The following is a 57432-nucleotide window of genomic DNA, read 5'->3' on the forward strand; positions in this document are numbered from 1 at the left end:
ATATAAAGTACCGCCGTTAACAACCGGTAACATTGCTCTAACAAAATGCAAAGGGCTAATCGAAATGCCGTAGCCGTACGACATAGTAACACTCGTTAACTCATTCCATCTTTTCTCGGAAGGAAATAACGGAGTACCTCGTTCAGGTAATTCTATTTGTAACTGATCTAATAGACCTAATTTCTTTAGGTATTTTTTAAAATTGCTTTTACCGATTTCAAGCATAATTTGACTTGTGCCAATATTTGAAGAATATAGAAAAATCTCAGGTACACTATGCCATCCTTGCCTTGGCGTATAATCCTTAAGCTGGAATCCTCCTACTTTCATATAGCTTATATCATAAGCATCATTCATATTTATTGCACCGGTATCAAAGCCGACTGCCATAGTTAATGCCTTAAACACCGAACCCATTTCGTAAATGCCGAGACTTGCTATATTAAACAGCTCTTCCGGTTTGGCTAAACTCGGATAATGCGGATCGAAATCAGGCTTATTTACTAATGCTAAAATCTCGCCATTATTTGGATCAGCAATAATGCCTACTGCTCCTATGGCCTTAAATTGCTTTAAAGTTTTATCAATCTCCTCACTTAAAATACTTTGTAATCTGATATCAATAGATAATTGAAGCGGTTCTTTCCGATTCTTTGGTTCGTTTAATTCATAATCAGAATTAGTTAAATACTTATCATACGCGAGCTCTAAGCCACTAAGCCCTACCGAGTCTCTACCTACATAACCGACAACATGCGACAATAAATTAGAAAAGGTATAAATTCGTTTCTGCTCTTCTTCAAATTCAAAACCAAGTAACCCAAGACTAGTTATCTTTTCTTGCTGACTAGGTAGTAAATCCCTTTTTACCCATATAAAGCTTTTATTTGACTTAAGTTCTGCAAGTAATTTAGCTTTATTAATATCAGGTAGAATTTCTGCTAGCTTTTTTACGGAAGTGTCAGGATCAAGTACTATTTGTGGATTAGCAAATAATGAGGCAGAAGGTAGATTCACTGCTAATAAATTACCGTTTCGATCAACTATTTCTTTTCTAAATTGATGATTTTTTTTAAAGGAATTAATATTTTTATCGTAAACATTCGTAGCAACGATTATCAATCTGTAAGACAAAGTACAAAAAAGAAAAGAAAAGCCACAAATAACCATTAATAATCGGATTTTTGTATTTTTACTACAAACATTCCAAATTATTAAACTTTTAATTGCAGGTTTCCATTTTTCCAAAATTTGTTTCATATGTTATTTATGGTGTTTCAAACACTAATATTTCCGCAATCCTTATGTCATTCCCGCGAAAGCGGGAATCCAGTACTTTAAAACCTTTTCAAAACTTGATTTGAAAAGTAAAAAATCTTTACAATCAAGATTTTTTGAAAAGCTCGATTTATCTCGCTTTACCCTAGATTCCCGCCTACGCGGGCATGACATCGAACGCTTTTTCCAAGCCATGCAACAATCCTACCAAGATACGAATATCAACTTCAAAAAGAGCAAGGAATCCACAAGACGAGGAACGGAGCGTATACTTAATACGTGAGTACCGCAGTACTTTGTAGGATGACGTAGCCAATTTTTGAAGTTCATCGAGTATCCTTCACTCTACTCGAAACAGTCTGTATATACTTATTATTTGTAATTCTTTTGTAACGCCATTTACTACTCTTGGAAATACTAATATTATGATTAAATTTAATATTTTGATCGATATTTGGCCCTAACGGATCTTTTATCATTTGATAAGATTTAACTGTTTCTAATTTTAAATAAGCCGCCGCAAGTTTTTCCAATCTAGCTGGCAAAAGTAGATAAGCTTGCTCTGCTTTTAAAATATGAATATTATTATTCTCACTATTTATCTGTTTTACAACGCTACTTAATTGATAATCAAGAATTGAGACTCGCTCCTTTATGCTAAACAAACTACATATTGCTATAATTGTTATCAATAATGTTAAATAGTGAAGCTTTCTTATACTCATAATTAATTACTCATATATCGCTTTTGCTGCTCGAAGTTTTGCCGATCTCGCTCTAATATTTAGCCCTACTTCTTTATCTGACGGTGCTAGAGCTTTGTTAGTAATAATCTTAAGCCATTTATTTGGATCAATCGTCATGTCGTCTTTAGCATATTTTGATCTTACTACCGGCTTTTCCGAATTTTCTTTAAAGAAATTCTTAACTATCCTATCTTCTAAAGAGTGAAAAGACACCACAACTAAACGTCCGTCTTTCTTTAATATATTTTTTACATTCACTAAAAACTGCTCTAACTCCCCAAGCTCATCGTTTACATAAATCCTAATGGCTTGAAAGGTTTTAGTTGCAGGATCAATTTTGCCTTTTCTAAATCCTATACTACTTCTAACAATCTCGGCTAACTTGCCTGTACTATCAATTCTCGCCGTTTTTCTATATTCTACAATTCTCTTAGCAATTCTTCGTGAAAAGCCCTCATCTCCGTATTTGTAAATTACGTCAGCTAGCTCTTTTTCCTCTGTCGTATTTACAAACTCCTCAGCACTAAGCCCTTGCCTGCTCATACGCATGTCGAGTGGTCCGTCATGCAAAAACGAAAATCCTCTATCTGCTATATCTAACTGCATTGATGAAACGCCTAAATCCAGCACTATCCCATCAAATTTTTTTTCCTTAAGCTTTGCAAAACTATCCGCAAAATTCGTTTCTACAAAATCAAATCTCTCACCGTAATTTTGCTGAATTTCTTCGGCTCTTTTAATCACGTTTGGATCACGATCCAAGGCTGTGACATAACAGTTACAGCTTGCTAATATTGCTTTGCTATATCCTCCTGCTCCAAACGTACAATCTAAATAAAACTCACCGTCTTTTGGGCTTAGGGCTTTTAACATTTCATTTAGCATTACAGGCACGTGAGATTGTATCATTAATGAGCATTCCTTAGAGTTAACCGCTTTTCATGAGCAATTTTTTGAGCGGCATTTAAATATTTCTCAAAATTCTGCGGCTGCCAAATCTCAAAAATCACCCCTTTACCTACAAAACATGCTTGCTCTTCGATTCCTGCATGCTTCATTAAAGATTGCGGCAATATAACTCTTCCCTCCCCATCAAAGGAAAGTTGTACAGCTTCCCCGAATATAATAGTCTCAAACGCATCACGCTCCTCGGAATAAGGATCAAGCGTCTCTATCATCTGCCTTAATTTCTCGATATGCGAAATACCGCACACCTCTATACAATTATTCCTAATCGACGGATAAGCAATTACACCGTTAAATAATTCTTTCCCTAGTACCGCACGGTAATTCGCCGGCACCGACACCCTACTCTTTTTATCAACACCATTTACATACTTAGATAAAAATACATTCATTGGTATAATTTGGGTTAGTTTGGGATTTAATGGAAAATTATAGGATATTATAGGCATATCAAGGAGTCAAGGGTTTTTAACAAGGATGAGTTAAATTATTAAGATGTCATACCGTGGCTTGACCACGGTATCCAAAAAAAACAATTTAAAATACTAATAATATTAGTATTTTATAATGGATTCTGCGATCAAGTCGCGGGATGACAGAGGGGGAATTGATCCACACAACAAAGCTTAATCCAATGATTTTATGGATTTTTTTTCAGTGATTTTCACCTTAACAATTCATATTATTTAATATATTAATTTAAGGTAAATAATTATAGTAATTTTATGGCTAAAGTTAGAGAAATAGAAACGAACATGGCTACTCTAATAACAGAACAAACATCTTCTTATGATACAGGTATGGTGTCTGGATGTTACCTTACTAGAGCAAGACAACACCCTAACTCCTATTTCTTCTTCCAATTTTATCCCTAGCATTAGTTTATCGGCCATTCAAGATTCGTTTAATTATACAGTTCTACATAAGGCTATTTACCGCAAACTTTATGATATAGCTGAATTTTTACTAGAAAAAGGAGCTTCAACAGAGTTAAAAGATTTAGATAGGTATACACCTTTTCAATTAGTTATTCATGAAGGCTACACAGAAATGGTTAAATTACTAATAATATATGGAGCAGATCATTGAGATAAAAAACTAATAGAATTAGTACCCGATGATAAACCTGAATTAAAAGCTTTTTTAAGCCTTGCAATAGCGTCTCAAAATAATAATTCTAGCACAATAGATAATTCTCTTGTGACCACCTAAAGGTATAGAAAAATTAAATGATACTACAAATTTCTATACCGGTTCAAGAATATCTAAAATTGTTGTGGTTGCTGATGAAAATCCTGAAGAGTTGGGACCTGAATTAGCTGGTGAAGTACATGAATAGGTTTCTTAAACATACTCAATAATGACCTATAGAACTATTTTAATATAGGTTAATTTAAAAAATATTGACTTATTAATTTTTATTATGTTTTATTTGAAATAATTATTGATTAATGTTAATAATGATTTTATTTTTTCATAAATAAAGGTTAATTATGCCGCAACTTAAAATAGGTATTTTTAAAATACATAAATATTGTAAAAATATAAAAACTACAACTCAATCAAACTCTAACTATCCCCTAAAGAAAAAAACTACTGAAAAAAAATTAAATCCCAAGGTAAAGTATATAAATATGATCCCAACCAAGATATTTGGACACCGGATACTGAACTTCTTGGAACAGATTATGACACATAATTATAAATCTAGCATTCTTGACTAAATATATATTGTGAACAAATGCTAAGTTTGAGCTTTAAAATCTAATTTATGTTTAATTTACCTATTGATAATATTATCGTATTCATATACCTAATATCTATTCTACTTATTGGTATATATTACCGAGCTAAACATAGTAGTTTTAAGAACTATGCAAATGTTGAAAGTACAGCGCAAAATAGTAAGCTGTTATTAATAGCTACGATATTTGTAAGTTCTGTCGGAGGAGCCACCACTTGCGGCATTATGGAAAAGGCTTTTTTGGGGCATGAATATTATGCTTACGCTCTTATACTTACAATACCTATAGATATATTAATTGCAATCTATATAGTGCCTTTAATTGCCAAACATTACGGAGCTGAAAGCATCGGCGATATCCTGAGTACATATTACGGTAATATAGGTCGTTTTATCGGAGGGGTTAGTTCGGTTATCGTTTCAGTAGGGTTTTTGGCTGCTCAAATAAGCGTAAGCGGCTATATTTTTCAATATATCTTAGAAATAAATGATGTAAATGGGGTAATTTTAAGTTATAGTATAGTACTTATATATACTACAATAGGCGGTTTACAATCTATTGTTTTTACTAATTTACTACAATTTTTGGCGATGATAATCGCTATACCAACCATAACTTTTATCAGTTTAAATAAAATCGGTTTTGTAGATTTTATTAATAACCTACCTACGGAAAATGCAAATTTTGATCAGAGCAACCTACTTTCTTATACAATTGCAGCAGCTTTAAGCTTTAGCGTCATGAATCTATATCCTACATTTATTCAAAGAGCTTTAATTAATAAAAATCCTACGCAAACAACTAAAGCAATATATGCAAAATCCGCTATATATTTTTTCTTCTTGATTTGCATTACTTTAAATGGTTTAATTGCTTATAAGCTTTATCCAAATCAACCGTCAAATTTAGTATTACCTTATTTAATCAACCAAATCATCCCAACTTTAATTCAAGGGGTAGTAATGAGCGGACTCTTAGCTGCCGTTATGTCTACTGCTGATTCTGATTTAAACGTTACTTCTATAGCTATTGTTAAAGATATAATCAATCCTATTTTTAAGGTTAAAAATCAGCAAAAATTATTATTAATTGCTCGAATGATTAACGTTATAACAGGAAGTTTTGCAATAATTGTAGCTTTAAAATTTAGTAATGTAATTGACTTAGTAGTATTCTTCACTGGTTTCTGGGGACCGGTAATATTAGTACCGTTAATAACAACGCTTTTTGGTATCAGAACATCTAAAACTATAATGGTCTTATCATCACTTGGCGGAGCAGCTACCTTCTTAACATGGGAATATTATTCTTTATCGTTGCAATATTTCAACCTTAGAGGAGTGTTTATAGGGACGATGGTGAGTCTTGTGATATTTATTCTAGGATGGTGGTATTCTAATGTCATTATGAGGAAAGTCATATAAAATATATTATCTATTTACTTGAAGTTTTAAATAATTTAATATATTAACTCAAGGTTAATAATTGAATTATGAGGATTTTATGTCTAAGCAAAATAGTATTGAAGGAACATATAGCATAATAATTCCTATTGAAGACGAGAATGGGAGAATAAAATTTAAGTTTAATTCACGTGATAACGTTAATGGCAGCACTTTAGCTGATATAGCTACGTATTCAGAAAATATGCGCAATATGTATTACTCTACATAAGCAAAAAAAATGATGCGGTTAACTCTTTAATGACAGGAGCTTTAAATTATTCTATTCATGGTACAATGACTCCATATTATCCTGACTTAACTAAATTTAATATTAATGATTTATCTCAGAATGATGAACCTACATTAATAGGCGAAGCATGCCAAGAACTTAAAGATCCTATTGAGGATATAAAAAGCTAGCCTTATTGCATGAATCCAGAAACCCGCTCGATGTCATTCCTGCGGAAGCGGGAATTCAGTGACAAGTAGGATAAATCGAGCTTTTAATTTTTAAAATTTAGTATGTCTAGATTTTTTAGTGACTGAATTCCTGCCTCCGCGGGAATGACATCGCGACTTATACAACTAGGTTTTTCATGAGTTATAATATTAGTTTTTTCTGTGCAAAACATTAAAAATCATCTCAGCAAGTGACTTGTTAATACCATTTACTTTAGCAAGCTCATCTATGGTTGCGTCGCATACTGCTTTATACGAACCAAAATAATGCAGTAATGCTTTTTTACGAGTTTCACCTACGCCCTCTATATCGTCAAGACTTGATATTTTTATAGCACGTGATCTACCTAGTCTATGATTCTTTATGGCAAAATTATGTGCCTCATCTCGCAAGATTTGTAAATATTTCATAACCGGCAAATTCTTATCTAGAGTAAATACTTCCTTACCTATCACATGGAACTGTTCAAAACCGGCATTTCTATCTACTCCTTTTGACATACAAACAAAAGGAATATTCATTTCAAATTTATCCATCACCTCTTTAACGACGCTTAAATGCCCTTTGCCGCCATCTATAATCATTAAGCTTGGCAATTTATGTGGCTCTTGCCTTAACCTTGTAAGCCGCCTTGTTAGGACTTGCCGGAGCATCTCATAATCGTCACCTTTTATGTCACCCCCACAGTTCTTTATGCCATTCCCGCGAAAGCGGGAATCCATTAACCTTTTTGGATCCCCGCTTTCGCGGGGATGACATACGAGAGAGGGAGCATTGACATTAAAAACCCGATATTCTTTTTTATCAAAACCAACTTTACCAGCAACTACCATCACTCCAACCGCAAACTTACCTTGAATATGGCTATTATCATAAATCTCAATTCTTTCAGGAATTTCAGAAAGACCAAATAGCTCTTTAATTTCAAACATAATCTCTTGATTTTTTGCAAATTTCTTCAAATACTGCTCTAGAGAAAATAAAGCATTTGTCTCAGCATTTTGAACTAATTTAGCCTTACCGCCTTTATTAGGTACTGTAATATTAAGCTGAAGTATATTGTTGATTTTCTTAATCGCCTCTATCACATTCTCTTTATCATTAATTTCATGATTACTTATAATTGCCGCAGGCACGTGTTGTTTTTGGTAAAATTGTAATAAAAAATATTCTAATACTTCTTCTTTGGTACTATTTTTGGTAGAAGTAGGAAAATAAGGAATATTACCGCATGCTTGCCCTGCCCTATATAAAAACACTTCCACGCAATAATGCCCGTTCTTTTCCACAATAGCGATTATATCTGCGTCTTTAACGACATCTGAAACCCCTGCCTTAAGCTGCACATAACTAAGTGCTTTAATGCGATCTCTAATTTCTGCCGCCTCTTCAAAACGCATCTGACTACTTAGCTCTTCCATCTTTCTAGATAGGTTCTCTTGGAGTGCTTTAGTGCGACCTTGTAAGAAATCTTTAACCTGAGTTACTAAGTCTCTATAGACTTCCTTGTTTATTTTACCGACGCAAGGAGCATAACAACGTTTTATTTCATATTGTAAGCAAGGGCGAGTACGTGAATTAAAGTAATTATCCGTGCAGGAACGTAATTTAAAAATTTTTTGTAGTTCGGTCAAAGTAGTGTTAACTTCTGCACTCGAGGCAAAAGGACCAAAAAACTCCCCGTCACTTAGAGTTTTACCTCGATATTTTAGTAATTGTGGGAAATCATGATCTAAACGTAACTTAATGAAAGGAAAAGACTTGCAGTCCTTAAGAAGAATATTAAATTTCGGCTGAAATTTCTTGATTAGCTGTGCTTCTAAAAGTAGTGCTTCAACTTCGGAATTAGTGATGCTATACTCTAAAAAACAAGTATTTGCAATCATCCGAAGCGTCTTATTATCTAAATCGCTTTTAATATAATTAGTAAGGCGTTTCTTTAAATTTTTAGCTTTACCGACATAGATAACTTGTTTGTTAACGTCAAACATTCGATAAACCCCTGAACGCTCAGGAGCATCTACAAGTTTAGATTTAATTAACTCACTTCCGGTAATTTCTAGGGTCATGTGTATAGTTTCCTATGTCATTCTTAGCTAAAAGCCGGAATCCAGAAAAAATAACCTTAATATTGATATAAAAATTACACATTAAACCTAAAAAAACAAGTTTTTTATAGGTTTTACTGGATTCCCACCTTTGCAGGCATGACATAGAAGGGTGAACCATGCAACAATAACCTTCAATTCCCCGTTTTATTATACGGATTGTCATTTGCAACTTTAACATTCACTATTTTTCGTGTATTGTCATCAAAGAAAAAGGTTATTTTAAACTCATCTCCTACATTTAAATCTACTTTTGGGTCATAAAGCATAATATGCATGCCACCGGGCTTAAAATCAACATTAATATTACCGGCAATTGAAAATGGATAATCCACTTTTACCATTTTACTAACCCCTTGATCATTAATTGTTTGATGAATTTCTATTCCACTTATCTTATCTGAAGATATATTCACTAAATTATAACTCTTACTTCTACTATTTATTAATGTAAAATACATAGCAGAATTGCTAACTTTACCTTGCACATTTGTTGTAGGTCTTGCCCAAGGCTGTGCAAAGTGAACGGCTACCTCTGCAGGTAAATCATCGGGCTGATCAGAAGAAGAATTTGTAGAATTAGGATTTTGAGCTGTTTGGTTATCAGCATAGCTTACTGCACAAATTAAAGTTATAAAACTAATTAGTAATGTTTTTAGCATAATAATACCCTTAATAAATTAAAATGAAATATTAGCATAGATTAAATATAAATCTAGTTTTTTAAAAGATATTTTTTGTACAATTCTTGTGGTAATCTCTCTATAGCATAACGAACTGCGGTTCTTGGCATTTGTAAAGTATAGCGATCCAAAAAATCTATTAATTGTTTTTCATCTTTTTTTCCTGCTTCACGTAACATCCAACCTACTGCTTTATGCATTAAATCATGTTTATCGTTTAAGAGTAATTTTGCTATTTCAAAAGTCGTATCTAATGTATTATTTTTGATCAAATACCAAGTAGCAACTATAGCTATTCGTCTTCCCCACAGAATTTTCGATTTTGTTAGTGTAAAGAGATAATCCTTTTCTTTATCCCATAAATAAGCTCCGATTATATCATGAGCTGATGCATCCACTCAATTCCAATTATTTACGTGTTTTATATTGTTTAAATAAAAATTATACAAAAACTCTTTATCTTGTGCTGTCTGATATTGCATAATCAAAATAGCTAACGCTAAAAATCTCTCTTCATTAAATTCTTAAGTAATAAGTCGGCTTAAATCCTCCATATCCAAATTATAATAACTTTATTGTACGTAAAGTCGGCACGGTAACACCAATAAATCGGTCATGCTCTCCATACTCTCCTTCTCTAGTTTTCAAGAATAGCGTTCTACGTTCTACAGGAATAGTAGCATTCTCAAGTAAAATATTTCTAATTTGTTGTAAATTTTCTCTCATGTTCAATAAGCCATTTTTTACGATGTAATCCCCCGCCATAGCCTCCAAGTTCGCCATTGCTATTAATAATACGATGACAAGGAACAATGATTGCTAACTGATTCATACCATTAGCATTTGCAACAGCTCTATAAGAATTAGGTTTGCCCAAAGCTTTAGCCTGATTTAAATAGCTTCGTGTTTCAACGTAAGGTATATTAATTAATTCTTGCCAAACCATTTTTTGAAATGGGATTCCTAAAAGCTATATAGGCGTATTAAATTTTTGTAAAGTACAATTGAAGATCCTCTTCAATCATTAAAATCGGTTCAGTGCTTCCAGGAATAATAGCAGATTCTGTCTTAATCCTTAGCCTCTCAATTTCACACTCCAAACCTCTTCTATCAACAAACTCTAGCAAATAAAGCAATTTTCCATCACTAATTGCCAGCATAGAACCAAGAGGCGTATCTAGCCAAGCGGATTTTAAACTCATTATTTTACCCTAAATATGATTTCTTAATATTATAATATTGATTTTTTATTTAACAATTTTATATTTTTAAAACTAACAATTTATAGGAATTACTATGATAAAAGCTCATGTTTTTAAATATTCTCAGGTAATTTTAACCAAGAGGGAGCTCGCTATAATAAAATTTAGCGAATACAGTGGACTAAGTATACCGGATATTGCTACTATGGCAAAAGAAGAAGACAAACCTACCATTTCTTATACACTTTCATACAAACTTGGTAACTCAGGTGAGAGAGAATTAAAACATTATACAAAACATTTTTTAGCAGCTCGCGATTATGATACCGGTATGGCATATGGAAGCTCAAAATGACTATGACTAAAACGCTTTAGACATATTAGGAAAATATTACGATAATACGACTACAGATATTATATAAATATTGATAGCTTAAAAATTCTACAATAGCGCATTATGCAATAATTCGCTATTTGCGTTATTTAAGCCAAATCATTTAGCTTCATGATCTTTAGCAAAATCAATTAGGCTTTCCACAACATCAAGAAAATAATCATCAAGTGAATTTCTCATTTCATTTAAAATGAAAGTGTTTTTTGTCCAATGAACAATTATTTTCTGCTTAATGAATAGGTATCAAGAGCAATTTGAATGGCATTTTCACGCTGATTTTGATCTTTTCGATTCTGTAAGAAGCTAAGTGATTTTCTATAAAAAGCTATTATTGTTTTGTCAGTGCCGAGTTCACTTAGCACATCATTTTTAAATTCAGCTCTTATTTTTTTAACTCTATTTAAAAGATCACTATCCGATAAACGTTTATTATGATGCTGTATTATTGTGTTATTTATAAGGGTAGAAAATTTTTGATAAAAGGCAGGATCGATATTGATATAATCCTTAATAGTATCTTGTATTTGATTAGCCATATCCATGACCGTGATATCTGTCCTTTTGATAAGTTGTTCAAACATTTCATCGTTAAAAATGTTAACCGTTTCAGTTTTAGTAATATGACCGGCAATAACATGCTCATCAAGCAACTTCATGATTTGAGCGGTATATATTTTTTTTATCCGGTTTTTCTTTATAATGCTTTTCCACTATCTCTTTGAGCTTATTAAATTTTATTCATATTGTAAATTAACTCGTTCTTTTTCTTCATAAAATTCATAAGAATTAGAAGCTATAGACATCAGATTTTTAAATTTATTCAACAAGGAATAAAACTTATTGCGTATAGCTTCATCGGCTAAATGCTGTTTGAGCTGTTCAGAACCCAAATCGTTAGGCACATTTATAAAAATATTTTTAATTTCTTGTAGTAACGGAAAAAGTGCTTTCAATTTATCATCTACAAAAAATATAGCATCTTCTAAATCTTCTCTATCAAAATTGTTTAAACCATAATTTTCATAAAATTGATGTGCTTGTTTTAATTGATTCGACAACCCTACATAGTCAATTATGTAACCGTATTCTTTAGTGTTCCCTTTTTCTTCAAATAGACGATTCGCACGAGCAATTGCTTGTAAAAGATTATGCTCTTTTAATTCTTTGCATATGTAAATAACTACATTACGCGGTGCATCAAAACCGGTTAGTAATTTTGAAACTACAATTAAAATTTCAGGATCATCGGAACTTTTAAATTTTTTAATAATTCTATTATTGAATTTTGCTCCATATTGTTCCCCCATGTTTTTTATAAATTTATCTACTTCATTTTCGCTTTCAATATCTTTATAACCGTCCCGGTCATCAGTAGAAGATATAACAACTTCAGAACTTACTTGTCCTATATCATCTAAAATTTTTTTAAAACGAACGGCAATTAATCTAGAAGGAACTATTAACATACCTTTTAAACCCGTGCCTTTAAACGTTTTTAAATAGTGCGTTGAAATATCAAATGCTTTGGCATAAATAGCTTCCTTTGTTTGAACAAGCATCTTTGAGCGACTGAATCTTGTTTTCAAAGCTGCTTTTTCTTCTTTATTTAATCCATTAGTAATCATATCAAAATATTTATCAAGCAATGATTCATCTTCAAGATATTGCCGAATAATACGCCCTTCATAAAATAACGGTATAACCATGTTATCTTTTAACGCATCTTTTATAGTATATTTATGAATTAGCCCACCAAACTTTCTCATAGTGTTTTTTTTGTTCTTTTAAAAGCGGTGTACCGGTAAATGCTATATAACAAGCGTTAGGCAAAATAGTTCGCATGTTATCTGCTAAATCACCGTATTGAGTACGATGACCTGCGTCAATAAGAGCCAAGATCTTGTCGTGAGAATCTTTACAATAATCTTCAAGAACTATTTTAAATTTATTAATTACCGTAGTTATAATAGATACATCGCTTCTAATTAATTTAATTAGCTCTGCCGATGTAGTTGCAAGTTTAGGTTCAAGTCCACAAGCTTTAAAAGTACTTTCGATTTGTCCGTCAAATTCAATTCTATCGGTTATAATTATGATACGTGGACTCGCAAGATTAGCGGATTTTATTAGACATTTGGCAATCATTACCATTGTTAAAGATTTGCCCGTACCTTGCGTGTGCCATATTACCCCACCTTTTCTAATGTTATACTTTTCACGTTCTCCTACCCTTTTTATATTTGCATGCGTACCGAAAAATTGATGATGACGAGCTATTTTTCTTACATCATTATCAAAAACACAAAAATTTTTAACTAAACCAAGTCATCTTTCAGGACGACATAGAGCATAAAGTACTTTATCTTACTCGGTAGGTTCTACGCTACCTGCTAATTGTTGTTTATCAAAATAATTTCTACAAGCAGCAAAATCACTGGCCTAAAAAAGATTTTTGACCTCTTCAGTTAACGGCTTGTTAATTAAATTACGTATAATATTGATATTTTGTTTTTTTCTCCCTCTTCTCACCAAATACTCCAATATTTGTCCGAGCTGCCTACAGTAGCATATTTCACTTCATTTTTATTTATAGCAATTAATAATTGAGCATAATGAAAAAGATGCGGTATTTCATCTGATTTTTGATTACGTATATGCTGAGATATAGCTTGATCTAATGACTCGATAGGCAATTTACATATCAATTACTACAAAAGGTATGCCATTAACGAATAATACAATATCACATATACGTATACTACCTTTACGTATGATTCTACCGGCATTTCAAAAACAGCATGATAAACATTATTTTTAGGCGTTATACCTACAATACTATCGGGAAAGACTGAATCAAAATCAAGTATTGCAGTAATTCCTATGTTAGCTGCAATTGCTAATACAATAGTTCCTTTAGGAAATAATCTACTTACTTTTAAGCCTTTTTCGTTTAAAGTCTGTTTATAATATCTAACGTAACTACTTGACTTAGGTATATCACCAGTTTGGATAAAAGGAATTTCACCACCGTAATATCTAGGTCATTTCTTGGACGAATAGAAAACTTACCACGTTGAATATAAGCTATCTCTCCAAGGGTACTCTTGAATCATCCTTTAACAACCCCAAGCTCTTTTAGATGAATATCCAGCTGTGAACGTATATTTACTAAATCTTTTTCGAATTATTGGATTTCTTTTTGCAGTTCTGCTATGTTAACTTCTTCCTCATTCTCATATGTATCAATATAACGGGGAATATTTAAATTATATTTATTTTCACGAATTTCTTCGATATTTGCTTGATGAGAATATTTTTCAATGATTTTTCTATTTTTATAAGTATCAACAATTTTATTAATATGCTCGTCTTCTAAAAAATTCTGCCCTTTACCTGCGTTAAAAAATCCACTAGCATCGATAAATAATATATCTTTTCGCTGTTCGTTTTCTCCTTTCTCTTCTCTTGAGCGATCAAATACTAAAATAGCAACAGGAATACTAGTTGAAGTAAAAAGATTAGCAGGTAGACCAATTACTGCATCTAATAGATTATCTTCGATTAAACTCTGACGAATTAAACCTTCACTTTCCCCACGAAATAATACGCCGTGCGGTACTACTTATAGCAGCACGTCCACTCCGCGGCTTAGTGGTTTTAATCATATGCAAAATAAAGACATAATCTCCATTACTTTTAGGAGAGATACCACGCTCAAAACGATTATACTCATCATTAGCTGCGTTTTCATGCCCCCATTTTTCTAAACTAAAGGCGGGTTAGCAACAACTATATCAAACTCCATAAGCTTATCGTTTTCAAGTAACGCCGGATGATTTAGTATATCACCCCAATAAATATGTGCTCCGCCTTCCGCATGTAAAAACATATTCATCTGTGCTAATGCCCATGTTGTATTAGTCATTTCTTGACCGTAAAGTGCATAATTATCATTCTCTACTTCTTTAGCCGCTCTAATTAATAGTGAACCGGAGCCACAAGCCGGATCACAAATTGTATTGCTGGACTCCGGAGCAGCAAGCTTGGCAAGTAAAGTTGATACGGCAGCAGGAATATAAAATTCTCCGGCTTTTGTGCCTGCATCTGAAGCAAAGCGTGATATTAGATAAATATAACATTCGCCTATAATATCTGCACTTGACTCTATCGGGACTTAAATCTAATTCCGGTTTGTTAAAATCTTCTAACAGCATTTTTAAACGACGATTTCGTTCTTTAATCTTACCTAAATTATATTCTGAGTTAAAATCGACACGAAATACTTCACCTAATTTAGCAGAGTTCTCCTTTTCTATTTTGTTCTAAAGCTTCATTTATAAGTTCACCGATATTAGATGCTTCTCGTTGTCCGAAAACATCATAAAAATTTGCACCTTGCGGTATTACAAATTGTTCTCGTTTTAATTGTTGTTCGGCTCTTAAAGGTTCGTCTTTATATTTTTCTTCATATTTTTTTGCATGCACTTTCCAAACATCTGAAATATATTTAAAGAATAGCATTACTAATATGTAATCTTTATAATTTGCTGTATCCATCACACCGCGAAAAGTATCACAAGCAGCCCAAGCAGCACTATTTATTTGATTTTGTTTTACTTGATCAAGCATATCTTTATTTGATTTATTTTATCTAGTGATAGATTATATAGGTTAAAAATTGCAAAACAACCAATCTAGTTTTCATAAAAATAGATGGTAACAATTATTTTTCAACTATATGTTTGTTTATAGCTCAAAATTAATAATAAAATATTTAGTTATAAATAAAAACTTACTTAATTTAAAAAATTAGTTTATTTGCAGCATATGGAATTTTTAGAAAATTTAGAAAGGTTGGAAAGCCTGAAGATATTTGGTGGAGACAAAGGGGTTCAAACCTACGACCTTCTGTGTGACAAGCAGAGGGTCTATTTTTATATAATTCGAGAACTATCATAATTTTTTCTTATTTACCCCCTGAAATCTTAATAGTTATAACGTTTTAATCAATTTTATTCAAATAATCCTTGAATACTATTTTAGATTGCCTTATCTAGCAATTATTATTAAATTCCAAGTCAAATTTTGATTAATATGAATTTTTTTGCAATGATGTTAATTTATTAACTAATCTGTTTTTAGTTAGCAATGCCATAATATTTTTTAAAATTAGGACTTGCATATCCTTTTTAATCGAGTTATATCAGTCAGCTTATGGTTAAATATAAAATTTAAATTAAAGAATAATTATGACTAATGACTCATTTAATTTTACACATAGCGAGCTTATTAAAATTACAATGCCCAAAGAAAGTCAAGTAAAATATAAAGACGATAAATTACAAGGCTTAGTATCATAGCATCTTATGGCGGTAGTAAAACTTTTTATTATGGTAAAAAAATAAACGCTAGGTACAAATTAAAGTGGATAGGACGCTTTCCAAAATTATCAATTGCGACAGCACGAAAGAAAGCTACTGAATTTAAAGAGGAAATTGCTAGCGATGACAACACAAGTAATTTATCGAAAGAAGAAGTAAAAGCTATGTTAAACTTTAAAACACTATTCGACAAATATATAAGTGATTATGCACAATATAAAATAAAAAGATGGAAAGATATTATTGCCGATATGAATAGACAAGCAAGTCATTTGTACGAAAAACCAATAACAGATATTACAAGGGAAGATATACAGAAAATTTTTAATGACTTAACTAAGGCTAAAAAACTTAGAACTGCAAACGTAGCAGTAGAAAGGTTTACAAGAATATTTAATAAACTTATTACATGGGGTTTTCTTGAAAAGAACCCTATATATGATGATAATATAACACTTAATGATGAAGAAGAACGAGTTAGATACTTATTAGAAAAAGAAATACAAGCTTTTTTTTAAGCATTAAAAAATGCTATACCGTTAATGAGAGATTATGTTTGTATTTCTCTTTATACTGCCGCTAGGAAAGGAAATGTATTGGCAATGGCGTGGAAAGATATTAATTGGGAAAAAAAGACTTGGGAAATTCCAAATACTAAAAATGGGAAACCGCATGTAATACCACTATTGCCACCAGCTATAGATATATTAGAAAGAAGAAAAAAAGAAGCCGACACAAAAGAAATAATTATCGAGTGGGTATTGCCAAGTCCTAGAAAAAGTAAAACAGGTCATTTACAAGAACCTAAAAAAGCTTGGAACAAAATTATTAATAAAGCAAAAATAGAAAACTTGAGAATACACGATCTCGTAGAACCTTAGCCAGCTGGATGGCAAGTGAAAATATTGATACAAATATAATAGGTAAAACTCTTGGTCATAAAAGTATTAAGCCTACTCTAATTTATGCAAGGCTTAATGTTAAGGCAGTAAGAACCCACATGGAACAAGCACTAGAGAGAAAAATACCAATTATTCAATAATGAATATTGTGGCACTTATAACGATTTTTAATAACTTTTAGTTTATTTATATTAATTATCGCTATTTTGTTCTATAGACCAAATATATTTAATATAATTTTCAATTTAAAGCAAAAATAATACTGGATTTATTAAATTACCTGAACTAAATATAGGTCCGGTGATATTGCATAAGGTAATATAAAACATAGAAATTAGCTAAAGTCGACAAACCAATCTAATTCCTACGCACCATTTGAACAATCAAAACAGTGAAGACATATCATGACAAAAAATAATACCCCACAATCAAAACACAAAAAAGCTAACCCTAATAATTCAAGAAATACTTCTAAAGTGACCCAAAAATCATATAATAGCTGGGAACACCAAACAAAGCTTTTACCGGTAGTCGCTAGCTTAAAATCCTTAATGGAAGGTGGTAGCGGCAGAAACCATATACAAGAAGATAATTCAGAAAGTGATTGTGATATTCATAAATGTATGATTTTACAAAATGAACTAAGAACCACACAACATGAAGTCATGACTTTAAAAACCGCACAACATGAATTTACTTCACGTTACGTAGGGGAACTGCTTTGTTTTTATGAAATGCTACACAGTGATATTACTGAATTCTTAAAATTAGAACGTAATCAAGAAAAAAGCCTTAATTTAACAAACATTAAAAATACTATAGAAGCACTAATAAAACATAGTAACAAATTAATTACTTTCACTAATACTTCGTCAAATACTAATCCTTTATTACATAAAAAGATTACTTCTAAAGAACTCTTCTATAATAGATTTAATGAAACAGGAAGCAAAGGAAAAGAATTTAAGACTCAGCTATATACCTAAGGATATACCTTATACTATAGTTGGGGATTATTATAAGATTAGCAATATATTAAAATATTTAATCACTAATGCAATCGAATATAATGCTAAGGGTGCTATTACAGTAACTGTGAATCCATTTGATAAAGCGCACCAAGAAGTAAAATACGATAAGCCCAAAGAAGTTGTTTTAGAATTCATAATAAAGTCGACCACACCGATTCTATCTAAAGAGGAAGAGCAACTTATATATTGCTATAACAAAAATTCCGTTTCAATTTAAACATAGCTATAGTAAAACAGTTAGTAAACGAAATGGGCGGTGAGCTTGATGTTATAAGTACCGAAAAAGAAAGCACCGTTTTTGTTTGTTTTTTACCTATAACTTTACCGTTTATTGATAATATAATTAACGAAATAGAATAAATTAAAATTCTTAGCAGAGGATAGAAACTGATTATTTAGTTTCTAATCCTCTGTTTATGTGAAATTTGTCTGAAGAATTAATATAAGCTAATAATTTTTATATTTTTCTTTAACCAATAGCAAAGTAAAAGTACTATTTAGATTACCTTTAATTTAGGGTGTATTTAAGCTTCTTTATCCAAATAAATCCTTTGAATAATCAATTTTTTCATCACTTAATATAAAGCTTTTTTCTGTTATAGACTTTGAAGGAGCAGGATATTCTTGATAACTAACTTCTTTATTCTCTAATTTTTGTAATCTAGTAGTAATTAATGCATTTATTTTATTATTCACTGGTAAAGATAAATTCCTAGTTATTGAGGTGATGTCTTTAAGATTCATTTTTTCAAGAAGTAATTCTGTTATGTCAGTATCACCATTGCTAACAGCCCAATGTAATACAGTTTGACAATGCTTATCAACTGCATTTAAAAGTTGTGATAATTTATTTAAATCAGTGCTAAGAACGCTTAATAGTTTTGTAACTATATTTTTATTACCACTATGCACTTCTAAATGTAAAACGACATAGCTGTTGCTATCTTCAGTTGATTTGATAATATTTTCGAAATCCATTGCTTCAAGAAGTAATTTTGTTATATTTGTATTACCTTTGCTAATCGCTAAACGTAATGCAGTTTGACACTTTCATCAACAGAGTTTACAAGTTGCAACAATTTTTCTGTGTCACTTAAAAAGCTAAACAATTTTTGAACTATTATTAAATTACTATTTTGTACTGCCAAATGCAAGACAGTATATTTATTACTATCTTTAGTTGGTTAATAATAGCGTCATTATTCATATTCTCAAGAAGTAACCCAACTATTTCAATGTTTCCTATATCAATAGCCATATGTAAAGGAGTCTTGCCCATCTTCATCACATATATCGGTAAATTCTGAAGCAGTCCTCAGCACTGGCTTAACTTTTTCTATACTATTATCTTGTACGGCTAGGTGTAATAGATTTTTCTTAATTTCTCTTTTTAAAATATACTACCTTATTTATCTTTTTGTTACAACTACTTAAAGTTTATTTAGATCTTGTAACAGTGATTGAATTGCCGGTTGATTACAAAATGTTTCTACTTCAGTTAGCAATCTATCAAACTTCTGTAATTTTGCTAAAGTCGTAACACCTCTCTTTTGTGCAAGATTAGTATTACCTTTATATTTTGTTAATAAATTAATTGTTTCCTCTCTACGAGCAGCAAATGAATCTTGCAATTCACGCATGTTTATCTCATCATATGGTATTAAAATATTAACTGCTTTTTGATTTGATAAAGATTTTATACGATCCAATAGGGTTGCTATATTATTAATACCTTTTTGTTGTTCTTCGTTTAATTTAAATGCAATTTAAACTGTAACATCTGTGCAATCTCTTGAATTATTTGTTCCTCTTCCAACAGGTATTGTTGGATCAGATTTATAAAATTTTTGCTTATTACCGTGAATATTTTGTTCTATTTCTATGGTGAAAGGTGGGATTAGGTTAGGAAATAGAGATGGCCCAAGAAATTTATAACAAAGTTTTCTAATGGATTACTAAAAATGAAATTATTTGGATCAATTAAAGTGACTATATTATTTTCTTTTTTCAATAAACATACAGTATGAATGCTAGCAGGAAAACCAGTAATATTATCTATTTGTATTTGCTGAGTACCTAGGTCTCTTTTAAAAAAATCTACTAATACTACGTTATTTGGAAAATTACCTGGTCCAATCCCAATAATAGAACTTGCAGGACCTGTAAGCATTAATTCATGCAAGGCATAAATATATCTTGTTCAATTTGGGTTAATCCTGAGATTGAGTTAGGTAATATATGACTGTTCAAACTTACAGGATCTGAAGGATCAAATTTTATTGCAAAACGTATAACATATAGATTTGAATATCCATTCTGCAGAATATGTTCTTGATATTCTTTAATAATAATAGGCTCTGTTCCTCCTACGGTTGCTGTTATCGGAGTATTAATTACTGCATTCATTGTTCTAGGAGTAATAGATGCAGATTCATATTGTGGCACTGGAGTAGCCACTGTTCCATTAGTACCAGTAGAACCTGTAGAATGAGTTGGAAGCACTCCTACTAAGCCTTGGTGATCTACGTAAAGTTTATACTCTCCATCACTTAATACAGCTACTTTTGCATAAATATTGCTACAAAACGCTTCAAATACTTTTGAATCATTTAAACCTATCAAATTCTTTGGAGTCTTTTCATTCTTTATTTCAATAATTTTATTATCTTCACTAATATACGCTAAAACTTTTTTAATTATCGGAGAATAAATAAGGTGGATTTTTTGTCCATTAATGGCGGTTAACTCCTAATTAATGGATTTTCTTCAGAAGATGATATATTATTAAGTGACGTATGTGGAATCGAATTTATCTTATTTAAAGTATCCAATATATTAAAAGAATTGTTTTCTATATATAATTCTAATGTGGCGTCTTTTTGTTCAATTTGAGATTCAAAATCTAATATATTTTGTTACTCTTTTAGGTACATAATTTATTTATCATATATTTATCGTACCACTAATAGAGTAAAGTAAATTTTTTTGATAATTCTGTTGTCCGCACTACATCTCGGCTAGCTACTTCAGCTTTACCTCCTGGCTCCTTATATGTCCCGGCATTATTAAAGCCAACGCTCATCTGCATACCGAACATCCGTGCTTGTATTACGTCCTGCAAACTCTCAACTACTAAATTATTTGTAGTACTTACTCCCCTTGATACCTACATACCAAATCTTACAGAGTCAAGATTTTGTAAATTTTTCTTTAAGTCTACCAGCGATGTGCTTGCTACTAGCTTTCTTATATCGCCTGCTATCTGCATAGTCTGAGTGCCTAGCTGGTATAAATTTAACGCCTGATCTAGAACATCAAGCCATTGCGTACCATTTTTATGTATTAAGTGATTGGCAAGTTTTGCCGTATAGCTTAAATCTTCTTGCATGCCAATATGTATGCCAGCTTGCATTGTAGTAGATAGAGGATAATTATATATAGGATTTAGCTGTCATTGCCTATTATATCGACTTCGTCCTCTAAATAAGAAGCTATATGATATTTTAGGTCAACAGGCAGTAGATTAAGGATTGGACTTTCTTCTAAAGATTTGTCTACTAATTTAAAAATGAAGTATGATCTTTAAAAGGATTTTCAGTTTGATCAGAGCTATAAAAAAGCTTATAATTTTGTCCTATAAATAAATTTAATGCCTCTTTATCTATTGCTTTATATTTATCTGCAATCTCCTTTATTTCTTCTAGCGTATAATTATTAGATAAAATTTTAACAAATTCTTTATGAGGTAGATTAGCCATTTTTGCTAACGTATTTATATCTTGGAAACTCATTTTATCTTGATAATGATTTGTAAAAGTATATTGCTCATTTTCATAGATAAAATTCACTTTAGCATTTTGCCCCAAAGTTATAGGCATAGAAGGATATTCTTCGTCTAGTATTCTAAGAGCAATGCCTTGATATATCTCTATTACAAGAGAATCATAAGTGTTCAACTCTACAATTTTTATAGAAGAATCCTCGTCTACAATCAATTTAAAAGGTCTGTTATTAGCATTTATTTCTAAAGCTCTATTAGTTATATTAAAATTAACACGTGCATTATTTATGTCTATACTACCTAAGCCATTATAGTAATTCATAGTATCGGTGATACCTAAAAAATATTACTATTAGTATCTAAACTAAAAGAGTGAGTAATATTATCACCTATAGTAACGCCAAGCCAACTATCAAGACCCATGCTTGCTGCTCCCTTTGCATTTATATTTTTTGTTGTACTACTCATATTATGTCCTTATTTTTTTGTTAATTTATAAGAAAATAATATTAATAAGTCAATAAGTTGTATTTAATAATTTATTATTCTCTTCACTGCTATAATTACTGAGTTCTAGCAAAACTTCGTGTATTTCTTTCTCAAGTAAATAGTAACCTAAGCTTTTGAGTATGTAGATTATTGTTTTTGCCTAGATTCTGCTGTTGTAAATACTTCCCATAACCAATAGTAGGTACAGAATATTTTTTTAGCAAGACATGGAGCGAAAATTAAAACAAAAGGAACATTCAAAGTTTTTACTAAATTTCAAAAAGCCTTGAAATCCTTATTGGAAGTGGTGGAGGCAAAGGGAATCGAACCCTTGACCCTCTGCGTGCAAAGCAGATGCTCTACCCCTGAGCTATGCCCCCGATTATTTATTGGCGAGGTTTTTGGAAGTGAAAATATTAAGATAAGCTTTTAACTAATCCCCAAGGTAATGGCTGACCATTGCTCCCTACGACTAAATCTCCGGAAGATTCATATTCGGCAGCTAGAAAAGACTTTTGAGCAGCAATAAGCTTGACCGGTTTGATTTTCTGACCGTTATGAAAATATTCTTTAGCCTGTTCCCTAGAAGTCGGGTTATTTTTGGAGGCTGTTTTTGCTTTAGACATATACTATTAACTTTTTCTTAAACTTGTGAAAAATATAAAACTTTTTCCTAAACTTGTCAATAACTACCGTGTCGATAAATAGACATTGCCTAGAAAAAGTTGATAATTTGAAAAGTTTACGTCATTGCGAGGAAAATTACAAAGTAATTGACGAAGCAATCTAGTAAAATGCCTAGCATTTTTATTATTTTTCTGGATTGCCACGCTCCTTACAGTCGCTCGCAATGACAATTTGGTATCCATGCAACAGGAGCCTACAGCCGCTTACAATGACGGTATCAACGATTTCTAGGCAATGTCTATAAATATGTTAAGATATCTCAAAACATCATTATTCTTCCGTTATTACTTCACTTTCACCGACAAATACTATTTTAAATTCTACTTTTGCGTTGATATCAGCACCATATGATACTAACAGCTTATATATTTAATCATCCTTAATATCTTTAGAAGTACATCGAACGTTTTTAGCAACCGCATGCAAAGGTATTCCTCCGGATTTTCTTTGATCCACCTCAGCTCCGTTCTTAAGTAATAGTTTTGCTACATTAAAGTGCTTACCGCTTCATATAAAGGTGATCCTAGCCAAGCTCCATCGTTCCCGTTTACTGCAGCGCCTTTTGATATTAGAGATTCTGCTACTTTATAATTTCCGTGACGTGCGGCTGAATTTCAAGGCGTATCCTTCAAAATATCACTACACATATTAACATTTGCTTTTTTTTCTTCAACTAACCATTTAGCAACTTTTAGTGCATTATTTGTAGATGCCGAAAATAGTTCAGTAGTAGATACTGCACGTAATTCATTTAAACTCCTTACTACGCCCACTTTATCAAGAAAAATAGACTCTTTTAAAACATTTTCAAAGCTACATTGTTTTTCATAATGTTCTATATCTTGCACTACTCTATTTGACTTTAGCAACAGAGTTAAATTACTATTTAATAATTCTTTTATCATATTTTACTTATTTATACTTTGTATTTCTTAAAGGTGATAAAGATTTCATTGTCATTCCTGCAAAAGGCTTGCTTGGATACCCAAATCGTCATTGCGAGCAGCCGTAGGCTGCGTGGCAATTTTATGAAATAATAACAAACTCCTGAGATTGCTTCGTCAATTGCTATGCAATTTCCTCGCAATGACGATTAGGAAGTCACGCAAACAATACTGAGAACTCCCACTGATTAATCTTTGCTGTGCAGATCTTTCGGTGATTTCTTTCAACTCTTCTACTCTATCGATTAAATAAAGCAGCTGTTCTTTTGTAATTTTATAGTTTTTATCATATCTTGCATCAACATAAGCCTTTTGAAGTAACTCAAAACATTCTTTTTGCTCAGGGGTTGTTATAGGAAATACTTGCAATAGCTCACTATTATAATTTTCTGCCATACTCCCTAATTCTTCTATATCATGCAATTTAGGTTTGTAATTGGAAAAAACTAACAAGATGCTACTGTAAAAACTCTCCGTAGCTTGATGAAGATAAAAAGCACTTTTGTTTAATTCGCCTCTTTCAAATGGATATTTGCAATCAATCAAAAACCCGTATCCACTTCTAAACCATTCTTCATAGTAATCTTTAGCAATTTCTTTCATCTCGCTCCAAGGGAAATCTTTAGCTTCGCTAAGTGTAAATTTCTTGCTATCATATAAAAGAATGCCTTCTTTTTTTATATCCGTATAAAAATAACGTCCTTTTTCTAACTGCCTGTTTACTTCATCTATTGATTCAAGAATTATTGATATTCGTGAGTCATATGGGATAATTTAAGACTTTATTACTCCTGTCTTTTTTAATTTGGTATATATTGTATCTTTTAATTTTAAAGCAGTATATCCTTTATATTTACCTTTCTTCAGAATTATCAAAATATCGGTATCGCTATGGCAACCGTTAGGTAGATCACGCACCCAATCACCTCGTACAAAAGCGCCATACAAGATAATCATAGCGATTTTATCTTGTACAATACCTAGAATTTGCTGCATTATAAAATTAAGCCTAGCTTGGCTTTTTAGAGAACGCTGAGGTAAAGTGTTTTTCATTATAATACCCTACAATTTTTCAAAAGGTTGTATTGTCTTAAGAATTAATGGCTCGTTTTATGTCATTCCCGCGAAGGTGGGAATCCAGAAAATATAAAAATCTCGAAGAATTTTTACTTTTTCTAAAAATGTAAAGAAATTTTAAGAAATAGCTATAACCTTTTGATTTTTTCGAGTTTTGCTGGATTCCCGCCTTCGCAGGAATGACATAGAGTAAAAATCGTAGGGTATTATAGGTTTTCATCTATTCATTTGCACCATGACAATATTTATATTTCTTGCCTGAACCGCACGGGCATAGCTCATTACGAGATACCCTACCCCAACTAGTAGGATCGTCAGGGTTTCTATCTTTTGGGTCAATGCGTGATACGATTGGTTTAAGGTCAGTCTCAAGGCTACTTCCTGCGTTATATTTACTAAATGCTGGATCTTCCCGACTCTCACGCATATTTTTCTGAAGTTTTTTATACTCAAGCGAAACATCTTCTTTTTGAACATGTTTTAAGTCAATATGGAAATGGTATACGGTTTGAATAAATAATTCTTTTAAATTATTAAGCATCTGCTCGAATAAGTTAAATGCTTCTCTTTTATACTCACTAAGAGGGTCTTTTTGGGCATAAGCTCGAAGAGATATGCCTTGTCTTAAATGATCTAAGCTATATAAATGATCTTTCCAAACTTGATCAAGGGTAGTTAATAAAATATATTTCACAGCATTATGCATTAACTCGCTACTATAGGCTTCTTCTTTTGACTTATATATATCATGAGCCATTTGTATAACGGCCTTCGTGATTTCTTCTTCCGTTACATCATTTTTACTTACTACATTATGATCAAATTTTATAGAAAAAACACGATGTAATTCTACGCTTAAATTCTCTATATCCCAATCTTCTCTATAAGAGCCTACCGGCATGAAAGTTAATACTATCTTTTTGGCGAGTTCCTCAGTAGTACTATTTAAGAAACCATGACTATCTTTAGATTTAATAATTTCAGTACGTTGCTCGTATATTATCTTACGTTGGTCATTCATTACATCATCAAAACGTAATAAATTTTTACGCATTTCGTAGTTATGTCCTTCCACTTTTTGCTGCGCTTTCTCAAGTGAACGACTAATCATCGGATGGTGGATAGCCTCTCCGTCTTTTAATCCAAGTGTTCTAAGGACTCCTGATATACGATCTGATGCAAAAATACGCATTAAATCATCATCAAGCGATAGGAAAAACTTAGTTTTACCAGGATCACCTTGTCTACCTGATCTTCCTCTTAGCTGATTATCTATCCTACGGCTTTCATGCCTTTCCGTACCTATCACAAATAAGCCACCTGCTTCAATAACCTGCTTCTTTTCTTCGGCAATTTGAGCTTTTATTTCAGCTATTTTAGCTTCATAATTATGTTCTTTATCCAGCTGTTCTATTAACATTTCAGGATTACCACCAAGCATAATATCAGTACCGCGCCCTGCCATATTAGTTGCAATCGTTACTGCCTTAAACCTACCTGCTTGAGCAATAATAAAAGCTTCCTGCTCATGAAATTTGGCGTTTAATACTTTATGAGGGATTTTTTCTTTATTTAAAACGCTTGAAAGTTCTTCTGACTTTTCTATGCTTATCGTACCGACAAGTATAGGCTGTCCACGATCGTAACAATCCTTAATTAGCTTTAAGATAGCATCATATTTTTCTTTTTTACTGCCGTAAATTTCGTCATCAAGGTCAAGCCTTGTAACTTTATTATGGGTTGGGACTGCAACCACATCGAGATTATATATATCTTTTAGTTCCGGTGCTTCGGTCATAGCCGTACCAGTCATACCCGATAATTTAGGATAATTACGAAAATAATTTTGGAAAGTAATAGATGCTAAAGTTTGGTTCTCATTTTGAATTTTCACATTTTCTTTTGCTTCTAATGCTTGATGTAACCCTTCCGAATATCTACGCCCTTCCATTATACGACCGGTAAACTCATCAATAATCATTACTTTACCTTCACGCACCAAATAATCTACATTAACAGTAAACATATTATGAGCTCTTAAGGCTTGGTTAACATAATGTACTAAAGTTAAATTCTCAAAATCATATAAACCGGTATCCGGTTTTATAATATTTTCTTTACTTAAAAGCGATTCTATATGTGTAATGCCGGTTTCCGTTAAATTGATAGTTTTTAATTTTTCGTCTTTTTCAAAATCACTTGCATTAAGCAGACGTACTATTTTATCAATTTTACCGTATAATTCTGCATTATCATTAACCGGACCCGAGATAACGAGCGGAGTTCTTGCTTCATCTATCAAAATCGAATCAACCTCATCGATGATAGCAAAATTAAAAGGACGAAGTACCAGCTCCTGCAAACTATACTTCATATTATCCCTTAAATAATCGAAACCGAGTTCATTATTTGTTGCATGAGTAATATCGGCGTTATAGGCGGCTCGTTTTACCTCATCAGGCATACCGCCAACAATACATCCAACCGATAAACCTAAAAAATTGTAAATTTTACCCATGGAAGCAGAATCACGGCGTGCTAGATAATCATTTACGGTTACAACATGCACACCTTTTCCAGTTAAAGCATTTAAGTAAGCAGGAAGCGTTGCAACTAAGGTCTTACCCTCACCGGTACGCATTTCGGTAATCATGCCTCGATGTAATATCAGGCCACCTATAAGCTGAACGTCAAAATGACGCATACCGCAAACTCTTCTAGCTGCTTCCCTAACTACCGCAAACGCCTCATATACTATATCGTCTAAAGTAGCTCCGTTTTTAAGCTTTTCTTTAAACTCCACAGTTTTATTCTTCAACTCCTCATCTGATAATTTTTGTATAGCAGGTTCAAGCGAGTTAATTTTTGTAATTTCGGAAAATAGTTTTTTTACAGTACGATCATTTGCAGTACCGAAAAGTTTTTTTAAAATAGAAAACATTAAAGTCCTTATGATATTTTTAGTATTTTAGTACTTAAATATAGGTATATTTTATAAAATTATCAAATGTTATAATTTTATTTAAATGAATAATTTTTTATTGAAAGGCATTTTTTTACTACAAATATTTGTAAATTATTATTAATAAATAAAATATTCTCAAATAGCTGTTGACGGTTATATATTATTTTTATAAAATTTAAGCTTATTATTTAACACAATTATGAGTCATAAATGAAAAAATTATCTGTTATATTTTTATCAGTTAGCATGCTTTCCGGTATTGCTTTTGCTGATAAAGACAAGGTAGTTGCTACCTATAAAGGCGGTGAAGTAAAAGAATCGCAAATTATGAAAGAATTTAAGCCTCAGCTTAATCTTCAATCAGGTGAAACAATCAAAAATTTTGATGATTTTCCACCACAAGATCAGGAAAAATTAATAAAAATTTATGTTAATAATCTTTTGTTAAAAGAAGAAGTTGCTAAGTCAAATATTACTTCTTCTAAAGAATTCCAAGAAAAACTTGAAAATGCAAAAAATCAATTAGCTCAACAAGAATTACTAGCAAACTACATAAAATCTAACATTACAGATAAGATGTTTGATGACGAATATAATAAATATGTCGGTAACCTTAAAGGTAAAGAACAAATAAAAGTTGCTCATATTTTAGTTAAATCTCAAAAAGAAGCTAATGATATAAAAACCAAATTAAGCAAAGGCGGAAACTTTACTAAGCTTGCAGAAGAGTTATCTCTTGATAAAGCTTCAGCTTCAAACGGCGGCGTTATCGGTTACATTCTACTAAATCAACCTGGGCAGTTAGTACCGGAATTTGAAAAGAAAGCTTTTGCTTTAAAAGTAAATGAAGTTTCAACTCCTGTAAAAACCGATTTCGGTTGGCATATTATCAAAGTGCTTGAGAAAAAACCTGTGCCTATTCCAACAAAAGAAGAAGCAAAAGTAACTATTGATAATATATTAGCTGCAGAAGTACTAAAGAAATATATTGCTGATTTAGAAGCTAAAGCTGATTTAAAAATCATGTTACCTAAAGCAGACAACAAAGCCGGATCGTAATTTACATTTTGTCATTGCGAGGAAAAACTGTAAGTTTTGACGAAGCAATCTCAGGAGTTTGTTATTACTGCATGAGATTGCCACGTCCTTCGCTCCTCGCAATGACGGTTTGGGTATCCACGCAACAATACCTCCGCGGGAATGACATAGAGTTCACACAGTAACGCCTCTACCCAAGAATAACATTATAACTACTCTCAATCACAGCAAATGCTACGCATACAGGATAATCATCAGCAAGAGAAAGGTGAATATTAAAAGGAAAGAATTTGTTTGTATAGTTTGAGCTAACTTCTACTATAGGCTTACCTAAATCATTATTTAGTATAGTAATATCTTTAAAATTTATACCTTGACCTATACCGACTCCAAAGGCTTTACTAACAGCCTCTTTAGCAGCAAAACGCTTGGCTAAAAAAGCAGCTTGGTTTATTTTCCCCAACAAAGCAAACTGTTTTAATTCCTTTGAAGTTAGAATTTTTTTAGCAAAAAGTTCCGGATATAAATGTAATATTTTTTCGATTCTAGGAATTTGTACTATATCAGTACCAACACCGATAAGCATTTACTTATCGGTTTCATAATCTTCACCATTCTCATCAATAAAGATTTGATCATCTAAATCAGAATAATCTTCTCCGATATAAACTTCAGGTAAATACTCAAATTTTTCTTCTACAGCTTCTGATTCACCTTGATTAACAAGCGGTTCTATCATAGTTCTTGTACGCAGACTATTTATTAAATCTTGTTCTAACTGAGCTACCGATACTTTTTCGGCAGCAATTCTACGTAATGCGATAACAGGAGGCTTATCACGCTTTTCTTTTTTGATTTGATTAGTTTCTACTTTATAATTTAATAATTTAGCATATCTTGTTGCTAGGACAACAAGCCGAAACCTATCCGGTATAATTTTATTACAATCTTCTGCTGTAATTCTTGCCATAATTTTTCTCCGTTAAAAATAGTATACTATAAATAAATAGGAAACGAGTATATGCAGATCAACTTCAAAAAGAGCAAGGAGTTCACAAGGCAAGGAATGCAGCGTATACTTAATACGTAAGTACCGCAGCTCTTGTAGAACGACGTAGCCAATTTTTGAAGTTGATCGAGTATATTATACCCTTTTTATATCTGCACCGCAATTACTTAATTTTTTTTCTAAATCTTGGAAACCACGATTTAAATGATATATTCGGTGTAATACGGTTTTGCTATTAGTACTAAGACCGGCGAGTATTAGCGATACCGAAGCTCTAAGATCACTTGCCATAACTTCTGCGCCTTTTAACATTTCTACACCTCGAACAACCGCCTTATTACCTCGTACTACTATATCTGCTCCCATTCTACATAATTCAGGGACATGCATGAAACGATTTTCAAAAATATTCTCGGTGATCATTGAAACACCGCTACTAAGCGTCATAAGGCTCATAAATTGTGCTTGCAAATCAGTAGCAAAGCCAGGATAGGGATTAGTTTCTAAATCAACTGAATTTAACTTCCCTTCATAAGTTACTTGAACTCCGTTATTGATCGGCACGACTTTTATACCCGTTTCGATAAGTTTTAAAGCTATATTTTCTACAATATGGTAATCAATCCCACAAATTTTTATATCACCTTTAGTAATAGCTGCTGCAAACATATAAGTACCGGCTTCAATACGATCAGAAAGTACTTTATAGCTCGCTTTATTTAAAGAATCTTTGCCTTTAATTGTTATTTCGCTAGTGCCGATACCTGCAATATCGGCTCCCATTGTGATAAGACAATTACATAAATCAACTATTTCCGGCTCTCGACCGCAATTAAAAAGCACAGTTTCCCCCTTTGCTAAAACAGCTGCAAGTATTGCATTAATCGTAGCACCTACGGAAACTTTATCAAAAACAAAATGAGTACCTTTTAAGCGTCCTTTACTTGAAGCGTTAATATAACCATCTTCTATTTCAATCGTAGCTCCCATAGCTTTTAATACAGCAATATGCAAATCTACTTGCCTTGCTCCAATAGCACAACCACCCGGAAGCGATACTTTTGCTTTACCGTATTTGGTAAGCAAAGGACCAAGCACCCAAATCGATGCCCTCATTTTACGGACTATTTCATAATCTGCAGTAAAGTTATTTATATTTTCGGTATTAATTATAAGCTCAAATTCATCTTGATGTTCTATTATTTCAATATCTGCCCCGTGACTTCGGAGCAAATCTTTCATAGTACTAACATCCGTTAACTTTGGAACATTAGTAATATGCAGTTTATCGGTAAGAATAGACGCTGCCATAATAGGTAGCACAGCATTTTTAGCACCGCTAATATTAATACTACCTTTAAGAGGTGTACCACCGTGAATAATTAATTTGTGCATAAATTATTTTGATAAAATTGTAACGTCATTGCGAAGAGAAACTGATTAAATTGTCATCCCACGACTTGATCGCGGGATCCAGTTAAAAATACTAATATTATTAATGTTTTTAGTTGTTTTCTGGATACCGTGGTCAAGCCACGGTATGACACCGATTATACTACACATCCAAATTCACGACATTCAACGCATTTGCTTGGATAAATAACCTGCGAGGTTCAACAACGTCACCCATTAAAGTAGAAAAAATGCCTTCTGCTTCATCAATTTCTGCAACTCTTACCTGAAGCAAAGTTCTTTTTGTAGGGTCAAGAGTAGTTTCCCATAGCTGGTCGGAATTCATCTCACCAAGACCCTTAAAACGCTGAATATTTATACCTCTTTTTCCGCATTCTATAATGGTATTTAACAACTGACTCGGTGTTAAAATATCGAATTCCTGACTTTTTACTATAAGCTTTAATTGCTTACTAAATATATCAAAAATCGTTAAAGCAAGCTTTGATATTTGTACAAACTCAAATGATTCTAACTGCTCTTTCAATAATATTTTACTTTCTTTTAAACCCCTACTAAAGCGGAAGAACTCTATTTTATTTTCATGTTTTAAAACCTCCCAAGTCTTATCAGGCGAACCTTCTAAGCTATTTAAAACATCTAAAGCTTTTTTAAGTCTTAAATCACTTTCAGGCTCAAATATTTTGTTATTAAGTAAGTCATTAATCGCAAGAATTTCGGTAATTGAGCGATTAAATTTTTTGCTAGCATGGTCAAGCAAGCCGTTAAACTTAACTACTTTATTAATTAGCTCTTCTAAACTATCACCCATTAACTGCTCTTTAACGTCTAGAATTAAGGTTGCATCATTAATAGTTGATTTGATCAAATAATCTTGCAACGCTTGCTCATTCTTTAAATAAAGCTCGGCTGCTCCTTTCTTTACTTTATAAAGCGGTGGCTGAGCTATATATAGATAACCTTTATTTATTAGCTCAGGCATATGACGATAGAAAAACGTGAGTAATAAAGTTCTAATGTGCGAACCGTCAACATCAGCATCGGTCATAACAATAACTTTATGGTATCTAAGCTTTTCTAAGGAAAATTCTCGTTCAACACTAATTCCAAGAGCTGTAATTAACGTACCGATTTGGTCCGAACCGAGCATTTTATCAAATCTTGCACGTTCAACGTTCAAAATTTTACCACGCAAAGGCAATATAGCCTGAATTTTGCTATCCCTACCCTGCTTTGCAGTACCGCCCGCAGAGTCCCCCTCAACAATAAACAATTCTGAAATAGCAGGATCTTTTGCATGGCAATCTGCAAGTTTACCCGGTAAATTCGAAACTTCTAAAGCTGATTTTCTTCGAGTGAGTTCCCTTGCTTTTCTAGCAGCTTCACGAGCATTCGCAGCTTCCATAATCTTAGCTATAATTGCCTTAGCTTCTGCTGGATGCTCTTCAAACCACTCAAGAACCTTTGTATAAACGGCATTCTCAACAACCGGTCGTACTTCGGAGCTTACTAGCTTATCTTTTGTTTGAGAAGAAAATTTAGGATCAGGCACTTTAACGGAAAGCACACAACATAGCCCTTCCCTAGTATCTTCACCGCTAAAGTCATTTTTAGCTTTTTTATTAAGACCCGTAGTATCAAGATACGAGGTAATAACACGTGTTATCGCTGATTTGAAAGCACTAAGATGAGTTCCACCATCACGCTGCCTAATATTATTAGTAAAGCATAAAATATTTTCATGATAAGAATCGTTCCAATGCATCGCAAGCTCAAGGCTCATACCGGACTCAGCATTCTCCGTATTAACTACTATACATGGATGGATAGCGTGCTTCGCTCTGTCTATATATTTTACATAAGCTTCTATACCGCCCGTATAATAAAACTCTACTTCTTTAACTTCTTCAAAGCGATTATCGACGAGTAAAATCTTTACGCCTGAATTTAAAAAAGCAAGCTCACGAAGACGATGCTCTATAGTGCCGAAATCAAATTCTATATTAGTAAACGTTTCTACAGACGGAAAAAAAGTAACTTCCGTACCTTTTTTATCAATATTTTCTTTGACAACCGCAAGCGGAGCTTCCGTTATACCGTTATTAAATCTAATCAAATATTCCTTATTATTACGCCAAATACGCAGCTCAAGCCATTCAGAAAGAGCATTTACAACCGATACACCGACACCGTGTAGACCGCCTGCAACCTTATAAGCGTTCTGGTCAAACTTACCGCCAGCGTGAAGTTGCGTCATAATAACTTCAGCTGCCGATATTCCTTCTGCTTCATGAATTTCAACGGGTATACCTCGCCCGTTATCGGATACGGTTACTGAACCGTTTTTATTTAACGTTACTCGTACTAGATCGCAATAACCGGCAAGCGACTCGTCGATAGCGTTGTCGACTACTTCATAAATCATATGATGTAGACCCGACCCGTCTCCAACATCCCCGATATACATTCCCGGTCTTTTTCTTACGGCTTCAAGACCTTTTAAAACCTTTATGGAATCAGCACCGTATGATGATTCGTTAAATTTTTCTTCAATTTCCGACATATTATATATTTGGCTCTATTATTTGTTGCTAGAAACAATAAAAATTACTATAACGTAACTTATTAAAATAGTAAAGTTTCTTGATTTAAAATTAGCGAGATAACAATGAATATATTAAAGTTAAAAAATATTTTCGACGTAATTAATGATTATGATGTGTTTTTATTCGATCTTTGGGGGGTAATAATTGAAGGGGGGCGTACCTATCCGGGCGTCGTACAAAATATTAATAAGATTATTGAACGAAAAAAAGTATATTTTGTCACTAATGCTCCACGAAATATTTTTTCACTGCATCAAACAATTAAATCGTGGGGATTAAATGCAGAACCGGAAATGATTATTAGCTCAGGCGAAATAGCAGTAGAAATGATACTAGAAAGTAAAGAGCGGTTCGGTATAGAAAAACCAGTAATATATCATTTAGGACATTTAGAAAATGATATCATAAACAGAATTCAATGTCCTATCACTGATGATATTAACAAAGCTAATATTTTCTTAATGACTATTTACAGAGACGAAAACGAAAATTTAGATTTAAACGAATTCGATGAATTATTTAAAATTGTTGTACAACGTAAAATGGTCAATATTTGTGCTAATCCTGACCTTGGAATAAATCAGCACGGTGTTTATAGATATTGTAGCGGCTATTATGCCGAAAAAATAAAGCAGCTTGGCGGAAAAGTAATTTATAGCGGTAAGCCATATGAAGAAATATATAGCAAAATTTTAAAAGAATGTCATAATACCCCTAAGAATCGCATGTTAATGATTGGGGACACTGTTTACACCGATATACTTGCAGCAAATCGCCTTGGTATAGACTCTGCCCTAGTGTTAACCGGAAATTCTAGAGAATATCATATCGATTTTGATAATATTGATGAAAAACTAGATAGTTTAATGAAAGCTGCTGTTAAGCAATCGATTACACCTAGTTTTGTTGTCGATTTATCTTGAATAGCTTTGCCGTCATTGCAAACGACTAAAGGTGTTGTCGCATGGCTAGTTTATGCCATTCCCGCGGAAGCGGAAATGACATCAAAAGAACTCTATTGATATTTTACTCATAATCCGCTATAGAGTAAAGCTTAAGCGGTCGTGGCGAAATTGGTAGACGCGCAGCATTGAGGGTGCTGTTCTGTAAAAAGATTGGAAGTTCAAGTCTTCTCGACCGCACCATTCGCCGGTTTTTCACAAAGTCAAATTTTTGTCTGTTTCGACACTTCAGATTTTATATTTACTCCTAAGTTCTTCTTGTTAGTAAATGTTTGTGCTAATTGTATACTCCTGATAAATGAAAAGGAGTTGAAATAAAAACTATTGCTTATTTGTACTCTGTGATTTATATTGATTAGCAAATTGTACACAATTCTGTGCCAAGCCTAGCTAACCAGCTTTAAATAATTATAATAAGTCTATAATAAACTATTAGGTCAATAGGCTATGCCTAATTTCAATATATTTAAAAGCATCTTACCAGATCATCACGATCAATTTGCTGAAATTTTTGATCAAATTAACGATCTGATCGAAGATCACAATTATGATGCTGCTGCAAGCAGGCTGGCCAAGCTGCATTATGCCGATTTAGCAGATTTCTTAGATAATCTTAACAATAAAACATATAAAATAATTATTCCTTTATTACAAGATGAAATTAAGCCTGAAACGTTAGTATCATTAAATGCTTATAGTAAACCTTTAATAATAGAAACTTTAGGCATAAAAAAATCTGCAGAATTAATCAATAAGCTAGTTATAGAAGATGCTATTGAAGTAGTAATCGATCTAGACGATGATATAAAAGACCTTATCCTAAGTAATCTCACTAAAGAAAAAAAACACCAAATCACCATAGGTTGTACATATCCCGAAAATACGGTAGGTAGGGTAATTGAGCGAGATTTTATTAATCTTCAAGAAGGATGGACGGTCGAGGAATCATTAAATTTTATTAAGAACATAAAGAATGACTTTTATGCGGCAATCGTTACGGATAATAAATTACGCCCTATCGGTATTATTTCTCTTAGCACGCTAATTAAAGGCAAAAAAAATGAATTGATAAAAGATTTGATGAGCAAAGATTTTAAGCTTGCAGATGCTTTTACCGATTTAAACGAACTAAGCTTCATTTTTAGACAATATGCTTTAACTATTGTACCGGTAGTAAATAAAAGCGGTAAGTTAGTAGGTAGCGTATCAATCGATAATATAATTTATATTATCGAAGAACAAGCCGGAAAAGATATATTATCATTAAGCGGGGTACACACTCAAGATACTTTCTTCAATGTATTTTATACCGTTAAACATCGTTTTCCTTGGCTCTTTGTTAATCTAATCACTGCCTGCATGACCTCACTTATCATTAACCATTTTAACGATACTATTGCAAAACTTGTAACGCTTGCAGCCACTATGCCTATTGTAGCTTCAATGGGCGGAAATGCCGGAACACAAGCCATGACCGTTACGGTTAGAGCCCTTGCTAATAAAGATATTCATTATAATAATGTCAATAAAGTTATATTAAAAGAAATAGCCGTATCGGCTTTTAACGGTTTTGTACTTGCAATTATCGGAGCAGGACTTAGCTTTGTGATGTTGCTTGACTTAAATCTTAGCGTTATTTTTGCTATTGCAGTTATTTTAAATTTTTTAGTAGCCGGATTATTCGGCTCTGCTATTCCTATAATACTGCATTATTTTGATATAGACCCCGCTACAGGCTCCGGTGTATTTCTAACAACCATAACCGATGCTCTAGGTTTCCTAACTTTCTTAAGCCTTGCTCATATTTTTTTAGTGTAAAATTTGGTGTTTATTCAAATAAACATACATACACATTGCAGCAAACAGTAGCTATAGCTCCAAGACATTTACATATACCACAACTTGTATCCTGATTTTCAAAGTCGGTAATATTATTCTCATAAGATATATTATTATCTCTTTGTATATTCTGATTATTATTAATATTTGACTCTTTGAACAATAAATTTGCAACAGTTAGTATTAACTCACCCTGTGATGCAGTTAGATTAGTATTATTTAAGGAGCTAGCTTGTGCGTACTCTTGTACTTTATTACGGTTTGACATAGTTATATTTTGACTTTAGGATTAATATTTAAAATAATATAACAATAATCTTTAGTTCTGTGAAGGAAAATTAAATTATTTATATTTTCCTTCACAGAACCTAATCTGCAGCTATTTATTACTGCAATTTTTGGCATTTCCTCGAAATGGTTGATATCGTCATAAGATAAGCGACTGCAAAGAGCGTGGCAATGACGTAAACTTTTCAAATTATCAACTTTTTCTAGGCAATGCCTAATTTTTTAATTAATAGCCCACAAATTATAATGAAATAAGCAATAACTTTTATGGAAGATATAAGCTCTTGGAAAGAAAAGTTTGCAATTTGTGTTTATAGTAAAAAATTACTTGATAAACTCGAATATTTAAATACTAAAGTAGCAAATCCTATAGATATCCTCGAAATCAAAAAAGGTATCTACTATGCACGTAACACGGTTCTCAAATGCGTCAATCAGGCGGTCCTTATTATTCGCACCTGATTGAGGTAACAATTATGCTTGCTGAATTTGTAGCTGAAGAAGCAATTACCGAAATTTTTGGACCGGAAGTAGCAAAACACGTAGAAGGTCTAACTAGAATTAAATCTTACGGGAAGATAAGTAGCGGAGAAAGCATAAACTTATTAATTAAAGAGAAAAGATGCAATACGACATTAACAAAATTATTTGACCGAATTTATAATGTGCAAACTTTGGGAGTTAAATCACCTGAGAAAGCTAGAAAAATTATTAAAGAGACTTTAATAAATTTTCTTTTGGTCGCTGCTAATATAAATTATAAACTAGAACGAGAATTTGCTGAGTTATGCCTAAAAGTTTTTAATATTAAACTTGAAAGACACAAAGCTTTTTCTAATAATAACTCTCTGCTTTCTCCTCTAACTTTATAAAATGATTTACTCCAAATGTATAACCAATTAGAATTGGAATAATCAAGAATAATAATCCCCAGTGATTAAAATAATCTATCAAGTAAATTGTTCTAAAAGAAGAAACTGCAAACATTAAAGCTCGTGATAAAGCAAATATAAAACTGCCGCATGTAAAACGTTTTAATACTGGAAATCTTGTATAAAACACTGCATCTGCCGGAAAAGTAGTAGGGGCAAATACTACAATAAATAATTGGAATAAAAGTAATTCTATAGTATTTGAAATATTATTTAGTAAGATAGGAGACATAATGGCTACAATAGAAAATATTATTAATCTTACTTTAAGGACTTTTAAAGGATGTATTTTACAAACCAAATAAGTAACAATTATTGTACTTATTAATTCTGTACCACAAACAATAAAATTTTGATGAATTACTTGAGCAGCACTATAATTAAATGAGTTTTTAGCATATTACCGCAATAAATATAAACAATATAAAACCATAACGGGACTCCACAATGTATAAAAAAGAAAGCTATTGCTGTTGGTTTATTAATTTTTTCACTCCAAATAGGGCTTGATTTTAACCGATTACTATCTATCCCCGCTTGTGCTACAGTTTTCTTTATTTGTCTTTTTGCATCAATGAAATCTGGAATTTCCCTAAGATTTGTCCTTACAACAGCACAAACTATAGCAATAGCTGCTCCAAACCAAAATGCAATACGCCAATCAAGTCCAAAAGAAGTAACAAGTGTTCCTACCGCCAATGCTACGGTTGCACCTACTAATAACGTTGAGGAATTTTTGTCATTTCGGTTAGATAAAGTTCGGCACCTACTACCTCCTCTATAAAGGACATCCCCTGAGCGATACGACACGCAGTTACTACAAAAGCCGCCGTAATACCAATTTCGGCATAAGTTTTTATAATTAGCCATTATAAGACAACAAAGCAACATTAAAAAAGTTGTAATAATGACCGTTGCCTTACGACCTATAGTATCTCCTATCCAACCAAATATTAAAGCACCGATAGGTCTAAATACATATGTTGCACAATATGCAATGGCAGAATATAGAGAAGCCGCTCGTGCATCGGCTTCAGGAAAAAATAGCTCGTTAAGTAGTACCGCCATGTGTACATAGAGCATGAGATCAAAATATTCAAGAAACGTACCTATCGATAGTAGCCCTATTGCTTCTTTTTGATTACAGGCTAAACTTTTTTGCTCTTTTGCGTAACTTCACATACTTTTTTACAGATTAGTTAAAATTAATAAAGAACTATACTGTTTTATATAAAAATAAAAGTCAATTTAATAAAATTAGATTTTATAGCATTGCTAACTCAAGACAGGTGTCATAATGAGCTGAGCGACTGAAAGGAGCGTATCAATCTAAAAAAATAATAATAAAAAATTCTAGTTTACAGAGTTTTTAACTAGATTGCTTAGTCAATATACTTTGTAGTTTCCTTGCAATAGCGTTAATTTATTAAATAATCTATCTTTATTTATGCCAATAAATTGCTAATTTAATACTTGCAATTTATCTTATAATGACTTATATTCAGATTCGCTTAGATTAAAAAGCACTAAGGCGTTTTATATGTAATTAATTTTGATCCCCTTAAACTTTTTACATTAAAACGCCGTTATTTTATTTAAGCGGGTGTAGCTCAGGGGTAGAGCGCTACCTTGCCAAGGTCGAAGTCGAGGGTTCGAATCCCTTCACCCGCTCCAGTGATTTTTCCCGTCTTATGTCATTCCTGTCTACGCGGGAATGACATAGAGCATGTTTTTCGAACTAAGCAACAACGCCCTTTTGCAAATGACATCAGTAAGTTTATCATAAATTCAATCTTCCAAACCATATTTTTTCTTAATATCTTCTAATGAAATTACTTCTTCTCCTTTTTCTATACAAGACAAAGCAATTAATAAATCTGCTTTTTCTTCTATATAACTTTCTATTGCTTTACGTATAATATATCCTTTTGGTCTATCGATTTCCTTAGCAACATTAGAAAATATAATATCTAGTTCATTAGAAATTCTAGTAGTTATAACTGTCATAAAAATAGCCATTTATCTGTTTTGTGATAACTTATATTAGTATAAAATACATTTAAATATATTTTATATTATTATTTTACCCTTGCATTAAAGCTATTAGGTAGCTATTTTTATTTTATTAGACTTAGTGTATAACCTATCTTATAAAGAGAAATTTTAAGGAAGCACGGCATACAGCACCGCAACGTACAAAAAGGTACGTGAGATGCGAGTACCGGATTGATGTACACCGCAGATACTTCAAAAGTTGGAAGCCAAATAAGTGGTGAGCCTGCGGAGCGTAGAAAACTACGTGAGCAAAGGCGAAGCCCAAAATTTGACGTACCAAATCTTGAAGTATCAAAGGTATACAAATCATTTTTAGAAAGAGGTTATACAAGAAGACTATTGCAACAATTAAGAAATTACATATGTCAGCAAATACGCAAGATAATCAGGCAAATAATAACGACATTATAGAAATACAGGAAACTGAGGTAGTGCCTGTAGAAACAAATTCTTTACAATCAGGGTTAACAAGCTTAATACCGATGGTTTTAATTTTTGCTGTATTTTACTTCTTATTATTACGTCCACAAGAAACACGACGCAAAGAAAGAGAGAAATTAGTAAGTGAAGTTAAAAAAGGCGAAGAAGTTCTAACAAATAGCGGCATTTACGGTATTGTGACTAAAGTAAGTGAAAATGACAATAATATTGAAATCGAAATAGCTAAAGACGTACGTATTAAAGCTTTAAAAAGTGCTATTATCGATATAACTAGTCGTACAAAAGTAAGTAGCAGTAAAAAAAACAACAAAAAAGATAAGAAGGTAAGCGGTGCAAAATCTTCCTAAGTGGAAAATTTTTCTTTCAATTATATGTACGGTTTTTGCGGTTATTTGTGCCTTACCCAATTTCATGCAGGTAAACTCTAAGTTTCTGCCTCATAATTCAGTAAATCTAGGACTTGACCTTAGAGGAGGAGCCCATTTATTACTCGATGTTGATTTTGACACCTACTTAAATGATTCAATGGAAAATCTTGCCGACACTTTACGCAAAAATTTTCGTGAGGATAAAATCGGCTATAAAAATCTGTTAGTTAGACAAAATAGCATTCAATTAGAAGTAAGATCGCCTGAGAAATTAAAGCCGTTAAAGAAAATAATTAATAAAATCGATCCAGAAATTATCGCTGAAGTAAATGAAAATAAAATAAAGCTTAGCTACAGCGAATCTAGATTAAATGACTTACTTAATAAGGTAGTAGACCAATCTATTGAGATCATTCGCATGAGAGTTGATAGTACCGGCACTAAAGAGCCGACCCTACAGAAACAAGGCGATAAGCATATATTACTGCAAGTTCCCGGTGAAGCAAATCCCTCTTACCTGAAGAATATATTAGGGAAAACTGCAAAGCTAACTTTTCATTTAGTTGATGAAAATGCCAATATCGAAGAAGCGGTAAAAGGACATGTTCCAGTAGGTTCAATGCTAGTTAAGGGAGATAGCAAAAGTCATGGGGAGTATTATGTCGTTATAAAGAAAAAAGTTGTTTTGGGTGGGGATCAGCTTACAACCGCTTCAGCGTCTTTTGACCAAAATTCACAAGCGGTAGTTGCTTTTTCTTTCAACAATTTAGGTAGTAAAATATTTGGTGAAATAACCAAAAATAATACCGGTAAACGCCTTGCTATAGTTTTAGACAATAAATTACTAAGTGCTCCAACGATAAACGGAGCGATTATGGGCGGAAGCGGTATAATAACAGGAAATTTTACCGTTGAGTCGGCAAATGAGCTTGCACTATTATTGCGAGCCGGTTCGCTTCCTGCCCCACTTAAAATTATTGAAGAGAGAAATATAGGTCCAAATTTGGGTGCTGATTCTATAGAATCGGGCAAAAAGGCAGGATTTATAGGATTTATAGCAGTGTGTATATTTATGGTTTGGTCTTACGGTGTGCTTGGTTTATTTGCCAATATAGCCTTAAGCCTTGCATTGTTATATATTTTAGCTTTACTTTCACTTTTCCAAGCTACTTTAACTCTGCCGGGACTTGCAGGAATAATACTCACTATGGGTATGGCTGTTGATGCTAATGTATTGATTTACGAAAGAATTAAAGAGGAACTGCATAAAGGAGTTTCTAATCTTTATGCTATTAGAACCGGTTTTGAATCTGCGTTTGCCACTATCCTTGATGCTAACCTAACTACTTTAATCGTTGCTTTTTTACTTTATATATTTGGAGTAGGTGCAATAAAAGGTTTTGCCGTTGCATTAACGATCGGGATTATATCTTCAATATTTTCAGCGATTATCATTACTAAATTGTTAATAGATATTTGGGTAAAATATTTTAAACCTAAAAAATTAGGGCTTGTGTAAAAGAGTAGACTTTGTTGTATGGTCTTTTTATATCATTCCCACAAAAGCGGGAATCCAGTAACCTTTAATGTCATCCCGCAACTTGATTGCGGGATCTCAGGACACGGCCTGTGATACAAGATACCGTAGTCAAGCCATGGTATAACATTTTCACTTTTCTCTGGATTCCTGCTTTCGCAGGAATGACATAAGAGCCATACAGCAGGACCAGCTAGGATGACAACGCAAAAATGGATAATATCTTATGAAAATACAGTCAAATGTTATAAAAATAATTATCGTAATTAGCTTATTAATAGGAGTAGGAGCATTATATTTGTTGTTATCTTTAAGAACGCCTGAAAAACCGCTTGCCGGTCAAGTTAATATCTATGAAGATAACGTAAAAATCGGCGGTAATTTTGAACTAATAGACCAAAATGGAGAGATATTTAATAGTGATAAGTTGAAAGGCAACTTAAGCCTCATTTACTTTGGATTTACTAGTTGTCCTGATATATGCCCAACCTCTCTAAATAAAATGACGGAGATTGTAGAAATTTTAAATAAACATAAAATAGATATTCTACCTGTTTTTATCACTATTGACCCAAAACGTGATACTCCTATAACACTTAAAGAATATCTAAAACATTTTCATCCAAAATTTATAGGTCTTACCGGTAACGAGCAGCAAATAAAAGATGTAACTGATAAATTCAAGGTTTTCTATGCTCGTGTGCATGGTGATGATGACGACCCGAACTATATGCTTGATCATTCATCTTTTACATATTTAATCGATGCAAATGGAAAATATCTAAAACATTTCTATTTAGATTCTTCACCTAAGGAAATTATGGAATTTTTAAGAAATGAATAGTTATATATCGGTAGCGTATTTATTTACCTTTTTAATCTTAGCAATATTGTTAATTGTAAGTTTTTTAAATTACAAGTCATTGAAAAATAAACAGAACTTTAATGCAACAGAGAATAAGAAATAGATTAATAACAATAATTATTTGTTTCTGCTCAGCATGTTTAGGAATTAGTATAATACTTTACAATTTAGAGAAAAATATAGTATTTTTTTTGCCGCCGTCAAAAATTAATGAAATAGAACAAGGCAAAGAGTTAAGAGTCGGTGGGCTTGTTAAAACAGATTTAATAAATAAAATTGCTGATGATAAGATAAGTTTTGTTATTACCGATAATATTAAGGATTTAGAGATATTATATCAAGGAGCCCTTCCGGCTCTATTTAGTAAAGGACAAGGAATTATTGCCATCGGGCAATTATCGAACGGGAAATTTATAGCAAGACAATTACTTGCAAAGCATGATGAGAATTACAGACCTCCGAAATAACAACGTCATTGCGAAGAGCGAAGCGACGTGGCAATCTAGTAAAATAGGCCTGAGATTGCTTCGTCGAATTGCGTTGTAATTCTCCTCGCAATGACGAAAAATAATTAAACCAACCAAACAAATAAAAACATGTTTATAGATAAAATCAAAGCAAAAGCAAATAATTACGAAATAAACGTAATTATCGAAATTCCGATGAATAGCGGTCCAATCAAATACGAATTTGACAAAGAATCAGGAGCAGTTTTTGTTGATCGCTTTATGCAAACTACCATGAGCTATCCATGCAATTACGGTTTTATTCCTCATACTCTTTCAAATGACGGTGATCCGATAGACGTACTTGTCGTAGCTCATCATCCGATAGTGCCTGGGTCAGTTATAAAATGCCGAGCAGTCGGCGTATTGATGATGGAAGACGAATCAGGGCTTGATGAGAAAATAATCGCAGTACCGACTTCTAAGCTCGATATTACTTTCGATCATATTAAAGAGCTAGATGATTTATGTGACATGCTCAAGAAACGTATCGTACATTTCTTTGAGCATTATAAAGATTTAGAAAAAGGTAAATGGGTTAAAGTTACTGGATGGGAAAATAAATCAAAAGCAGACGCTTTAATCAATGAAGGAATAGATAGGGTTAGCTAGGGATAAGAATTCATGACGTTGCTTGCATGGTGCTTGATGTCATTCCCGCGTAGGCGGGAATCCAGAAAAAGTAGCCTTAATCCCGATCTCAACAATTACACATTAATTAACAAAATAAACCTATAAAAACAAGTTTTTATAGGTTTTACTAGATCCCTGCCTCCGCGGGAATGACATCAGAAAAATAAGATAAAAAACAAACAGTGACCGACTTTTTGCATAACGTAGCTAATAAAGAGGAATTTGAAGGAAACACGGAACGCAACACCACAACGTACACTTTAGTACGTGAGGATGCGAATACCGGATTGACGCACAAATTACCTTTAGAAGTAGAAGCAAGTTATGCAAGAAGTCGATTATTTCGTTCAGGAGTCGTAGTAGCTTTTTTCACATTAATTTCTCGCATATTTGGCTTAGTGCGTGAACAGTTTATTGCATCATTATTCGGCTCTACGCCTATGGGTGATAGCATTAATGTTGCTTTTAAACTACCGAATTTATTTAGAAGAATTTTTGCAGAAGGAGCATTATCAAGCGTATTCATTCCTATTTATAATGAAAAAATGCTTATTTCTAAGAAAGCCGCTAATAATTTTTCAGGTGAGGTTTTTACCCTTTTACTTCTGACATTAATAGTAATAATAGCATTAATGCAAATCTTCATGCCACAATTAATGCTGTTTATTGCTCCTGGATTTCATGGTAAAAAAGAAAAGTTTGAGCTTACGGTATTTTTATGCCGAATTACAATACCTTATTTAATATTTGTTTCATTAACGGCTCTACTTGGCGGAATATTAAACTCTGTAAAAAAATTCGCTGCATTTGCTTTTTCACCGGTTATTTTAAGTATATGCGTAATAATGTTTACTTTAACATTTGATCATTATATAGAATCTACTATCTCAATTAGCTTATCTTTAATAATGGCCGGAATATTACAAGTTTCTTTTATGTTTGTCTGTGTGAAAAGAGCGGATTTAAACTTTCCGATAATTTTTAACCCAAGCGATCCCGATGTAAAAAAGCTTTTGATTAATATGGGACCGGCAACCATTAGCTCCGGCGTACAGCAATTAAACCTTTTCATATCCCAATCTATTGCTAGCTTTATTGAAGGTGCTATTTCTATATTATCTTATGCCGACCGGATATATCAATTTCCTCTATCAATAATAGGTACTAGCTTCTCTACTATATTGCTACCTGAGCTGTCAAAAATCTATAAATCAAATGATATAGTAGCTGCAAAAAAAATACAGAATAATGCTATTAGAATAGGATTATTATTATCGTTGCCTGCTACATTCGGTATTATAATTCTATCTCATCCGATTATTAATATAATTTATGAAAGAGGAGTATTCACGAGCCAAGATACTGCAAACACAGCTGAGGCTATTTCTGCGTTTGCACTTGGGCTTCCTGCTTTTATTTTGGCAAAAATTTTAACTCCTATTTTTTATGCTAACGGAGATACTAAAGCACCGCTCAAAATAACCTTATTTTCAATAATAATTAATACCGGCATGAACCTATTATTAATGGATTCTTTGAAACATATCGGTATTGCAGTCGGTACATCTATTGCAGCTTGGTATAATCTAGGTTTATTATATAGCTATACTACAAAACAAAATAAGTTTCATATAGAAGCCGGTATAAAACTTTTCTGCGGTAAAATTTTGTTATGCTGTACATTAATGTCTATTATAATTGCTTTAATAAAGCATTATTATTTAGAATATTTTTATTCGGAATATTTACTGATTAAAGTCTGTATGCTAGGTAGTACAATTGCAGTTGGAATAGGAACATTTTTCGGCACGGCATATTTATTAAAAGCGGTTAATTATGATAATAACAAGAAATAAGCACCAATCAAATTATCAGGATTGGCTAAAAGCCTTAGCTATTATAACCATGATCATTGATCATGTAGGTTTATATCTATATCCTGAATTAACGATTATGCGGATCATAGGTCGTACAGCTATGCCAGTATTTTGCTTTTTTGCCGGTTATAATTTTCATGATAAACCAAAAATCCATATAATAATATTCGGTGTTTTATTACAAATATATACCACTGTACTATTTAAACAGTTTCTTACTACAAATATTCTAATCTCTATCTATTTAGGGCAATGGTATATTTATTATTTTCGTAATTCTTTAACTCGCTTTTTCTATAGCGGTTATTGTCATGCAATTATAATGGTACTATTGTGGTATATTAGCTGGGCTTTGATTGATTACGGAACTCTTGTAATTGCTACAATGATACTTGGATTTATTTCAAAACATGAGCAGGCAAACTTAAAACTTTGCTGTTTTATAGCAATTTTTGCCTCTTTCATGCATTCAACTCTTTTTACTCTTGCGATTTCCTTTAATGAGTTTAATTTTTCAAATACTGACTTAATTTTAAACCTCACTTTCTTAACAATTACCTATATATTAATGATCCTAAGCGATTATTCACAAAAAATAGCTATAAATCTAAAATGGATAAGTCGCAATGTTTTATATATTTACTGCATACAAATTATGATCTTACAATTCATATTCATCTATAAATACACATATGGTTTTAAAAATTGGTAAATAAACATTAATAATTAGTGACAGCGTAATTTAGTTAATATTAATATATTTAAATAAATTGATAATTAAATATATGAATATAATAGATCGTTTAATTTTGGATAATGAACAATATAAAGAGCAATTTAAAAAAAACAAACTATTTAAAATTAAGTTAGATAGTACGCTACGAAAAAATAAATTTCTTAAACATTTTCGGATTTGGTCAAACGAATTTCAAAAAATGGTATTAGCAAGAGTAGTGTTTTCTGAAACAAAAGAATTTCAACAACTTGCATGGGAGCATCTTACCGATGAATTTGGACATAATATAGAATTATTCCAAAATCTAGAAAATAATGAAGAAACTACAGATTCTATTTTTGAGGCCTTAGGTTCTTGGTTTACGCTAAAAATGATGACTCTTGGAGATAGTGAAAGAGCCGTCCTTGTCCATTTAGTAATAGAGTCTTGCGCTACTATATTTTATGAAAAACTAGGATCAATATTTTTTAATCATAAAGCAGCAAAACATTTCAAAACACATATGCATCTTGATCCTGCACATGAACAAGTGGGAATAGATTTATTACAACAAATAAACACTAATGATTCTTCTTTACTCACTATTCAAAAAAAAGGCTGGGATATGATTGATGCTCTGTTTACTAGACTTGCTGAAATCACACAGGATTAGCTTTAACTTATAGTATTCTAGATTTTCATTTTATAAAAAAGCTTGCTTGCACGGTGCGGTTTTTCGTCATTGCGAGCGACTGAAAGGAGCACGGCAATCTCAGGACTTTGGCATGAGATTGCTTCGTCGAATTACTGCGTAATTCTTCTCGCAATGACGGTAAAAATCGAACCACGCAACAACGCCAACGCCAAGCGGAAATAGCATATTCAAACTAAACCAACTCGCTTACTTGAGATTTGGCAAAGAGCTTTATCTGAAAGTTAACAAAATTTATATTACCTTTTGAGCCTATTTCCGCAAATTTATGCGCTTTAAGAAGTAGGTCATGATCGTCCGCTAAATCGGCGAAGAAAAATGCGATTTCGCCACTTTGTTTTACTCCTAAAATCTCACCGCTACCTCGCAGTTTTAAATCCTGCTCAGCTATATAAAATCCATCATTAGTTTGTTTCATTATCTCAAACCTACCTCGTGCAACTTTTCTAAGCCTTTTAGGATTGTATAACAATATACAATATGACTGCAAACTACCCCGCCCTACTCTACCTCTAAGCTGATGAAGTTGAGCGAGACCAAATTGCTCAGCATTTTCAATAATTATCAAAGTGGCTTCAGGTATGTCTATTCCGACTTCAACAACGGTTGTTGCAACTAATATCTTAATTTCACCTTCCTTAAATTGCTTCATTATTTGGTCTTTCTGCTCGTTCTTCATCTTACCGTGAATAATACCGGTATCACCTTGATAGATATTGTCGATAGAGTTAAAACGACTCATCACATCCATCAATAAACTATCCTCTTCCGGCGTTTCTTTCTCTCCCTGCTCTATCAATGGACAAATCCAATATACCCGCTCACCTGCAATAAGCTTCTTATTTATCGCTGCTATAATATACTCTATCTTATTAACGGACATGGTATTTGTAGCGATAGGTAAACGACTTTTCGGCTTACCCATTAGCTTTGAGATAGTCATATCACCAAACATAGTAAGTGCAAGGCTTCGAGGAATCGGCGTTGCAGTCATAACTAACACATCGGGATTTACTCCTTTATTTATTAAATTCAAACGCTGTTGCACCCCAAATCTATGCTGCTCATCAATCACTATATAACCTAGTTTCTTAAAACTTACTTTTTCTTGAAATAAAGCATGAGTGCCGACTAATATATCCATCTCATCGTTGTCAAGTTGTATCATAATATTTTTACGAGCTGCCCCCAGTATCTTACCTGTAAGTAATCCGACTCTTATATTAGTATTTTTTAAAGCTTTAACAAAAAACTCATAATGCTGATTGGCAAGCAAATCAGTTGGAGCCATAAGCGTTGCTTGAAATCCAGTGGCTACCACATTTACCATAGTCAGCAGAGCTACCAAAGTTTTACCAGAGCCAACATCGCCTTGCAACAATCTCATCATTTCTATTTTATCGCTTTGATCACACTCTATTTCTTCTATGACTTGCTTTTGATAAGAAGTTAACTCAAATCCTAGCTCATTTAATATATTTGCTTGAATAGATACAGCTTTAGGGTAAATATTACCTTGTCTTCTACTTATTTGCGTACGTACATTTAAAAGAGATATTTGATTAGCGATAAGCTCCTTAGCTGCTAGTTGTTTTTTGGCGTTAGTATATACATCGTCATTGCGAAGCCCCTTTAGGGGCTGCGGCAATCTAGAATTTATTAATTTTACATTGCTGGATTGCTTCGTCGGCATGCATGCCTCCTCGCAATGACGAAAAACATGCAACATTTGCAAATTCTGCAATATAATATCTAAATAATCTTTTACTTCTTTATCTTCTATACTCTTACACTTCTCTTCAAATATCTCTATTGCTTTTATGATATATGAATATAACTGCTTGTTACTAAGTAAATATGTCAGGGAATAAATCGGCTCTATTGCTTTTGCAAGTTTAGGATTTACAATAAATTCAGGATGCGAAATTTGTAAGTAATGATCAAAAAATTGTACCTTTCCGCTGATAATATGAGAAGTACCAACTTGCAATTTATTAAAAATAAAAGGTGGGGGTTTATGAAAAAACACTAATAACAAAGAACCAGTATCATTGCTAGCTGTAATTTTTAAAGGCTGACTACTTTTCTTTGGTAAATTAATGCTCTCAACTACAATTTCTGTTTGGATTATGTCACCGTCTCTAACTTCAGTTAAATTAGGCGATAATATTTTATTTTGATATGAAACAGGTAGATAAAATAATAAATCACGAATATTGTTAATACCAAGCCTTTTAAGAGCAGATACGGTATCTTCACGTATATTGATGAACATTTTTACAGAAGAGAATAAGAATTTTTCTAAAATAGTTAGCATATATAGTCATAATTATCTTATATACAAATATATATACTTTATAATAAAAGAAGAATAATAAAATATACAAATTATGACTAATATGTCATTCCTGCGAAAGCAGAAATCCAGTAATTAAACGGTGCATACACAGTAAGTTTTTAAAATTAAAAGCTCGATGTATAGCGCTTTTTTCTGGATTTCTGCTTTCGCAGGAATGACATATTAGTCATGCAACAAAGCCTTCTCTTATAGATCTAATTTTAACCCTGCTCTAACCTATAGCTGAGGATTTTAAAGGCATACCTTCTATAAATCCCGCTGCTTTGTAACCGTCTGAGCCGACTATCTTAAATGTTTCATTTAAGCTAAGTTCAAAATTAACAGCTCCAAGTCCACCTTGCTTACAACTTTCTTTTAAAGGGGTAGTGGTTAACATTTTAGGCTGATTCCACAATGTCGCTTCTAAACCTAAACCGATAAATTCAACTTTGACTAAGTTATTAGCTTTAACTCCGACACCGTAAAACTTAAATTTTTGATTTTTGCCGTAATTAATATTAACTTGAATATATTTGTTATCAACAACAAAATGGTTAACTAAACCACGCTCTAAACCGTATGGAGCAAGTATCGCTCTAGTAGCCGGTAAATATTTAACCGGTCCTAATTCAATTATCGGAATATCATTTAAGTTAGTATTCATTATAAATGAATATCCTGAATAGAATAAAAACGGATCAAATAAATCTAAATAAGCATATGAACGAATTTTATTTTTAGTAATATAATTTTTACCGTATATGGAGTTAATTGCTTTTACATATGCATTTATATCATTACCGCTTTTACCTTTACCATCAAACTTAGTACTAAAAATATAACTTGCCTGATCTAGTCTTGTCCATAAATAACCTATACCGTAAGTAGGATTAATTTTGTTACTTGCCATGTATCTATCTTTAATATTTTCAGATAACAAATAACTTGCTTGCATTCCCTCTGTATCTATAGCAATTTGCTTATGCACTTGCAAAGAATTAAAATCTTTAGTTTTAAAATATGTTGTACCCTCAAAAGGATCTACTTCATATTTTACTACTTTTAAATCAAATTCTTTGCTCTTGCTCCATAACCTCCTATTTCATGATTACCTACCATAATCCAAGATATAGCAGTAAATCTTATAATATAACTTAAGATCTTCATAGCTATATTATCTGAATCGACAAACATAGCATCATCTAATTGACGGTAACCTTCAATTAATGACATAGCAGCATCGCTACTCGCTCTTGAGGACATATCTTTATTATAAGTCACTACATAACTATAATTTTTTTAGAATTTTCTTGAATTGTTATATTATCATCAATATTTGATGTAGTTACCAATACTGTTGATGAATACAAAAAACAAGCAGCAATGGTTAAATTTAATTTCTTGTAAAGTATTTATTTAATAAATGCACTTCTTAAAAGCAATGTTCAAAATTTAACAGTTATAAGCAATAATTGCGGTGTTGACAATTTCGGACTTGAGCTTCTTCTTCAAACTAAACAAATAAAAAAAATGATTTCTTCGTATGTCGGAGAAAATAAGATTTTTGAGCAACAATATCTTGATAAGGTTTTAGAGCTTGATCTAAACCCACAAGGAACTTTAGCTGAACGAATTAGGGCTGCTTGTATGGGAATTCCGGCTTTTTATACTAAAACAAGTATAGGTACAATTGTAGAGGAAAATAAAGAAACAAAGGAGTTTAACGGCAAAAAATATATAATGGGAACTACCCTTCAAGCTGACCTTACTATTATTAAAGGCTTTAAAGCCGATAAAAGCGGCAACGTGATTTACAATAAAACTGCACGAAATTTTAATGCAGTCATGGCAGGTGCTGCTAAAGTTACAGTTTGTGAAGTAGAGGAAATAGTGGAGGTGGGAGAGCTTGACCCTAACAATATTCACACACCTAATATTTTCATACAGTGATTAATAGTAGGTGAAAAATATGAGAAACGTATTGAGCAATTAACTGTCAGGACAAAATAAGATATGCCTTGGAGCAAAGAAGAAATGTATCAAATAACCGCAGAGGAACTTAAAGACGAATTATATATCAATCTTGGTATAGGTATGCCTACGCATATAGCAAATTATATACCTCAAGGAGTGAATGTAATATTTCAAAGCGAGAACGGTATGCTTGGTATGGGACCATTTCCTTACGCAGGAGAGGAAGATCCTGATTTAATTAACGCCGGTAAGCAAACTATTACTGCTATTCCTGAAAGCAGCTATTTCGACGGTAGCTTTTCATTTGGGATGATTAGAGGTTCGCATGTCGATTTAACTATTTTAGGTGCTATGCAAGTCTCACAAACAGGCGATCTTGCCAACTGGACTATTCCGGGTAAAATGGTTAAAGGTATGGGAGGAGCTATGGATTTGGTCGCTAACACCAAAAGAGTAGTTATGATAATGGAACATAACGCAAAAGATGGCGGTGCTAAATTATTAAAAGAATGCAACTTTCCGTTAACAGGTAAAAAAGTAGTTAATAGAGTAATTACCGATCTTGGAATTTTTGATATTGATAAAGATGAAATGATATTAGTTAGACAAGCTGACGATGTTACTATTGAAGAAATAAAGTCTAAAACTGAAGCCGAGTTTATAGTTAATTTATAATATGGAGAATAAAATGGTTAAAGTAGCTATCATATATTATAGTGGATACGGTCATACTGCAAAAGTAGCTGAAGAACTAAATAAGAGCGTAAAAGAAGCAGGAGCAAATGTTTCTATTATACAAATAAATAAAGATAAACCTGATAATTTCGATTGGGATTTATTAGACAATGCAGATGCTATCATTTTTGGAGTCCCAATCTATATGGGTAGTTTAACTGGATCGTTTAAAATATTTATGGAAGCTACCTCAACTAGATGGGCACAACAAAAATGGAAAGATAAAATAGCTGCAACTTTTACTAATTCTGCTTCTTATTCAGGTGATAAGTTATGCAGTATTCAGCAGCTATTTCACTTCGCTATGCAGCATTGTATGATTTGGGTCGGGCAAGCTGAAGCTGCTCCGAATTTTTCCGATCATGCGATGCCTGATCCCGATAAAATTAACCGCTTAGGTAGCTGGTTAGGACGTATGACTCAATCTAACCACAAATCTTCTCCTGATATTACTCCTATTCAATGCGATTTAAAAACTGCTAATTTCTTTGGTAAAAGAATAGTTGAAATAACTAAGAAATTTAAAGGGTAGATTTATATGGTGTTTTATGTCATTCCCGCGGAAGCGGGAATTCAGTAAAACCTATAAAAAACTTGTTTTTTAGGTTTATTTTATCAATTAATGGTAATTTTATAGCAGTATTAAAGTTATTTTTTGGATTCCCGCTTCCGCGGGAATGACATTTATTATCTAACAAATGATGGTTTTTGTGAGTTCCTATTATTTAGCATTTTTTGAGCATGCGTAGTCATTTTAGCATCTCGTTCTCCTTTAGTTTTTAGAACTTTTGATTTATTCTTACTAACACTAACATCACTCCAGTTACCACTATCGCTTTCACTGCTACTACTATCACTCATCTCCATAACAACTCTTCGTGCTAAAATTGATGCAACTTCATTAGGTTTGTTAACATTCTGAGCAGGCTTACTATGAGAATGTGCAACCGGTTTTCCTGTATTAGGATCAAATTCAACTTTTTTTAGTTTGTGTTCACCTCTTATGGACTGCAGTAATAAATCTCTAGCATCTTGTACCTTAACATCCGTCTTTTCAACTTTTCTTAGTTTTCTTGGCCCTGCTATTTCTCTCATTAAATCAGAAGTATCTATAGAAGGACGTGGTTGATTTTCCGGTTTTTTAACCGTAGTAGCTTCTACAGACTTAGATAATGTCTCAGTCTGAGCCGGAGCCATAGTAGGCATAGGCGGAGGAGGCGGAGGAGGCGGAGGTGGAATGTTATTTTCCGGTAAAGGAGGCGGAGGTGGAATGTTATTTTCCAAAGGTTTAGCTAGGGACGAATTTGCTAATATTGGTTCTTTTTTTGAAGCCATGTGATTTGTAAGGTTACTTACTATCTTTTGTAACTCCTCATTGTCAGGTAATTTTGCAATTATATCATTAATATTTCTTTCTTTATTTTCAATTAATTCCTCAAATTTATGCTTCGTTTTATATAATTGTTCATCAATCTTTCTAATTGTTCTAGTATTACTCTCTTTGTTTTTTGCTAAAACCTGCTCACTATTATTTACAAAAACATTTTTAACCTTTTGCCAAATATTATTTAATTTTTCAAAAAATGTATAAGGTACTTCTTCCCTAATGTCAGCAACATGTTTTTGTATTTCTTTAAGTTCTTTGATATTAGAATTTTCGGATATTAAATTTTGGATGTTTTGTTTTATAGCATTTAAAGAATTATATTGTTTCTCTAGTTCTTCAGCATTAATGAATTGTAAGGGATTTGTCATATGTAAAGCTGAGAATCTTTCAGGTTTACTCTTATAACTAAAAAATACTTCCGATAATCTTTCTCTTTGATCTTTAGATAAATCTTTCTTTGTTAAATCCTTAAAATTTTTTTCGATTTCTTCTTGTAATTCTTGCTTTAAAGGTACAGATTTTTCCGCTATATTATATAGCTTATTATCAATATCTTTTAATATTTTATTATTATACTTTATTGCTTCATTTGTTAACTGTTCTTCACTTTTTATAAAAATATACTTTACATTAGAAACTGTTTTTACAAATCTTTTAAACCAAGGCAGCGATCTACTATGTTCTTTTTCTAGTGCTTTAGTTTCATTTTGTATTTCGATTAAACCTTGCAACTGCTTATTTTGTTCGCATAATTCATTTACTTGGCTTAATATAGTATTTAAAGCATTATTTTCTTGTGCTAATAAGTTATTTATATCTATTTCTTTAGCCACGCCATACACCTACTATAAGTTAATGTAATCATTATAATAAATTTCTTGTACAAAAGCAAAGAGAAAGTTAATTTATTTAATGTATTTTTGATAAATAAAAGATAGATAAACGAATATAGTTAACGTAATTTTAAGGATGATAAGCCTATAAGAGCAAATATAACTGAAATAATCCAAAATCTTATTACGACTTTTGATTCTGCCCAGCCGTGTTTTTCAAAATGATGATGGAGCGGTGCCATTTTTAATATTCTTTTTCCTTTAGTAGCTTTGAAGTAATATACCTGTAAAATTACGGATGCTGTTTCAATAACAAACAAGCCGCCGACTATAGCTAAAACTATTTCATGCTTAGTAATAACGCTAATAATACCAAGCACACCGCCAAGACTTAGACTACCGGTATCGCCCATAAAAACTTCTGCCGGTTGTGCATTAAACCATAAAAATCCAAGGCAGCTACCGACTAATCCCGCACATAACACTGCTAACTCTCCGGTATTCGGTATATAGGTTAGCTGTAAGTAGTTCGAGTAAATTAGATTTCCTACTAAATAACTTATTAAAGCAAAAGAACCGGCAGTAAAGGCAATAGGAACAGTAGCAAGACCATCAAGCCCATCCGTTAGATTCACGGCATTAGAAGAGCCGATTATAACAAATATAGCAAAAACTATATAAAAATAACCAAGATCCAAACTTAAATTTTTAAAAAATGGTACGTTAAGTAAATGACTTGGACTTTTATCTAGATATTCTAGTAAAACACATATAATGAAGCTAATAATTCCTTGAAGTAAAAGCTTACTTTTTCCTCTTACTCCGTAATGATTATTTTTAGTTACCTTAGCATAATCATCCATAAATCCTATAATACCGAAACTAATAAAACCAAATAACGTAATCCAAATATATTTATTAGTTAAATCAGCAAGTAATAAAGTAGAAAGACAACTAGACAAAATAATCATAATGCCCCCCATTGTCGGAGTACCTACTTTTGTTTGATGCGATTCAGGTCCGTCTGAGCGTATAGGCTGACCGTTTTTTTGAAGAGATCGCAGAAATTGTATTAATATCGGATTCGTGATAAAGCTAAGGCTTAGAGTTATAATAATAGCAAGACCACTACGAAAAGTAATATAGTGAAATAAATTAGCTATATGTGAATTATGGATATGAGGAAGTAAAAGATTGTATAACATTTGTAGATTTAAATTTAAAAGTATATTTTGATATTATTCATTGTGCATGGATACCAAATCGTCATTGCGAACAGTCGTAGACTGCGCGGCAATCTCGTCAAACAGCCTGAGATTGCTTCGTCAATTACTACGTAATTTCCGCGCAATGACGGGCAACCAAACCACACAATATTAAGAATATCCTAGTGTATTTATTTATAATAATCAACAATCTTATCAAGTTTTACGCCTCTTGACCCTTTTATTAGAATAAGCTCATTACCTTCAAATAAATCCGTAATATGCGTAATTAATTCATCAACATTTTTAAAGTATTTTTTAGCTATTTTGGAAGGTAGTAAATCATCAATATATTTAGTATTTACTCCTACTAAATAGACCTTAGAACAAGCGGCATCTAATATATACTGCACTAGTTTCTCATGCAATCGTTTAGAATTTGCCCCTAGCTCTAGCATATCGCCTATTATAGCAGTTTTATTCTCAGCAGGTACTTGTTTTAAATATTCTAATGCAGCTTTCATTGACTGCGGACTTGCGTTATAGTAATCACAAATTACACGACAATTTTGTATATTGATAATTTCCCCTCTTCCTTTAGTAGGAGAAATATTTGCTAAGTGATTTGCAGCTATCTCTATATCTTTACCTAATATATCGATAATTAAAAGTACACCGGTATAATTTTCGGTAAAATGCCGAGGAATAAACGGTATCGTTACATCCAAGACTTTATTATTTATCTTATACTTTAAGTAGACTTGCTCTCCTAGGTTCTCATATAAAATTAATTCTGCTGAAGTTTTAGATGATCTACCAAAGCTATGTATATCGGTGATAGAAAGGTTTTTTAATATCGATAATATTTTGTTATAGCAAT

Annotated in this window: 67 protein-coding genes, 3 tRNA genes and 7 pseudogenes (1 of these 77 only partly in view); 28 read left to right on the plus strand and 49 right to left on the minus strand. The window is 32.5% G+C overall.

Translation table 11 applies throughout. The annotated features are described in order from the left end of the window. The 4 genes from RGRA_RS0105550 to mraZ form a co-directional block, all read right to left on the minus strand. Positions 1-1260, minus strand: a 1260-nt coding sequence (locus RGRA_RS0105550; RefSeq protein WP_024547351.1) for a peptidoglycan D,D-transpeptidase FtsI family protein, incomplete at its 3' end; no start/stop codon positions are given. Positions 1261-1604: 344 nt separating this feature from the next. Next, positions 1605-2003, minus strand: coding sequence for a cell division protein FtsL (ftsL, locus tag RGRA_RS0105555; RefSeq protein ID WP_017442345.1), 399 nt, complete (start codon positions 2001-2003; stop codon positions 1605-1607). A gap of 6 nt (positions 2004-2009) precedes the next feature. After that, a complete protein-coding gene (gene rsmH / locus RGRA_RS0105560) occupies positions 2010-2933 on the minus strand; it encodes a 16S rRNA (cytosine(1402)-N(4))-methyltransferase RsmH (protein ID WP_017442346.1) in 924 nt (307 codons plus the stop codon). Then, entirely contained in the window at positions 2933-3382 is a 450-nt protein-coding gene (mraZ, locus tag RGRA_RS0105565) for a division/cell wall cluster transcriptional repressor MraZ (protein ID WP_017442347.1), read from the minus strand. Before mraZ ends, rsmH begins: the two co-directional genes overlap by 1 nt. 397 nt (positions 3383-3779) lie before the next feature. On the opposite strand from mraZ, the gene RGRA_RS09165 reads away from it, so the two are divergent. The 3 genes from RGRA_RS09165 (at position 3780) to RGRA_RS12340 (ending at position 6600) form a co-directional block, all read left to right on the plus strand. Continuing rightward, on the plus strand, positions 3780-4079 hold the full coding sequence (locus RGRA_RS09165) for an ankyrin repeat domain-containing protein (RefSeq protein WP_236609825.1): 300 nt from the start codon (positions 3780-3782) through the stop codon (positions 4077-4079). Between the two features lie 682 nt (positions 4080-4761). Then, entirely contained in the window at positions 4762-6159 is a 1398-nt protein-coding gene (locus tag RGRA_RS0105575; protein WP_017442348.1) for a sodium:solute symporter family protein, read from the plus strand. A 279-nt stretch (positions 6160-6438) separates the two neighbouring features. Then, positions 6439-6600 carry a hypothetical protein gene (locus tag RGRA_RS12340; protein WP_017442350.1) on the plus strand — a complete coding sequence of 54 codons (162 nt, stop codon included), beginning with the start codon at positions 6439-6441 and terminating at the stop codon, positions 6598-6600. Positions 6601-6789: 189 nt separating this feature from the next. On the opposite strand, the gene uvrC is transcribed toward RGRA_RS12340, so the two are convergent. From uvrC to RGRA_RS09180, 5 genes and pseudogenes are all read right to left on the minus strand, one after another. Beyond that, the gene (gene uvrC / locus RGRA_RS0105590; protein WP_017442351.1) at positions 6790-8709 is read right to left on the minus strand and encodes an excinuclease ABC subunit UvrC; all 1920 of its coding nucleotides are present in this window, start codon (positions 8707-8709) and stop codon (positions 6790-6792) included. Positions 8710-8882: 173 nt separating this feature from the next. Beyond that, entirely contained in the window at positions 8883-9410 is a 528-nt protein-coding gene (locus RGRA_RS0105595; RefSeq protein ID WP_017442352.1) for a copper chaperone PCu(A)C, read from the minus strand. 53 nt (positions 9411-9463) lie between these two features. Further along, a complete protein-coding gene (locus RGRA_RS09175) occupies positions 9464-9829 on the minus strand; it encodes a DNA alkylation repair protein (RefSeq protein WP_017442353.1) in 366 nt (121 codons plus the stop codon). Positions 9830-9992: 163 nt separating this feature from the next. Beyond that, positions 9993-10157: a hypothetical protein gene (locus tag RGRA_RS0105605; protein ID WP_017442354.1), complete on the minus strand. Its 165-nt coding sequence runs from the start codon at positions 10155-10157 to the stop codon at positions 9993-9995. Then, positions 10132-10633 (minus strand): annotated as a pseudogene (locus RGRA_RS09180) (methylated-DNA--[protein]-cysteine S-methyltransferase). Before RGRA_RS09180 ends, RGRA_RS0105605 begins: the two are co-directional and overlap by 26 nt. A gap of 94 nt (positions 10634-10727) precedes the next feature. Between RGRA_RS09180 and RGRA_RS09185 the strand changes: the two are divergent. Beyond that, on the plus strand, positions 10728-10988 hold the full coding sequence (locus RGRA_RS09185; protein ID WP_017442355.1) for a hypothetical protein: 261 nt from the start codon (positions 10728-10730) through the stop codon (positions 10986-10988). Between the two features lie 257 nt (positions 10989-11245). Here RGRA_RS09185 and RGRA_RS09190 read toward each other — a convergent pair whose 3' ends face one another. The 9 genes and pseudogenes from RGRA_RS09190 to RGRA_RS13645 form a co-directional block, all read right to left on the minus strand. After that, a complete protein-coding gene (locus RGRA_RS09190; protein ID WP_017442356.1) occupies positions 11246-11683 on the minus strand; it encodes a hypothetical protein in 438 nt (145 codons plus the stop codon). Positions 11684-11761: 78 nt separating this feature from the next. Beyond that, positions 11762-12652: a type I restriction enzyme subunit R domain-containing protein gene (locus RGRA_RS14670; RefSeq protein WP_024547352.1), complete on the minus strand. Its 891-nt coding sequence runs from the start codon at positions 12650-12652 to the stop codon at positions 11762-11764. 27 nt (positions 12653-12679) lie between these two features. Further along, positions 12680-12793 (minus strand): annotated as a pseudogene (locus tag RGRA_RS14395) (hypothetical protein); the annotation flags it as partial. Beyond that, complete coding sequence (locus RGRA_RS0105635) at positions 12765-13304, minus strand: DEAD/DEAH box helicase family protein (protein ID WP_084520595.1); 540 nt, start codon at positions 13302-13304, stop codon at positions 12765-12767. The gene RGRA_RS0105635 and the pseudogene RGRA_RS14395, both read right to left, overlap by 29 nt. Positions 13305-13552: 248 nt before the next feature. After that, a complete protein-coding gene (locus RGRA_RS14675) occupies positions 13553-13732 on the minus strand; it encodes a type I restriction endonuclease (protein ID WP_084520596.1) in 180 nt (59 codons plus the stop codon). A gap of 3 nt (positions 13733-13735) precedes the next feature. Further along, positions 13736-14047, minus strand: coding sequence for a restriction endonuclease subunit S (locus RGRA_RS14680; protein ID WP_201766282.1), 312 nt, complete (start codon positions 14045-14047; stop codon positions 13736-13738). A gap of 164 nt (positions 14048-14211) precedes the next feature. Next, positions 14212-14604 (minus strand): N-6 DNA methylase, encoded by a 393-nt coding sequence (locus RGRA_RS14685; protein ID WP_408005784.1) that lies wholly within the window; start codon positions 14602-14604, stop codon positions 14212-14214. A 7-nt stretch (positions 14605-14611) separates the two neighbouring features. Further along, a pseudogene (locus RGRA_RS14145) lies at positions 14612-15195 on the minus strand (HsdM family class I SAM-dependent methyltransferase). 125 nt (positions 15196-15320) lie between these two features. Beyond that, positions 15321-15656: a type I restriction-modification system subunit M N-terminal domain-containing protein gene (locus RGRA_RS13645; RefSeq protein ID WP_024547354.1), complete on the minus strand. Its 336-nt coding sequence runs from the start codon at positions 15654-15656 to the stop codon at positions 15321-15323. A gap of 916 nt (positions 15657-16572) precedes the next feature. Between RGRA_RS13645 and RGRA_RS13655 the strand changes: the two genes are divergently transcribed. From RGRA_RS13655 to RGRA_RS0105670, 4 genes and pseudogenes are all read left to right on the plus strand, one after another. Continuing rightward, a complete protein-coding gene (locus RGRA_RS13655; RefSeq protein ID WP_017442361.1) occupies positions 16573-16926 on the plus strand; it encodes a hypothetical protein in 354 nt (117 codons plus the stop codon). An 84-nt stretch (positions 16927-17010) separates the two neighbouring features. Beyond that, positions 17011-17450, plus strand: a pseudogene (locus RGRA_RS14405) (site-specific integrase). 264 nt (positions 17451-17714) lie between these two features. Beyond that, the gene (locus RGRA_RS13670) at positions 17715-18296 is read left to right on the plus strand and encodes a hypothetical protein (protein WP_017442364.1); all 582 of its coding nucleotides are present in this window, start codon (positions 17715-17717) and stop codon (positions 18294-18296) included. After that, positions 18247-18558 carry a hypothetical protein gene (locus RGRA_RS0105670; protein ID WP_017442365.1) on the plus strand — a complete coding sequence of 104 codons (312 nt, stop codon included), beginning with the start codon at positions 18247-18249 and terminating at the stop codon, positions 18556-18558. The genes RGRA_RS13670 and RGRA_RS0105670 overlap by 50 nt, the downstream gene beginning before the upstream one ends. 317 nt (positions 18559-18875) lie before the next feature. Here the strand turns inward: RGRA_RS0105670 and RGRA_RS12610 are convergent, their stop codons facing one another. The 16 genes and pseudogenes from RGRA_RS12610 to secA all read right to left on the minus strand — a co-directional run bounded on the left by RGRA_RS12610 (position 18876) and on the right by secA (position 28260). After that, positions 18876-19319, minus strand: coding sequence for an ankyrin repeat domain-containing protein (locus RGRA_RS12610; RefSeq protein ID WP_017442367.1), 444 nt, complete (start codon positions 19317-19319; stop codon positions 18876-18878). Positions 19320-19464: 145 nt separating this feature from the next. Beyond that, positions 19465-19626, minus strand: coding sequence for a hypothetical protein (locus RGRA_RS14410; RefSeq protein ID WP_017442368.1), 162 nt, complete (start codon positions 19624-19626; stop codon positions 19465-19467). Positions 19627-19771: 145 nt separating this feature from the next. Further along, the gene (locus RGRA_RS13675) at positions 19772-20050 is read right to left on the minus strand and encodes a hypothetical protein (RefSeq protein ID WP_017442369.1); all 279 of its coding nucleotides are present in this window, start codon (positions 20048-20050) and stop codon (positions 19772-19774) included. A gap of 188 nt (positions 20051-20238) precedes the next feature. After that, positions 20239-20523 carry a hypothetical protein gene (locus RGRA_RS13680; protein ID WP_236609826.1) on the minus strand — a complete coding sequence of 95 codons (285 nt, stop codon included), beginning with the start codon at positions 20521-20523 and terminating at the stop codon, positions 20239-20241. Beyond that, positions 20511-20963 carry a hypothetical protein gene (locus tag RGRA_RS13685; protein WP_017442371.1) on the minus strand — a complete coding sequence of 151 codons (453 nt, stop codon included), beginning with the start codon at positions 20961-20963 and terminating at the stop codon, positions 20511-20513. Before RGRA_RS13685 ends, RGRA_RS13680 begins: the two co-directional genes overlap by 13 nt. A gap of 340 nt (positions 20964-21303) precedes the next feature. Then, complete coding sequence (locus RGRA_RS13690) at positions 21304-21462, minus strand: hypothetical protein (protein WP_157668034.1); 159 nt, start codon at positions 21460-21462, stop codon at positions 21304-21306. A 45-nt stretch (positions 21463-21507) separates the two neighbouring features. Further along, on the minus strand, positions 21508-21729 hold the full coding sequence (locus RGRA_RS09215) for a hypothetical protein (protein ID WP_134820334.1): 222 nt from the start codon (positions 21727-21729) through the stop codon (positions 21508-21510). A gap of 169 nt (positions 21730-21898) precedes the next feature. Then, positions 21899-22444, minus strand: a complete 546-nt coding sequence (locus RGRA_RS0105715) for a hypothetical protein (protein ID WP_017442373.1) — start codon at positions 22442-22444, stop codon at positions 21899-21901. Between the two features lie 14 nt (positions 22445-22458). Beyond that, the gene (locus tag RGRA_RS14150) at positions 22459-22590 is read right to left on the minus strand and encodes a hypothetical protein (protein ID WP_017442374.1); all 132 of its coding nucleotides are present in this window, start codon (positions 22588-22590) and stop codon (positions 22459-22461) included. A 326-nt stretch (positions 22591-22916) separates the two neighbouring features. After that, positions 22917-22991 (minus strand) — tRNA-Ala (locus tag RGRA_RS0105725). Between the two features lie 36 nt (positions 22992-23027). Continuing rightward, positions 23028-23237, minus strand: coding sequence for a hypothetical protein (locus RGRA_RS0105730; RefSeq protein ID WP_004998070.1), 210 nt, complete (start codon positions 23235-23237; stop codon positions 23028-23030). A 331-nt stretch (positions 23238-23568) separates the two neighbouring features. Next, positions 23569-23754: pseudogene (locus RGRA_RS14415) on the minus strand (ankyrin repeat domain-containing protein). A 158-nt stretch (positions 23755-23912) separates the two neighbouring features. Next, entirely contained in the window at positions 23913-24203 is a 291-nt protein-coding gene (locus tag RGRA_RS0105740) for a hypothetical protein (RefSeq protein ID WP_017442376.1), read from the minus strand. A gap of 156 nt (positions 24204-24359) precedes the next feature. Next, positions 24360-24845 carry a HEPN domain-containing protein gene (locus tag RGRA_RS13695; protein ID WP_024547355.1) on the minus strand — a complete coding sequence of 162 codons (486 nt, stop codon included), beginning with the start codon at positions 24843-24845 and terminating at the stop codon, positions 24360-24362. A 171-nt stretch (positions 24846-25016) separates the two neighbouring features. Further along, positions 25017-25295, minus strand: a complete 279-nt coding sequence (locus RGRA_RS13700; protein ID WP_024547356.1) for a nucleotidyltransferase family protein — start codon at positions 25293-25295, stop codon at positions 25017-25019. A gap of 244 nt (positions 25296-25539) precedes the next feature. Continuing rightward, the gene (secA, locus tag RGRA_RS0105750) at positions 25540-28260 is read right to left on the minus strand and encodes a preprotein translocase subunit SecA (protein ID WP_017442377.1); all 2721 of its coding nucleotides are present in this window, start codon (positions 28258-28260) and stop codon (positions 25540-25542) included. A gap of 234 nt (positions 28261-28494) precedes the next feature. On the opposite strand from secA, the gene RGRA_RS0105755 reads away from it, so the two are divergent. Next, entirely contained in the window at positions 28495-29343 is an 849-nt protein-coding gene (locus RGRA_RS0105755) for a foldase protein PrsA (RefSeq protein ID WP_017442378.1), read from the plus strand. Between the two features lie 169 nt (positions 29344-29512). Here the strand turns inward: RGRA_RS0105755 and acpS are convergent, their stop codons facing one another. The 4 genes from acpS to gyrB all read right to left on the minus strand — a co-directional run bounded on the left by acpS (position 29513) and on the right by gyrB (position 34307). Then, complete coding sequence (acpS, locus tag RGRA_RS0105760; protein WP_017442379.1) at positions 29513-29908, minus strand: holo-ACP synthase; 396 nt, start codon at positions 29906-29908, stop codon at positions 29513-29515. Beyond that, entirely contained in the window at positions 29909-30292 is a 384-nt protein-coding gene (gene rpoZ, locus RGRA_RS0105765; protein WP_017442380.1) for a DNA-directed RNA polymerase subunit omega, read from the minus strand. Between the two features lie 174 nt (positions 30293-30466). Beyond that, positions 30467-31726: a UDP-N-acetylglucosamine 1-carboxyvinyltransferase gene (murA, locus tag RGRA_RS0105770; protein ID WP_024547357.1), complete on the minus strand. Its 1260-nt coding sequence runs from the start codon at positions 31724-31726 to the stop codon at positions 30467-30469. A 160-nt stretch (positions 31727-31886) separates the two neighbouring features. Continuing rightward, positions 31887-34307: a DNA topoisomerase (ATP-hydrolyzing) subunit B gene (gene gyrB, locus RGRA_RS0105775; RefSeq protein WP_017442381.1), complete on the minus strand. Its 2421-nt coding sequence runs from the start codon at positions 34305-34307 to the stop codon at positions 31887-31889. 105 nt (positions 34308-34412) lie between these two features. Here gyrB and RGRA_RS0105780 point away from each other — a divergent pair, with 105 nt between their 5' ends. The 3 genes from RGRA_RS0105780 (at position 34413) to mgtE (ending at position 37130) form a co-directional block, all read left to right on the plus strand. Further along, positions 34413-35273: a TIGR01459 family HAD-type hydrolase gene (locus tag RGRA_RS0105780; RefSeq protein ID WP_017442382.1), complete on the plus strand. Its 861-nt coding sequence runs from the start codon at positions 34413-34415 to the stop codon at positions 35271-35273. 135 nt (positions 35274-35408) lie between these two features. Continuing rightward, positions 35409-35495 (plus strand) — tRNA-Leu (locus RGRA_RS0105785). Between the two features lie 264 nt (positions 35496-35759). Continuing rightward, positions 35760-37130: a magnesium transporter gene (gene mgtE / locus RGRA_RS0105790; RefSeq protein ID WP_017442383.1), complete on the plus strand. Its 1371-nt coding sequence runs from the start codon at positions 35760-35762 to the stop codon at positions 37128-37130. A gap of 10 nt (positions 37131-37140) precedes the next feature. On the opposite strand, the gene RGRA_RS0105795 is transcribed toward mgtE, so the two are convergent. Next, on the minus strand, positions 37141-37419 hold the full coding sequence (locus RGRA_RS0105795; RefSeq protein ID WP_017442384.1) for a hypothetical protein: 279 nt from the start codon (positions 37417-37419) through the stop codon (positions 37141-37143). A 287-nt stretch (positions 37420-37706) separates the two neighbouring features. Here RGRA_RS0105795 and RGRA_RS14695 point away from each other — a divergent pair, with 287 nt between their 5' ends. Then, on the plus strand, positions 37707-37901 hold the full coding sequence (locus RGRA_RS14695) for a guanosine polyphosphate pyrophosphohydrolase (RefSeq protein WP_157668035.1): 195 nt from the start codon (positions 37707-37709) through the stop codon (positions 37899-37901). 14 nt (positions 37902-37915) lie between these two features. Further along, positions 37916-38311, plus strand: a complete 396-nt coding sequence (locus tag RGRA_RS09225) for a hypothetical protein (protein WP_017442385.1) — start codon at positions 37916-37918, stop codon at positions 38309-38311. On the opposite strand, the gene RGRA_RS12615 is transcribed toward RGRA_RS09225, so the two are convergent. From RGRA_RS12615 to RGRA_RS13715, 3 genes and pseudogenes are all read right to left on the minus strand, one after another. Next, positions 38274-38615 carry a hypothetical protein gene (locus tag RGRA_RS12615; RefSeq protein WP_024547358.1) on the minus strand — a complete coding sequence of 114 codons (342 nt, stop codon included), beginning with the start codon at positions 38613-38615 and terminating at the stop codon, positions 38274-38276. The two genes, RGRA_RS09225 and RGRA_RS12615, sit on opposite strands and share 38 nt — an antisense overlap. A gap of 116 nt (positions 38616-38731) precedes the next feature. Next, on the minus strand, positions 38732-39241 hold the full coding sequence (locus tag RGRA_RS13710; protein WP_236609834.1) for a proline/betaine transporter: 510 nt from the start codon (positions 39239-39241) through the stop codon (positions 38732-38734). Positions 39242-39283: 42 nt separating this feature from the next. Continuing rightward, a pseudogene (locus RGRA_RS13715) lies at positions 39284-39454 on the minus strand (MFS transporter); the annotation flags it as partial. Between the two features lie 516 nt (positions 39455-39970). On the opposite strand from RGRA_RS13715, the gene RGRA_RS0105820 reads away from it, so the two are divergent. Next, positions 39971-40045 (plus strand) — tRNA-Gly (locus tag RGRA_RS0105820). A 114-nt stretch (positions 40046-40159) separates the two neighbouring features. Here RGRA_RS0105820 and RGRA_RS0105825 read toward each other — a convergent pair. Further along, positions 40160-40390 (minus strand): DUF6290 family protein, encoded by a 231-nt coding sequence (locus RGRA_RS0105825; RefSeq protein ID WP_017442387.1) that lies wholly within the window; start codon positions 40388-40390, stop codon positions 40160-40162. Between the two features lie 207 nt (positions 40391-40597). Here RGRA_RS0105825 and RGRA_RS10860 point away from each other — a divergent pair, with 207 nt between their 5' ends. The 9 genes from RGRA_RS10860 (at position 40598) to RGRA_RS0105865 (ending at position 48041) form a co-directional block, all read left to right on the plus strand. Next, positions 40598-40837 carry a palindromic element RPE5 domain-containing protein gene (locus tag RGRA_RS10860; protein WP_084520599.1) on the plus strand — a complete coding sequence of 80 codons (240 nt, stop codon included), beginning with the start codon at positions 40598-40600 and terminating at the stop codon, positions 40835-40837. After that, the gene (gene yajC / locus RGRA_RS0105830) at positions 40789-41214 is read left to right on the plus strand and encodes a preprotein translocase subunit YajC (RefSeq protein WP_017442388.1); all 426 of its coding nucleotides are present in this window, start codon (positions 40789-40791) and stop codon (positions 41212-41214) included. The genes RGRA_RS10860 and yajC overlap by 49 nt, the downstream gene beginning before the upstream one ends. Then, positions 41198-42754, plus strand: coding sequence for a protein translocase subunit SecD (secD, locus tag RGRA_RS0105835; protein WP_017442389.1), 1557 nt, complete (start codon positions 41198-41200; stop codon positions 42752-42754). Before yajC ends, secD begins: the two co-directional genes overlap by 17 nt. A 244-nt stretch (positions 42755-42998) precedes the next feature. Further along, a complete protein-coding gene (locus tag RGRA_RS0105840) occupies positions 42999-43616 on the plus strand; it encodes an SCO family protein (protein WP_017442390.1) in 618 nt (205 codons plus the stop codon). 101 nt (positions 43617-43717) lie between these two features. Beyond that, complete coding sequence (ccmE, locus tag RGRA_RS0105845; RefSeq protein WP_017442391.1) at positions 43718-44104, plus strand: cytochrome c maturation protein CcmE; 387 nt, start codon at positions 43718-43720, stop codon at positions 44102-44104. A 129-nt stretch (positions 44105-44233) separates the two neighbouring features. Further along, a complete protein-coding gene (ppa, locus tag RGRA_RS0105850) occupies positions 44234-44755 on the plus strand; it encodes an inorganic diphosphatase (protein ID WP_017442392.1) in 522 nt (173 codons plus the stop codon). A 308-nt stretch (positions 44756-45063) separates the two neighbouring features. Beyond that, positions 45064-46632, plus strand: a complete 1569-nt coding sequence (murJ, locus tag RGRA_RS0105855; protein WP_410525676.1) for a murein biosynthesis integral membrane protein MurJ — start codon at positions 45064-45066, stop codon at positions 46630-46632. Further along, entirely contained in the window at positions 46613-47365 is a 753-nt protein-coding gene (locus tag RGRA_RS0105860; protein ID WP_017442394.1) for a TraX family protein, read from the plus strand. Before murJ ends, RGRA_RS0105860 begins: the two co-directional genes overlap by 20 nt. 73 nt (positions 47366-47438) lie before the next feature. Next, entirely contained in the window at positions 47439-48041 is a 603-nt protein-coding gene (locus RGRA_RS0105865; RefSeq protein ID WP_024547360.1) for a hypothetical protein, read from the plus strand. Between the two features lie 214 nt (positions 48042-48255). Here the strand turns inward: RGRA_RS0105865 and RGRA_RS0105870 are convergent, their stop codons facing one another. From RGRA_RS0105870 to RGRA_RS09235, 3 genes are all read right to left on the minus strand, one after another. Next, positions 48256-50397, minus strand: coding sequence for an ATP-dependent DNA helicase RecG (locus RGRA_RS0105870; protein ID WP_017442396.1), 2142 nt, complete (start codon positions 50395-50397; stop codon positions 48256-48258). A 253-nt stretch (positions 50398-50650) separates the two neighbouring features. Next, positions 50651-51412 (minus strand): hypothetical protein, encoded by a 762-nt coding sequence (locus RGRA_RS0105880; protein ID WP_236609828.1) that lies wholly within the window; start codon positions 51410-51412, stop codon positions 50651-50653. Positions 51413-51480: 68 nt separating this feature from the next. Next, on the minus strand, positions 51481-51699 hold the full coding sequence (locus tag RGRA_RS09235; RefSeq protein ID WP_236609829.1) for a hypothetical protein: 219 nt from the start codon (positions 51697-51699) through the stop codon (positions 51481-51483). Positions 51700-51828: 129 nt separating this feature from the next. On the opposite strand from RGRA_RS09235, the gene RGRA_RS09240 reads away from it, so the two are divergent. The 4 genes and pseudogenes from RGRA_RS09240 (at position 51829) to RGRA_RS13725 (ending at position 53659) form a co-directional block, all read left to right on the plus strand. Next, positions 51829-52368, plus strand: coding sequence for a CoA transferase subunit A (locus tag RGRA_RS09240; protein WP_051354057.1), 540 nt, complete (start codon positions 51829-51831; stop codon positions 52366-52368). Positions 52369-52431: 63 nt separating this feature from the next. After that, positions 52432-53067 carry a 3-oxoacid CoA-transferase subunit B gene (locus RGRA_RS0105895; RefSeq protein WP_017442398.1) on the plus strand — a complete coding sequence of 212 codons (636 nt, stop codon included), beginning with the start codon at positions 52432-52434 and terminating at the stop codon, positions 53065-53067. 13 nt (positions 53068-53080) lie between these two features. Then, positions 53081-53401 (plus strand): annotated as a pseudogene (locus RGRA_RS13720) (flavodoxin family protein); the annotation flags it as partial. Positions 53402-53443: 42 nt separating this feature from the next. After that, complete coding sequence (locus RGRA_RS13725) at positions 53444-53659, plus strand: transcriptional regulator (protein ID WP_084520600.1); 216 nt, start codon at positions 53444-53446, stop codon at positions 53657-53659. A 155-nt stretch (positions 53660-53814) separates the two neighbouring features. On the opposite strand, the gene rickA is transcribed toward RGRA_RS13725, so the two are convergent. The 3 genes from rickA to RGRA_RS0105920 form a co-directional block, all read right to left on the minus strand. Next, on the minus strand, positions 53815-55347 hold the full coding sequence (gene rickA / locus RGRA_RS0105910) for an Arp2/3 complex-activating protein RickA (protein ID WP_017442401.1): 1533 nt from the start codon (positions 55345-55347) through the stop codon (positions 53815-53817). Between the two features lie 119 nt (positions 55348-55466). Next, positions 55467-56552: a phospho-N-acetylmuramoyl-pentapeptide-transferase gene (mraY, locus tag RGRA_RS0105915; RefSeq protein WP_017442402.1), complete on the minus strand. Its 1086-nt coding sequence runs from the start codon at positions 56550-56552 to the stop codon at positions 55467-55469. A gap of 191 nt (positions 56553-56743) precedes the next feature. After that, positions 56744-57432: the 3' portion of a UDP-N-acetylmuramoyl-tripeptide--D-alanyl-D-alanine ligase gene (locus RGRA_RS0105920; protein WP_017442403.1), read on the minus strand. Its footprint extends 661 nt past the window's final position; the window shows 689 of its 1350 coding nt (coding positions 662-1350); the start codon falls outside the window, past its right edge; it ends in the stop codon at positions 56744-56746.

Origin of the sequence: Rickettsia gravesii BWI-1, from assembly GCF_000485845.1 — a bacterium.
In the GTDB taxonomy this organism is placed as follows: domain Bacteria; phylum Pseudomonadota; class Alphaproteobacteria; order Rickettsiales; family Rickettsiaceae; genus Rickettsia; species Rickettsia rickettsii.

Excerpts from the sequence above, each read along its gene's own strand:
- RGRA_RS09185 (WP_017442355.1), top strand. The coding sequence starts at position 10,728 with ATGATAAAAGCTCATGTTTTTAAATATTCTCAGGTAATTTTAACCAAG.
- RGRA_RS14410 (WP_017442368.1), bottom strand. The coding sequence starts at position 19,626 with ATGAAGATGGGCAAGACTCCTTTACATATGGCTATTGATATAGGAAAC.
- RGRA_RS13655 (WP_017442361.1), top strand. The coding sequence starts at position 16,573 with ATGTTAAACTTTAAAACACTATTCGACAAATATATAAGTGATTATGCA.
- RGRA_RS0105575 (WP_017442348.1), top strand. The coding sequence starts at position 4,762 with ATGTTTAATTTACCTATTGATAATATTATCGTATTCATATACCTAATA.
- ccmE (WP_017442391.1), top strand. The coding sequence starts at position 43,718 with ATGCAACAGAGAATAAGAAATAGATTAATAACAATAATTATTTGTTTC.
- secA (WP_017442377.1), bottom strand. The coding sequence starts at position 28,260 with ATGTTTTCTATTTTAAAAAAACTTTTCGGTACTGCAAATGATCGTACT.
- RGRA_RS13710 (WP_236609834.1), bottom strand. The coding sequence starts at position 39,241 with ATGGCTAATTATAAAAACTTATGCCGAAATTGGTATTACGGCGGCTTT.
- RGRA_RS12610 (WP_017442367.1), bottom strand. The coding sequence starts at position 19,319 with ATGGATTTCGAAAATATTATCAAATCAACTGAAGATAGCAACAGCTAT.
- RGRA_RS12340 (WP_017442350.1), top strand. The coding sequence starts at position 6,439 with ATGACAGGAGCTTTAAATTATTCTATTCATGGTACAATGACTCCATAT.
- RGRA_RS0105595 (WP_017442352.1), bottom strand. The coding sequence starts at position 9,410 with ATGCTAAAAACATTACTAATTAGTTTTATAACTTTAATTTGTGCAGTA.
- mraZ (WP_017442347.1), bottom strand. The coding sequence starts at position 3,382 with ATGAATGTATTTTTATCTAAGTATGTAAATGGTGTTGATAAAAAGAGT.
- RGRA_RS0105870 (WP_017442396.1), bottom strand. The coding sequence starts at position 50,397 with ATGCTAACTATTTTAGAAAAATTCTTATTCTCTTCTGTAAAAATGTTC.
- RGRA_RS0105825 (WP_017442387.1), bottom strand. The coding sequence starts at position 40,390 with ATGGCTATTTTTATGACAGTTATAACTACTAGAATTTCTAATGAACTA.
- RGRA_RS09215 (WP_134820334.1), bottom strand. The coding sequence starts at position 21,729 with ATGCAAGAAGATTTAAGCTATACGGCAAAACTTGCCAATCACTTAATA.
- ftsL (WP_017442345.1), bottom strand. The coding sequence starts at position 2,003 with ATGAGTATAAGAAAGCTTCACTATTTAACATTATTGATAACAATTATA.
- RGRA_RS14670 (WP_024547352.1), bottom strand. The coding sequence starts at position 12,652 with ATGATTACTAATGGATTAAATAAAGAAGAAAAAGCAGCTTTGAAAACA.
- acpS (WP_017442379.1), bottom strand. The coding sequence starts at position 29,908 with ATGCTTATCGGTGTTGGTACTGATATAGTACAAATTCCTAGAATCGAA.
- RGRA_RS14150 (WP_017442374.1), bottom strand. The coding sequence starts at position 22,590 with ATGAGTAGTACAACAAAAAATATAAATGCAAAGGGAGCAGCAAGCATG.
- mraY (WP_017442402.1), bottom strand. The coding sequence starts at position 56,552 with ATGTTATACAATCTTTTACTTCCTCATATCCATAATTCACATATAGCT.
- RGRA_RS0105860 (WP_017442394.1), top strand. The coding sequence starts at position 46,613 with ATGATAATAACAAGAAATAAGCACCAATCAAATTATCAGGATTGGCTA.
- RGRA_RS0105740 (WP_017442376.1), bottom strand. The coding sequence starts at position 24,203 with ATGATAAAAGAATTATTAAATAGTAATTTAACTCTGTTGCTAAAGTCA.
- gyrB (WP_017442381.1), bottom strand. The coding sequence starts at position 34,307 with ATGTCGGAAATTGAAGAAAAATTTAACGAATCATCATACGGTGCTGAT.
- RGRA_RS13695 (WP_024547355.1), bottom strand. The coding sequence starts at position 24,845 with ATGAAAGAAATTGCTAAAGATTACTATGAAGAATGGTTTAGAAGTGGA.
- RGRA_RS0105605 (WP_017442354.1), bottom strand. The coding sequence starts at position 10,157 with ATGAGAGAAAATTTACAACAAATTAGAAATATTTTACTTGAGAATGCT.
- RGRA_RS0105840 (WP_017442390.1), top strand. The coding sequence starts at position 42,999 with ATGAAAATACAGTCAAATGTTATAAAAATAATTATCGTAATTAGCTTA.
- ppa (WP_017442392.1), top strand. The coding sequence starts at position 44,234 with ATGTTTATAGATAAAATCAAAGCAAAAGCAAATAATTACGAAATAAAC.
- murA (WP_024547357.1), bottom strand. The coding sequence starts at position 31,726 with ATGCACAAATTAATTATTCACGGTGGTACACCTCTTAAAGGTAGTATT.
- RGRA_RS0105715 (WP_017442373.1), bottom strand. The coding sequence starts at position 22,444 with ATGAATTACTATAATGGCTTAGGTAGTATAGACATAAATAATGCACGT.
- yajC (WP_017442388.1), top strand. The coding sequence starts at position 40,789 with ATGTCAGCAAATACGCAAGATAATCAGGCAAATAATAACGACATTATA.
- RGRA_RS0105670 (WP_017442365.1), top strand. The coding sequence starts at position 18,247 with ATGAAACAGGAAGCAAAGGAAAAGAATTTAAGACTCAGCTATATACCT.
- RGRA_RS0105730 (WP_004998070.1), bottom strand. The coding sequence starts at position 23,237 with ATGTCTAAAGCAAAAACAGCCTCCAAAAATAACCCGACTTCTAGGGAA.
- RGRA_RS13725 (WP_084520600.1), top strand. The coding sequence starts at position 53,444 with ATGATTTGGGTCGGGCAAGCTGAAGCTGCTCCGAATTTTTCCGATCAT.
- RGRA_RS0105780 (WP_017442382.1), top strand. The coding sequence starts at position 34,413 with ATGAATATATTAAAGTTAAAAAATATTTTCGACGTAATTAATGATTAT.
- RGRA_RS14695 (WP_157668035.1), top strand. The coding sequence starts at position 37,707 with ATGGAAGATATAAGCTCTTGGAAAGAAAAGTTTGCAATTTGTGTTTAT.
- RGRA_RS09225 (WP_017442385.1), top strand. The coding sequence starts at position 37,916 with ATGCTTGCTGAATTTGTAGCTGAAGAAGCAATTACCGAAATTTTTGGA.
- RGRA_RS0105895 (WP_017442398.1), top strand. The coding sequence starts at position 52,432 with ATGCCTTGGAGCAAAGAAGAAATGTATCAAATAACCGCAGAGGAACTT.
- RGRA_RS0105865 (WP_024547360.1), top strand. The coding sequence starts at position 47,439 with ATGAATATAATAGATCGTTTAATTTTGGATAATGAACAATATAAAGAG.
- mgtE (WP_017442383.1), top strand. The coding sequence starts at position 35,760 with ATGCCTAATTTCAATATATTTAAAAGCATCTTACCAGATCATCACGAT.
- rsmH (WP_017442346.1), bottom strand. The coding sequence starts at position 2,933 with ATGATACAATCTCACGTGCCTGTAATGCTAAATGAAATGTTAAAAGCC.
- RGRA_RS13645 (WP_024547354.1), bottom strand. The coding sequence starts at position 15,656 with ATGCTTGATCAAGTAAAACAAAATCAAATAAATAGTGCTGCTTGGGCT.
- RGRA_RS13700 (WP_024547356.1), bottom strand. The coding sequence starts at position 25,295 with ATGAAAAACACTTTACCTCAGCGTTCTCTAAAAAGCCAAGCTAGGCTT.
- RGRA_RS09165 (WP_236609825.1), top strand. The coding sequence starts at position 3,780 with ATGATACAGGTATGGTGTCTGGATGTTACCTTACTAGAGCAAGACAAC.
- RGRA_RS0105755 (WP_017442378.1), top strand. The coding sequence starts at position 28,495 with ATGAAAAAATTATCTGTTATATTTTTATCAGTTAGCATGCTTTCCGGT.
- uvrC (WP_017442351.1), bottom strand. The coding sequence starts at position 8,709 with ATGACCCTAGAAATTACCGGAAGTGAGTTAATTAAATCTAAACTTGTA.
- RGRA_RS09190 (WP_017442356.1), bottom strand. The coding sequence starts at position 11,683 with ATGAAGTTGCTTGATGAGCATGTTATTGCCGGTCATATTACTAAAACT.
- RGRA_RS0105795 (WP_017442384.1), bottom strand. The coding sequence starts at position 37,419 with ATGTCAAACCGTAATAAAGTACAAGAGTACGCACAAGCTAGCTCCTTA.
- rpoZ (WP_017442380.1), bottom strand. The coding sequence starts at position 30,292 with ATGGCAAGAATTACAGCAGAAGATTGTAATAAAATTATACCGGATAGG.
- RGRA_RS13670 (WP_017442364.1), top strand. The coding sequence starts at position 17,715 with ATGACAAAAAATAATACCCCACAATCAAAACACAAAAAAGCTAACCCT.